Here is a 55,219-nt window from a genome sequence, read left to right as displayed (position 1 = left end):
AGGTGGCGAGGATGGCGCTGGCCAGCTCCATGTCGTCAGCCTGCTGCAACTGCGGGTTGTCTGCGCGCAGCTTCTGCAATGCCGCTTCCAGATGCGGGCCACGGATCTCGCCGGCACTGGCGACGAAGCTGCTGGCGTCTTCTTCGGCAGCGGCCACCAGCTTGCGATCCTTGAAGGTGAGGTAGGTAGACGCCGTGGTGGCGCCCGAGGAGAGGATGTCGCGCAGCATTCCATCGGCCGAGGCCGCCTGGACTATCATGCAGCCGCCCAGCACCAGGGCGGCTCGGTTCAGAAAGCGCATGGTGGCACTCCTAAATACGATGATCGATGATCCTGGGAGTGGCCAGTTGGTACGATGGTTCCCTTTGGCCGATGGGCGGCGCAGGGGCAGGTTGCGGGTGGCTCAGGTCTGTGCGCGGCGCTGCTGATGGCTGCGCCAGAGCAGGGCGGCAACCACTGCCAGCAGGCCGAACAGGCTGATCTGCCAGGCCCATGACAGATCCAGCAGGAAGGTGAGGGCGCTGGTGACCACGGCGGCCAGGCCGATCCACAGCAGATAACCGCCGGCGCCGAATACCTCGATGAGCAGTAGCAGCGTTGCCAGAGCCAGCCAGTCCCAGAACGCCAGGTGGTGCAGATACTCCGTCATGTACGCCTGGCTCGCGTGGTCAATGCGCCTGTTTCGATCCCGTTGTGATGCATTGCGGACTCCATTGCCTGAATTCCGCATCTAAGCATAGCCGTGGATGGCCAACTGCCGACCATTGCGCAGGTTGTGCAGGCCCAGGCGTTGCCGGGCGCAGGTGTGGGAAGTCGGTCACATTGCCGGGCGCGGCCAGGAGCTGTTGTCGCTCTGTCGCGGCCGTGTGCGCAACGGCAACAGAGCCTAGCGCTGTTCGCTCTGCGGCGTGACGCGCAATACCTCTTCGATGGTGGTCAACCCGGCGGCGACCTTCTGCGCACCGGACAGGCGCAGGCTGCGCATGCCGTCCTTGAAGGCGGCGCGGCGCAGGGCGGTGAGGTCGGTATCGGCGCTGATCAGCGGCTTGATGGCATCGTTGATGAGCATGATCTCGTACACCCCGGCGCGGCCCCGGTAGCCGGTTTCGCGGCATTCCAGGCAGCCCACGGCATGGTGTGCCTGGGTCGGCAGGGGCGAGCTCCAGGGGCGGGTCAGGCCGTTCCAGGTGTCTTCGTCCAGTTGCACCGGCGCCTTGCAATGGGGGCACAGGGTACGCACCAGGCGCTGGGCCATGACGCCGAGAATGGTGGCCTTGAGCAGGTAGTGCGGCACGCCCAGTTCGAGCAGGCGGGTGATGGCGCTGGGGGCATCGTTGGTATGCAAGGTGGAGAGCACCAGGTGGCCGGTCAGCGCCGCCTGGATGGCCATTTCCGCGGTTTCCAGGTCGCGGATCTCACCCACCATGATGATGTCCGGGTCCTGGCGCATCAGCGCGCGCACGCCGCTGGCGAAGGTCAGGTCGATGTTGTGCTGCACCTGCATCTGGTTGAAGGCGCCTTCGATCATCTCGATGGGGTCTTCGATGGTGCAGACGTTCACCTCCGGCGTGGCCAACTGCTTGAGCGTGGTGTAGAGCGTGGTGGTCTTGCCCGAGCCGGTGGGGCCGGTGACCAGGATGATGCCGTTGGGCTGGCAGGTCATGCTTTCCCAGCGGCGCAGATCCTCGGGGGAAAAGCCGAGCTGATCCGGGCTTTTCAGCAGCACCTCGGGGTCGAAGATACGCATCACCATCTTCTCGCCGAAGGCGGTGGGCAGGGTCGACAGGCGCAGCTCCACCTCGTTGCCATCGGGCGTCTTGGTCTTGACCCGGCCGTCCTGCGGCTTGCGCTTCTCGGCGATGTTCATGCGCCCGAGGTTCTTCAGGCGGCTGACCACCGCCATGGTGACCTGCGCCGGGAACTGATAGACGGTGTGCAGCACGCCGTCGATGCGAAAGCGCACGGTGCCCTGCTCACGGCGTGGCTCGATATGGATATCGCTGGCGCGCTGCTGGAAGGCGTACTGGAACAACCAGTCGACGATGTTGACGATGTGCGCGTCGTTGGCGTCCGGCTCCTGATCCTGCGCGCCGAGGCTGAGCAGTTGCTCGAAGTTGCCGACCCCGCTGATCTTCTGGTCGGTGGCGTTGGCGCCGCTGACCGAACGGGCCAGGCGGTAGAACTCGGTGGTGAAGCGCTGGATATCCACCGGGTTGGCCACCACACGCTTGATCGGGCGCTTGAGCACGTGGACCAGGTTGGCTTCCCAGCTATGCACCAGCGGCTGGCTGCTGGCGATGGTCACGCACTCGCTGTCCACCGCCACGGCGAGAATCTTGTGGCGCTGGGCGAAAGCATAGGACATCAGCGGGGTGATGGCCGGCACGTCGATCTTCAGCGGGTCGATGCGCAGGTAGGGCTGGCCGGCGAACTTGGCCAGCCAGACGGTAAGGGTTTCCAGGTCGAGTTTCTTGCCCGGCCGCGCCAGGTCGTCCACCTGCTGTGCGGCGAGAAATTCCAGCGGGTGCTGCTGGTTGTTCACCGCACTGCGGCGGATGGCCAGGCATTGCTCGGCGACGTCCTGCTCCACGCGCCCTTCGGCGACCAGTTCGCGCAGCAGATCACCGAGATCCAGCACGCGGTCGGGGGAGGTGGTGTGTAAGGCGGACATGCGAGCTCCTCAAGATCGGCCTGAACAAGGGTAGCCGGATTAGGCTCCGTTGCCGTTTCGACGCGTGGGGCGTGAATTGGCAACAGAACCTAGCATGCCCGAAAAGCAGGGGTAGGGCGAAGGCCTGGCAGGGGTGAAAGCCCGTTTCAGGCCACTTCGCTGCTCAAGCTGTGATCCAGGTGGCGCCAGTCCACCTCCCAGACGCAGACCAGGCCCCGCAGTTTCTGCGCCAGTACCCCGGCGCGGTGTGCAGACAGGCCCTGCACCTGCAGCTCGATATGCAGGTCGTCCTGGCGGCGTGTCACCTGCAACACCTCGGGCAGCAACTGCAACTGGGCGAACAGGCCCAGCAGGCGGAGCAGCACCTCGGCTTCGGCGTCGGTGCGCAGGTGATAGGCCACGCAGGCTGCGGGGCGTTCCTGCCAGGGATCGCGGCGGGTTTCGAGGGCAGGGAAGGGCGTGGTATCGGGCATGGCGGCGACTCGGGCTGGTTTTGCTCAAGTTTCTGCCTTGTACGGGCAAAAGTTCTGCCTGATTTTCTGGGTTCTAGCGGTTTCCGTGGATAGACTTGCCGGATAAGCAAGATATCGAGGAATTTTTATGTCCGTCACCTTGGATGCCTACGATCAACGCATTCTTGCCCTGCTGCAGGAGGATGCCGGCCTTTCCACCGCTGAGATCGCCGAGCGCGTGGGTTTGTCCCAGTCGCCGTGCTGGCGGCGCATCCAGCGGCTCAAGGAGGAGGGGGTAATCCGCAAGCAGGTGACCCTGCTCGACCGCAAGCGCATCGGCCTGCAGACCCAGGTGTTCGCCCAGGTCAAGCTCAACGCCCATGGCCGTTCCAACCTCACCGAATTCGCCGAGGCCATGCGCGAGTTTCCCGAGGTGCTGGAATGTCATGTGCTGATGGGCGCGGTGGATTTCATGCTGCGCATCGTCACTCGTGATATCGAGGCCTACGAGCGCTTCTTCTTCGAGAAGCTGTCGCTGGTGCCGGGCATTCAGGAGGTGAACTCCATCGTCGCTCTGTCGGAGATCAAGTCGACCACCAGTCTGCCGCTGGGTTAGGGGCCGTTGACAGGCGGCTTCGGCGCTGCCGGCTCGCGCCGGGTGGGCGGTGTGAGGCCCATGGAGACGTAGATGCTGGTCAGTTGCTCGACGCCCATGTCCGCCGGGCGTATCCAGTCCACCGGCACGTAGAGCAGGCCACCGCCGATGGGGATGGGCGCGGTGGGCACGAGAATGGCGCAATAGGCGCGGCCCTCCAGCTCGATGCTCTCCGAACTGGGGCGCAGGGCCAGTACGGCGGCGCCGTCGCCACCGAAGAAGCACCAGACCGGCGCCATGGTGGCGATGTCCGGGTTCTTGCTCTTGTCCAGCAGGCCGACGAAGCGGTCGGCCAGGTTGTACAGGTTGCCCAGTACCGGCGTGCGCCGCAGGGTGCGGTCAAGCAGCCAGGTCAGGGGTTTGCGCAGGCCCAGTTGTACCGCCAGGCCGAGGGGATAGAGGCTGGCCACCAGCACCAGCGTGCCCAGCAACCAGGCCATGTAGCTGTTGCTGACGAAGGGTTGGCCGAGGGCGGCGAACACCTGCCCGATGGGCGTGGCCGGGCCGATCAGGCGATTGAGCAAACCCACGATCCAGGCCAGCAGCGCCAGGGTCAGGGCCAGCGGCAGCAAGGCCAGCAGGCCGGTCAGCCAGGTGGTGAGGAGCGATTTCAGGCTGCTTCGGAGCATGTGGGGGCGTTCCCGTCGAGAGGCAGGCAAGGCCGGGCGGCAGCGGGCCGCCGGCCTCATAGGCTGGCTCAACGCTGCAAGGCTTTCCAGGCTCGCAGCTGTTGCACTTTGATGCACTGCTCGGTGATGGCCTCGGCCTCGGCGTGCTGTTGCGCCAGCTCACTCAGTTTGCTCAGTTCGCCATACAGGCGATCGGCCTCGCTCAGGTCGAGCACCTGGCGTGCCAGGCGCAGCCAGACCAGCAGGCGTTCCAGGCGTGGCGACTGTTCCACCAGGCGCTGCGGTTGGCTCTGGTAATGGCGCAGGTTGAGCGCATTGGCTTCTTCGGCCAGTTGCGTGCTCAGCCAGTTGCTCACGGCGGCTTCGCCCTGACGCTGGCCACGGGCATTGCGCCCTTCGCGCCAGGCGCCGGCCAGCAGCCAGCGCGCCAGTTGCAGCGACAGCAGCCCCCAGCGCGGCGAATCCAGTTCGCTGGCGAACAGGGCTGGCGCCGCCTGGCGCATCGATTCGTCGGCCTGGCCGGCTTGCAGGCGTGGGCGCCAGTCGTCGAGCAGGGCGTCCAGGCCCTGGCGCAGTTCACGGCTGCTGGCGCGTGGCACGGCCTGGCCGAGGCTGCCGAGCAGCGCGCGCAGTTCACCCAGGAGCTCGATCCAGTCGGCCAGCAGGCGCCAGTGGCCGTTCCAGCGATATTGCTCGGCCAGGCGCTGGCTGGCACCGAGCAGGTGCCAGGCCAGGGCGGTGAAGGCATCGTCCAGGCTCATTTCAGCGCTCAGTGCCGGCGTCGGCAGGCTCAGGCTGTAGCTGCCGGCATCGAACAGGCGATAGCCGCGCTCGGCCTTGCTGATATCGCAGGGCATCAGCGGCAGGCCTTCGGCCAGCTCACAGGCCAGCTCCAGCAGGGCCGCCGGTTCGCCCTGGCGCAGTTCCAGTTCCAGCTCGCAGATTTCTTCCTCGCCTTCGCCGGCGATCACCTTGCCCAGATCCAGGGCCGCTTCAATCACCACCCTGGCCTTGCCGCGACCCCAGGCGATCTCCGCCTTTTCGCGGACGAAGTCGGTGGTGAACAGCGGCATCAGGCTGGTTTTGTCGAGCTCGGCGAGGCTGGCCGGCCAGCACTGGTCATCGAGCTTGCCGAGATCCAGCTCGGGCTTGTCCAGATACCAGTCCCATTCGTTGCGCTCGGACAGCCCGGCGACGCTCTGGCCTCGGCTTTTCAGGGTCTGGATGAACTGTTCGCCATCGCGGCGCAGGCGCAGGGCGACCTTGGCCCCAGCCAGTTGGCGATCCACCGTGTCGTAGTACTGGTTGAACAGCGGGGTGCGCTGCCAGCCGCTCTTGTTGCGCTTCTTCAGCAGCGGGTGTTCGCGCAGTGCGGCCAGGGTGGCGCGGCTGGCGCGCAGTTTGATTTCGGTTTCTTTGACCATGGTCAGGAGCTATGACGCCTAGATATGAAATTGTGACAGTCCGATGATGCGCGCTGGCGGTCGGCAGGGTCGATCCCTATACTTGCGCCCTTCACAAAACGGGGATTTACCCTATGCCTATCAACCCTTTTGTCAGCCTGTTCGGCCGTTCTCCCATCGGCCCCATGCAACAGCATATCGCCAAGGCGCATGAATGCGCGGCGAACCTGGTGCCTTTCTTCGAGGCCGTGATGGCCGAAGACTGGGCCAAGGTGGAACAGGTACAACAGGAAATGTCCCGGCTCGAGCAAGAGGCGGACAAGCTCAAGAAGAGCGTGCGTCTGCACCTGCCCAAGAGCCTGTTCCTGCCGGTTCCGCGTTCGGATCTGCTGGAACTGCTCAGTGTACAGGACAAAGTCGCCAACCGTGCCAAGGACATCGCTGGCCTGATGCTCGGCCGGCAGATGGCCATTCCGCAGGCGCTGCAGCCCTTGATGCGCACCTACGTGCAGCGCAGCGTGGATGCCAGCGCGCAAGCGTTGAAGGCGATGAACGAGCTGGACGAACTGCTCGAGACCGGTTTCGCCGGTCGCGAGGCGGAGCTTGTGGAGAACCTGATCGAAGAGCTCGGTGCGATCGAGAACGACACCGACCGCCTGCAGATCGAGGTGCGCCGCAACCTGTTCACGCTGGAGAAGGATCTTCCCCCGGTCGATGTGATGTTCCTCTATCAGATCATCGACTGGATCGGCGATGTCGCCGACCGTGCCCAACGAGTGGGCAACCGACTGGAACAACTGCTGGCGCGCTAAGCGCCAGCGTCCTTTCTGGGATCTACGGAAACTGATTTTATGTCTCTGATTGCGGACTACGGGCTGGTTCTGCTCGTACTTGCCTGCCTTTTCGGTTTTTTCATGGCCTGGGGTGTCGGGGCCAACGATGTAGCCAACGCCATGGGTACATCCGTTGGCTCACGTGCATTGACCATCAAACAGGCGATCATCATTGCCATGGTCTTCGAGTTCGCCGGTGCCTATCTGGCCGGCGGCGAGGTGACCGAAACCATCAAGAGCGGCATCGTCGATGCCAACCTGATCAGCCCCAACCTGATGGTGCTGGGCATGATGTCGGCGTTGCTGGCGGCCGGCACCTGGCTACTGGTGGCGTCGATGCGTGGCTGGCCGGTATCCACCACCCACACCATCGTCGGGGCGGTGATCGGCTTCGCTGCCGTCGGCGTGTCGGTGGACGCGGTGCACTGGAGCGGCGTCGGCCCCATCGTTGCCAGTTGGGTGGTCACCCCCATGCTGGCGGGGATCATTTCCTTCTGCCTGTTCGTCAGCGTGCAGAAGCTGATCATCGACACCGATAACCCATTCAAGAACGCCAAGCGCTTCGTGCCGCTGTACATGTTCATCACCGGCTTCATGATCTCGCTGATGACCCTGAGCAAGGGCCTCAAGCACGTCGGTCTGAACCTCTCCAGCACCGAGGGCTTCTTCCTCTCGCTGGGCATCGGCGTGCTGGTCATGCTCATCGGCATCGCCCTGCTCAGCCGCATCCACGTCGATGCCGAAGCGGACAAGGCCTTCCACTTCTCCAGCGTGGAGAAGGTGTTCGCCATTCTGATGATCTTCACTGCCTGTTCCATGGCCTTCGCTCACGGCTCCAACGACGTGGCCAACGCGGTCGGCCCGCTGGCCGCCATCGTCGGCGTGATCCAGAGTGGCGGCGAGCTGGCGGTCGGCAGCAAGGCCATGGTGCCGGGCTGGATCCTGCTGCTGGGCGCGCTGGGCATCGTGGTCGGCCTGGCCACCTATGGCTACAAGGTGATCGCCACCATCGGCAAGGAAATCACCGAGTTGACTCCCAGCCGTGGCTTCGCCGCCGAACTGGCCGCCGCCACCACTGTGGTCAGCGCCTCGGGCCTGGGCCTGCCGGTGTCCACTACCCACACCCTGGTCGGTGCCATTCTCGGGGTCGGCATGGCGCGCGGTATCGGTGCGCTGAACCTGGGCATGATCGGCAAGATCTTCCTCTCCTGGATCATCACCCTGCCGGCCGGCGCGGTGCTGTCGATCGTCTTCTTCTTCATCCTGCGTGGGTTGTTCGGCGGGGTCTGAATCGCCGTTGGCGGTTTCACCTGAGGTTGGATGCTCCTATCATGGGGGCTCCGACCCAGGAGAGCGCCGATGCCTTTGCCGTCCTTTCGAGAGCAGTTCGCCGCGCTGATCGCCGCGCCGTCGGTGAGCTGTACCCAGCCCAACTGGGATCAGAGCAACGCCCCCGTCATCGAACTGCTCGCCGCCTGGCTCGGTGAGCTGGGCTTCGCCTGCGAAACCCAGCAGATCGCCCCCGGCAAGTTCAACCTGCTCGCCAGCCGTGGCTCCGGCCCTGGCGGCCTGGTGCTGGCCGGGCACAGCGATACCGTGCCCTTCGATGCCGCGCTGTGGCAGAGCGACCCGCTCAAGCTGACCGAGGTGGGTGACCGCTGGGTGGGCCTGGGCAGTTGCGACATGAAGGGCTTCTTCGCCCTGATCATCGAGGCGGTGCGGCCGCTGCTCGATCAGCCTTTCCAGCAGCCGCTGCTGATTCTCGCCACCTGCGACGAGGAAAGCTCGATGGCCGGTGCCCGCGCCCTGGCCGAGGCCGGTCGCCCGCTTGGTCGCGCTGCGGTGATCGGCGAGCCCACCGGCCTCAAGCCCATCCGCCTGCACAAGGGGGTGATGATGGAGCGCATCGACATCCTCGGTCGCAGCGGCCATTCCTCCGACCCGGCGCTCGGCCATAGCGCACTGGAGGCCATGCAGGACGTGATGGGCGAGCTGCGCGGCCTGCGCGCGCAGTGGCAGCGCGAGTTCAACAACCCGCAGTTCAGCGTGCCGCAACCGACGCTGAACCTCGGCTGCATCCACGGCGGCGACAACCCCAACCGCATCTGTGGCCAGTGCGCCCTGGAGTTCGACCTGCGCCCGCTGCCGGGCATGGATCCGGAGCAGTTGCGCGCGGCCATCCGCGGCAAGCTGCAGCCGCTGGCGCTCAAGCACGAGGTGCGCATCGACTACGGCCCGCTGTTCCCCGCCGTGCCGCCCTTCGAGCAAAGCGCCGACGCCGAGCTGGTGCGCCTGGCCGAGCGTCTGACCGGGCATAGCGCGCAAGCGGTGGCATTCGGCACCGAAGCGCCTTATCTTCAGCACCTTGGCTGCGAGACCCTGGTGCTCGGCCCCGGTGACATCGAGTGCGCGCACCAGCCTGGGGAACACCTGGAGCTGGCGCGCATCGAACCGACCGTGGCGCTGCTACGGCAACTGATCCAGCACTATTGCCTGACCCGGAGTGACGACGTGCAGCGACGATGAGACCGACTTTCCAACCGAACATGGCGGCTTGCAGCCGCCCCACGTCTCGATGCCCACGGATCTCTACATGCACGACTACGTCACCTGGCTACGCCACGCTTCGCCCTATATCAACGCCCACCGCGACTGCACCTTCGTGGTCATGCTGCCGGGTGAGGGCGTCGCCCATCCCAATTTCGCCAATATCGTCCACGACCTGGTGCTGCTGCACAGCCTCGGTGTGCGCCTGGTGCTGGTGCATGGTTCGCGCCCGCAGATCGAGGCGCGCCTCGCGGCCCGTGGCCTGACCCCGCATTACCACCGCGACCTGCGCATCACCGACGCGCCGACCCTGGAATGCGTGATCGATGCCGTCGGCCAGTTGCGCATTGCCATCGAGGCGCGCCTGTCGATGGACATGGCCGCCTCGCCGATGCAGGGCTCGCGCCTGCGCCTGACCAGCGGCAACTTCGTCACCGCGCGGCCGATCGGCGTGGTCGATGGCATCGACTACCACCACACCGGCGAAGTGCGGCGCATCGACCGCAAGGGCATCAATCGCCAGCTCGACGAGCGCAGCATCGTCTTGCTGTCGCCACTGGGCTATTCGCCCACCGGGGAGATCTTCAACTTGGCCTGCGAGGACGTTGCCACCCGCGCCGCCATCGACCTGGCAGCGGACAAGCTGCTGCTGTTCGGTGCCGAGGACGGCCTGCTCGACGAGAACGGCAAGCTGGTGCGCGAGCTGCGCCCACAGCAGGTGCCGGCGCATCTGGCGCGCCTGGGCAGCAATTACCAGGGCGAATTGCTCGACGCTGCCGCGCAGGCCTGTCGGGGTGGGGTCAAGCGCAGCCATATCGTCAGTTACGCCGAGGACGGTGCCCTGCTCAGTGAGCTGTTCACCCGCGCCGGCAATGGCACCCTGGTGGCTCAGGAGCAATTCGAGTCGCTGCGCGAGGCCACCATCGAGGATGTCGGCGGCCTGATCGAGCTGATTCGCCCGCTGGAGGAGCAGGGCATCCTGGTGCGTCGTTCGCGGGAGGTGCTGGAGCGGGAGATCGAGCAGTTCAGCATCGTCGAGCGCGAGGGGCTGATCATCGCTTGCGCCGCGCTCTATCCCATCGCCGAGTCGGACTGTGGCGAGCTGGCCTGCCTGGCGGTGAACCCCGACTACCGCCACGGTGGTCGGGGTGACGAGTTGCTCGAACGGATCGAGGCCAGGGCACGGGCGCAGGGGATCAAGACCCTGTTCGTGCTTACCACGCGCACCGCGCACTGGTTCCGCGAGCGCGGCTTCGAGCCCAGCAGTGTCGAGCGCATGCCGGTGGCACGCGCGTCGCTGTACAACTATCAGCGTAATTCCAAGGTGTTCGAGAAAGCTCTGTAGGCTGCGCTGCGCGCAGAGAAATCCCCAGATTGCATCCGGGCTACGAGCTGCGCGCACCGAATAGCAAGGACAAGCCCCGGAGCCTATCCAGCGGACTGTAGGGTGCGCTGTGCGCACCGAATGGCAGCGCGTACTCGGCTTTGGCATTCTGCGCCGCTCTAACTCCTGCGGTCGTCGCTAAGCGGTACGCCGTTTGCGGGAGTTTTGGGCGTGAGTTGGGGTGCCGAACTTGGCATGGGCCGGCAGACTGTTCGCTTCGCTACGAGCGGCCGGAGTCTCGGTTCGCCCTGTGCCTGGCGTCAGGCGCTGTGCTGGTGCAGGCGCCACTTCTCCTGGCCATCGTCCCAGCCGGCCTCCCAGGCTGCGGCCGGGATTTCTTCGGCGTAGGGTTGGCGGGCCTTGGCCTGGCCGGTGAGGCCGGCCATGTAGCCCTGCTGGTACGCCTTGGTGAGGCCTTCCAGGCTCCATTGCGGCGAGGCATCGTGTCGCTCGGGCGCCATTTGGCGTGCTCCCATTTCAGTCCGTTGAATGCATGCTAGTTGTTCGCCCGAGCGGCCGTCTGGCCGCCCGTCCGGCCTTTTGCTCCGCTGGCAGGCTTTGTGACGAGGTTCACACGGCCAGGGCGAGAATGCTCGCCTGGTAGGCGGCGACGAAGGCGTCGAAATCCCCTTCGTCCTGGCTCTCCAGCTCGGCCTGTTCGGCCAGCGACCGGCGTGCGGCCTGTTCCAGCGCAGCCTGTTGTCCGCCCTCCAGCGGCTGGGCCTGGAAGTACTCGGCGTGCTGACGGCTCTGCTGCAGGGCGAACGCGGTGAAGCTCATGCCCTGACGCAGAATCGCCAATACCTGCGCCGAGGGGGTCATCTCCACATCCGCCACCTTGGCTTGCTGCTGGGCCAGGGCTTCGACATGGGCAGTGCTGCCCTGGGCGCGGTCGAGCATTTCGGCCAGCGGCAGGATGCGTTCGAGCAACTCGCCGGCCCAGCTCTTGAGTTCCACCGACTGGCCGCCACGCTGCAGGTGCAGCCCGGGGCGCCGGCCTTCCTTGACCACCTTGAGGAAGTTGCTGGTGCAGTTGCTGCACTCGCCGTTTTCCAGCAGCGGGCTGTCTTCCAGCGCGCAGAACAGCAGGAAGGCGTCGATGAAGCGGGCCTGGGCCAGGTCGATGCCCAGTGGCAGGAAGGGGTTGATGTCCAGGCAGCGCACTTCCACGTACTGCACGCCCCGGCTGGTCAGCGCCTGGATCGGGCGCTCGCCGCTGTGGGTGACGCGCTTGGGGCGGATGCTCGAGTAGTACTCGTTCTCGATCTGCAGGATGTTGGTGTTGAGCTGCAACCACTCGTCACCACGCTTGGTGCCGGCCTCGACATAGGCCGGGTAGGGCGTGCCGACGGCCAGGCGCAGGCTGTCGGTATAGCTGGCCAGGTCGTTGTAGCAGGGCGTCAGGCCGGCTTGCGCGTTGCTCTGGTAGCCCAGGTCGCTCATGCGCAGGCTGGTGGCATAGGGCAGGTACAGGGTGCTGGCATCCAGCTCCTGCAATTGGTGCGGGCGACCGCGCATGAAGCCCTTGTCCAGCGCCGGCGAGGCGCCGAACAGGTACATCAGCAGCCAACTATAGCGGCGGAAGTTGCGGATCAGCGCGATATAGCGCGCCGACTGATAGTCGCGTGTGCTGCGGGCGTCGCCTTCGCTGCGTTGCTGCAACTGCCACAGCCCTTCGGGCAGGGAGAAGTTGTAGTGGATGCCGGCGATGCATTGCATGGTCTTGCCGTAGCGCAGCGCCAGGCCCTTGCGGTACACGTACTTGAGGCGGCCGATGTGCGAGCTGCCGTAGCAGGCGATGGGGATGGTCTCCTCGTCCGGCAACTGACAGGGCATCGACGCGCTCCACAGCAGCTCGCCGTCGAGCTTGCCATTGGTGAAGCGGTGGATGCGTTCCAGCTCGTCCAGGGTTTGCGCCGGATCGGTGGCGGTGCCGGTGATGAATTCCAGCAGCGACTCGGAATAGTCAGTGGTGATCTGCGCGTGGGTCAGCGCCGAGCCCAGCGCCTGCGGGTGCGGGCTCAGAGCCAGCTGGCCATCGCGGTCGACGCGCAGGCATTCGCGCTCGATACCGTGCAGGCATTCACCCAGCAGGGACAGGTTGGCCGGCTCGCCGAGCTGGGCCAGGCGGCGGGAGAGAAGGTCGCTCAAGATGCAATTCCTAACTGGGCAGTCGCGACAATATGAGGACTGCAGCGGCAAGCTTCAAGCTGCAAGCCTCAAGTAACAGCGCTTGGACATTTCCTTGCAGCTTATGGCTTGCCGCTTGCTGCTGCTTATACGCAGGCGAAGGTGCCTTGTGCCTTGGCGACCAGTTTGTCGCCCTGCAGCACTTCGGCTTCGACCACCTGGGTGCGGCGCCCTGCGTGCAGCACCTTGGCATGGCACAGCACGCTGCCTTCGGACACCGGGCGGATGTAGTTGATCTTGCACTCCAGGGTCACGCTGCTCGGGCCGCCATCGCCCAGGCTGTGGCTGGCCTGGCCCATGGCGGTGTCGATCAGCGAGAACAGCGCGCCGCCATGCAGCTTGCCGTGCAGGTTGCGCAGCTCATCGGTCAGCACCAGGCGCACGCGCGCCTCGCCGCCGCCGGCCTGGAGAATCTCCAGGCCGAGCAGGCGGGAAAAGGCGCTGCTGGCGCCTATCTCCTGGGCGTCGCTCATTTCTTCAACTGCTTGGCGTTGGCGAACAGTGCGGCCATGCCGCCGGTGGCCGGCGCCGGCTTGTCCTGACTGGAATAGCGCTCGCTACGCGGGGTGTTGCCGCCACGGTTGCCAGCGCTGCGCTGGCCGCCACGGGCGCCCTCTACCTTCTCTCCCGGCGTGTCGCTCATGCGCATGGACAGGGCAATGCGGTTACGCGGGATGTCCACTTCCATCACCTTGACCTTGACCACGTCGCCGGCCTTGACCGCCTCGTGCGGATCCTTGATGAACTTCTCCGACAGCGCGCTGATATGCACCAGGCCGTCCTGGTGCACGCCGATATCGACGAAGGCACCGAAGTTGGTGACGTTGGTCACTACGCCTTCGAGCACCATGCCCAGTTTGAGGTCGTTCAGCGTTTCCACGCCTTCCTGGAACTCGGCGGTCTTGAACTCCGGGCGCGGGTCGCGGCCGGGCTTGTCCAGTTCCTTGAGGATGTCGCCGACGGTGACCAGGCCGAAGCGCTCGTCGGTGAACTTGGCCGGGTCAAGGCGCTTGAGGAAGGCCGAATCGCCGATCAGCGAGCGGATGTCGCGGCCGGTGTCCTGGGCGATACGCTCCACCAGCGGGTAGGTTTCCGGGTGCACCGCGGAGGCGTCCAGCGGGTTGTCGCCGTTCATCACGCGGAGGAAGCCGGCAGCCTGCTCGAAGGTCTTCTCGCCCAGGCGTGGCACCTTCTTCAGCGCGGCACGCGAGGTGAAGGCGCCGTTGGCGTCGCGGTACTGCACGATGTTCTGCGCCAGCGTGGCGTTGAGGCCGGAAATGCGCGCCAGCAGGGCGGCGGAGGCGGTATTAACGTCCACGCCGACGGCGTTCACGCAGTCCTCGACCACGGCGTCCAGGCTGCGCGCCAGCTTGAGCTGCGACACGTCATGCTGGTACTGGCCGACGCCGATGGATTTCGGGTCGATCTTCACCAGCTCGGCCAGCGGATCCTGCAGGCGGCGGGCGATGGACACTGCACCGCGCAGTGACACGTCGAGATCGGGGAATTCGCGGGCGGCCAGTTCCGAGGCCGAGTACACCGAGGCGCCGGCCTCGGAGACCATCACCTTGGTCAGCTTGAGGCCCGGCACCTTCTTGATCAGCTCGGCGGCCAGCTTGTCGGTCTCGCGGCTGGCGGTGCCGTTGCCGATGGAGATGAGGTCGACGCCATGCTTGGCACACAGCTTGGCGAGTATCGCCAGGGTGCCGTCCCAGTCGTTGCGCGGGGCGTGCGGGTAGACGGTGGCGGTTTCCAGCACCTTGCCGGTGGCGTCGACCACGGCCACCTTGCAGCCAGTGCGCAGGCCGGGGTCGAGGGCCAGGGTGGCGCGCGGGCCGGCTGGCGCGGCCAGCAGCAGGTCATGCAGGTTACGGGCGAACACGCTGATCGCCTCGTCCTCGGCCTTCTCGCGCAGTTCGCCGAGCAGGTCGGTTTCCAGGTGGTTGTACAGCTTGACCTTCCAGGTCCAGCGCACCACCTCGGCCAGCCACTTGTCGGCGGCGCGGCCTTTGTTCTCCAGGCCGAAGCGCTCGCCGATCATCAGCTCGCAGGGGTGCAGAGTGCCCGGCAGCTCTTCGCCGACTTTCAGGCTGGCGCTGAGCACGCCCTCGTTGCGCCCACGAAAGATCGCCAGCGCGCGGTGCGACGGCACGCCTTTGAGTGCTTCGTCGTGCTCGAAGTAGTCGCTGAACTTGGCGCCCTCGTTCTCCTTGCCCGGCACCAGGCGGGCGCTGAGGGTGGCGTTGTCCTTGAGGAAGCTGCGCAGCTTGTCCAGCAGCGCGGCGTCTTCGGCAAAGCGCTCCATGAGGATGTACTTGGCGCCTTCGAGCACGGCCTTCACATCGGCGAAGCCCTTGTCGGCGTCGATGAAACGTTCGGCTTCGGCTTCCGGTGTCAGGCTCGGGTCATTGAACAGCGCGTCGGCCAGCTCGCCGAGGCCAGCTTCCAGCGCGATCTGGCCCTTGGTGCGGCGCTTCTGCTTGTACGGCAGGTAGAGGTCTTCAAGGCGCGTCTTGGTGTCGGCCAGGTCGATCTCGCGCTTGAGCTCCGGGGTCAGCTTGCCTTGCTCCTCGATGCTGGCGAGGATCGCGCCACGGCGTTCGTCAAGCTCGCGCAGGTAGCGCAGACGCTCTTCCAGATGGCGCAGTTGGGTGTCGTCGAGGCTGCCGGTTACCTCTTTACGGTAACGGGCGATGAAAGGCACGGTGGAGCCTTCGTCGAGCAGGGCCACGGCGGCAGCGACCTGTTGCGGGCGCACGCCCAGTTCTTCAGCGATGCGGTTGTTGATACTGTCCATAAATAAAGCTACCCACTGAGCGACAGGGTGGCCGCAAGAGTGCAGGCCAGAGACGAAAGGGCACCTCTAAAAACTACCTGCGTTGCCATCGCTGCGTTAAAAACAGGCTCAAAATGCTCATTTACAGCGCGTAAACTGCGCTTTTTCGCCTGTTTTTGCCTTGCGCTGGCTGCCTCGCCTACATTTTTAGAGGTGCCCGAAAGCGGCGCATTATAAACACCGCATTCACCTGTGCTGAGAACCATTCGGGGAAAAATCTGCTAACAATGGCTGAGACGCCCAGCCATGCGCCTGAGCGATAATGCCGCCACTTGCCGTCATCAGCACGGCTGCCCAAGGAGACGCCATGACCCAGTCCGCTGCCCCAGTTGCCGAAGGCGAGAAGATTCTTATCGTCGATGACGACGCCCGTTTGCGCCGCCTGCTCGAGCGTTTCTTCGATGAACAGGGCTACCGGGTGCGTGCGGTGGAGAATGTCGAGCAGATGGATCGCCTGTTGGCTCGCGAACTCTTCCATCTGGTGGTGCTCGACCTGATGCTGCCGGGCGAGGATGGCCTTTCCGCCTGCCGCCGCCTGCGCGAGGCGGGCAATCAAATGCCCATCATCATGCTCACCGCCAAGGGCGACGAGGGCAGCCGCATCCAGGGCCTGGAACTGGGCGCCGACGACTACCTGGCCAAACCCTTCAACCCGCGCGAGCTGCTGGCGCGGATCAAGGCCGTACTGCGCCGGCAGGCTCCCGTGGTGCCGGGTGCGCCGGGCACCGAGGATCAGAAGGTCAGCTTCGGCGAATACGAGCTGTCGCTGGCCACGCGCGAGCTGAAGAAGGGCGATGAGGTGCACATGCTCACCACCGGCGAGTTCGCCGTGCTCAAGGCCCTGGTGCAGCATGCGCGCGAGCCGCTGACCCGCGACAAGCTGATGAACCTGGCCCGTGGCCGCGAGTGGGATGCACTGGAGCGTTCCATCGACGTGCAGATCAGCCGCCTGCGCCGCCTGATCGAACCGGATCCGTCCAAGCCGCGTTATATCCAGACTGTCTGGGGCGTGGGTTACGTGTTCGTGCCGGACGGAAATAAATGAAGCTGCAAGCTGCAAGCCACAAGCTGCAAGAAAAAGCGGGCGGTACAACCACTTGTAGCTTGAAGCTTGAGGCTTGCAGCTCGTGAAGGCCCCCGTCTGGTTCCCGCAAAGCTTCTTCGCCCGCACCCTCTGGCTGGTGCTGGTCGTCGTGCTGTTCTCCAAGGCGCTGACCCTGGTTTATCTGATGATGAACGAGGACGTACTGGTCGACCGCCAGTACAGCCACGGCGCGGCGCTGACCCTGCGCGCCTACTGGGCCGCCAATCCGGACGACCGCGATCACATCGCCGATGCCGCCGGGCTCAAGCGCACCCCCAGCGATCAGGTGCCGGCCAATGAGCAACACTGGCCGTACAGCGAAATCTTCCAGCGGCAGATGCAGACCGAACTCGGCCCCGATACCGAAACCCGGGTGCGCGCCACCACGCCCCCCGCGCTCTGGGTGCGGGCGCCGAGCCTCGGCGACGGCTGGGTGCGGGTGCCGATGTACCCGCACCCCTTGCGCGGCCAGCGGATCTGGAGCGTGCTCGGCTGGTTCCTCGGCATCGGCCTGATTTCCACCGGCGCCGCCTGGATCTTCGTGCGCCAGCTCAACGCCCCGCTCAAGCGTCTGGTGTTCGCCGCCCGCCAGCTTGGCCAGGGGCGCAGCGTGCGCCTGCCGATCAGCGATACGCCAAGCGAGATGACCGAGGTGTACCGCGCCTTCAACCAGATGGCCGAGGATGTCGAGCAGGCTGCCCGCGAGCGCGAGCTGATGCTCGCCGGCGTGTCCCATGACCTGCGCACGCCGCTGACGCGCCTGCGCCTGGCCCTGGAGTTCATGGACAGCGACACCGAGCTGACCGACGACATGGTGCGCGACATCGAGGACATGGACGCCATCCTCGACCAGTTCCTCGCCTTCATCCGCGATGGTCGCGGCGAGCCGGTGGAGGAAGCCGACTTCCCCGAACTGGTACGCGAAACCCTGGCGCCCTACAACCAGGGCGCCGAGCGCGTGCGCCTGTGCCTGGAGAGCATTCCACCCTTCCCGCTGCGCCGCGTGTCGATCAAGCGTCTGCTCACCAACCTGGTGGAGAACGCCCTCAATCATGGCGGTGGCGATGCGGTGGAAGTGGTCGCCAGCCTGGCCGGCGACCAGAGTGCGCCTTATGTCGTGCTGAGCGTGCTGGATCGTGGCAACGGTATCGATCCCGCCGAGCTGGACAGCATCTTCAACCCCTTCATCCGCGGTGATCGCGCCCGTGGCGGGCGTGGCACCGGCCTGGGCCTGGCCATCGTCAAGCGCATCGCCGCGCAGCACGGTGGCAGCGTCGAGCTGCGCAACCGCAGCGGCGGAGGCCTGGAGGCGCGGGTGCGTTTGCCGCTGGGGCTGTTGTTGCCGCGCGATGCGGTCTGAGGGCGGAGCGGTGGATTACCAGGTCAGGCTGTTGCCGAGCAGGCGGGCGCGCTGGCCATAGGGCCAGGGGAAATTGCTGTCGCCGTGGCCGCTGGGCAGGTCGCCGTACAGGGGGATGCCCAGCGGTGCCAGGTACTCGGCGAAGATTTCTTCGAGGCTGTGGTGCACGCCGCGCCGTGGACAGTCGGTGAAGCTACCCAGGCATACTGCGCGGGGGTGCTGGCCGGCAAAGCTGTGCAGCAGTTGCCAGAGGCTGCGCTCCAGGCGGTAGTAGGGCTCGCCGACATCCTCCAGAATCAGGATCGCATCCTCGACCAGGCGCAGCCCGGCCTCGGTGCCGCAGGCGCTGGCCAGGGCCGTGAGGTTGCCGCCCTGCAGGCGGCCTTCGATGGCCAGTTGCGGGCCGCTGATATGGCGCAGCGGCAACTGCCGGAGCTGGCCCTTGAGCAGGCTCCATAGCGCCTGCATCGAGGCCAGGCGCTCGCGCTGGCCGCCCGGCGCTGCCAGTGTCTGATGGCCCAGTGCCGTGGCCACCGGGCCGTGGATGGCCGGCAGATCATGCTGAGCAAAGGCTTCCAGCAGGATCGACAGATCGGAGAAGCCGATCAGCGGGCGCGGGCTGGCTTGCTGCAGCAGTTTCCAGTCGATATCCGCCACCAGTTGCGCGCAGCCATAACCGCCACGCAGGCACCAGACGGCGTCGATGTCCGGCAGGCTGAAGGCCTGATGCAGGTCGTCCAGGCGTTGCTCCGGCGTGCCAGCCAGATAGCGGTGGCGAGCGCGCACGTGCCGGCCCAGGTGGTAACGGATGCCCAGCACCTCGAGCTGTGCCAGGGTCGCTTCCAGCACCTCTTCGGCGATGGCCGAGGCGGGAGCGATCAGTGCCAGGCGACCGCCGAACGGCGTGCTCATCCGCGCCCCTTGGTGCGGGTCTGGCCGTGTTCGGCGTTCTTCTCCAGGTGCTCGATGATCATGCCGGCGACATCCTTGCCGGTGGTGGTCTCGATGCCTTCGAGGCCCGGTGAGGAGTTCACCTCCATCACCAGCGGGCCATGGTTCGAGCGCAGGATGTCCACCCCGGCGACGTTCAGGCCCATCACCTTGGCCGCGCGCACGGCGGTCATGCGCTCCTCCGGGGTGATCTTGATCAGGCTGGCGCTGCCGCCGCGATGCAGGTTGGAGCGGAACTCGCCGGCCTTGGCCTGGCGCTTCATGGCTGCGATTACCTTGTCGCCGACCACGAAGCAACGAATGTCGGCGCCGCCGGCCTCGCTGATGTATTCCTGCACCATGATGTCCTGCTTGAGGCCGAGGAAGGCCTCGATCACCGACTCGGCGGCCTTGTGCGTCTCGGCCAGCACCACGCCCATGCCCTGCGTGCCTTCCAGCACCTTGATCACCAGCGGCGCACCGCCGACCATCTGGATCAGGTCGGGGATGTCGTCGGGGGAGTGGGCGAAGCCGGTCACCGGCAGGCCGATGCCCTTGCGCGACAGCAGTTGCAGGGCGCGCAGCTTGTCGCGCGAACGGCTGATGGCCACCGATTCGTTGAGTGGGTAGACGCCCATCATCTCGAACTGGCGCAGCACCGCGCAGCCATAAAAGGTCACCGAGGCACCGATGCGCGGGATCACCGCATCGAAGCCTTCCAGCGCCTGGCCACGGTAGTGGATCTGCGGCTTGTGGCTGGCGATGTTCATATAGGCGCGCAGGGTGTCGATCACCTGCATCTCATGCCCGCGTTGCTCGCCAGCCTCCACCAGGCGGCGGGTGGAATACAGACGCGGGTTGCGCGACAGCACGGCGATTTTCATTGGGCACCTGAGGAAAGGGATGAGGGCAGGGCGGGTTTGTCTTGTACGTAGCTCAGCGCCGGGTTGACCAGCAGGCCACCGGCGACCAGCGCCTTGGAGCCGAGCAGCACGCGGTAACGCATGGTCTTGCGGCAGGCCAGGGTGAATTCCACCGGCCACAGGCGATCACCCAGGGCCAGTTCGGTACGGATCACGTAGCGGCTCTGTGCCTGGCCATTGGAACTCTTGATGCGTCGCACCGACACCAGTGGCGCTTCGCAGCGATGGCGGCGCTGCACCTGGGTGCCGAGGTAGGCGGTAAAGCGCACCCAGTCCTCGCCATCGCGCTGGAACGGCTGGATATCGCTGGCATGCAGGCTGGAGGTGCTGGCGCCGGTGTCGATCTTGGCGCGCAGGCCGACGATACCCAGCTCGGGCAGGTTGATCCATTCGCGCAGGCCGATCACGCTGAGAAGGTCGATGTTTTTCAAAACGACGGTGTTCCCCCGTGACTGACAGGGCCTATAGTTCCGCGCATTCTAGATGCGCTGTGTGACAACTGCATCAGGGATGCACGCACGAGTGGCATGCTTGAACCAACAGAGTGTGAGATGAGCGAAAAAGACGACGACAAGGTAAGGCTGGACAAATGGCTGTGGGCGGCACGTTTCTACAAGACCCGTGCGCTGGCCAAGGCGGCCATAGAAGGGGGCAAGGTGCATCATCGCGGTGAGCGTTGCAAACCCAGCAAGGAGCCCAAGGTGGGTGACGAGTACGTGCTGCGCACCGGTTTCGACGAGCGCACTGTGCAGGTGCTGGCGCTTTCCGCCGTGCGCCGTGGTGCGCCGGAGGCACAGCTGCTCTATCGCGAGACGGAGGATAGCATCGCCCGCCGCGAACAGGCCGCGGCGTTACGCAAGGCCGGTGCCCTTGGCGTGCAGACCGAGGGTAGGCCGAGCAAGAAGCAGCGCCGGCAGATCCACCAGTTCAACGAGCAGCAGAGCGGCGGCCTGCGCCACCCCTGGGACGATGAGGACTAAGCACAGGTCTGTAGGAGCGAGCTCTGCTCGCGAATGCGACCGCGAAATTCGCGAGCAGAGCTCGCTCCTACCCTAGGCCGTGTTCCTCAGTCCGTAGCCCGGATGCAATCCGGGAAATCACGGCGACCATTCCCGGATTGCATCCGGGCTATACTGCTTTCAGCGCCCGCTGATGACGCTGATGCGCCCCAGCAACGGCAGCCTGGCCAGGCGCGAGGTGAGCGGCAGGGTGACTTTCTCCAGCCACTCGCTGGCGCGGTAACCCAGCGGCGTGTAGCAGCCCCAGGCCATGCCGGTCAGGCTCAGCAGCACGCCGCCGACGAAGGCGTCCGAGCCCCAGTGCGCGCCGGCCACCAGGCGCGGCAGCATGCCGATCACGGCAATCGCCCAGACCAGCGCCAGGCGCCAGCCGCGGGCGAAGAAGCTGAGGAAGAAGGCCCAGATCATCAGTACCGAAGCGTGGTCACCAGGGAAGCTGCGGCTGGCGCTGTCCTTGAGATCCCAGCGTTCTTCCCAGGCCGGGAACATCTCGGTCAGGCGAGCGCTGCCTTCCACCGCCAGCGAGGCGCTCTGGCGTTGCCAGCCCATGTACTCGACCAGGTCGGAAAACAGCACGCGAATCAGCAGCATCACCACCAGCATGACCAGGAAGGCGTAGAGCGCGCGACGTACCTGCGGCCCCTCGAACACCAGGTTGGCCTTGAGCATTACCGCCAGCATCACCACGCCGACGCCGGCGTCCACCGGGCGCATGCTGCCGATGGCCCAGATATGCGCCCACAGCCCGCCAGCATGCACCGGGTCGTTGAGCAGGTGGAACAGCCACAGGTCGAAGGCGTCCCACAGTTGCCGCGTAGGCTGCCACAGCCAACTGGCGAGCAGCAGCAGGCTGACGATATGGCAGATCAACAGTGGTTTTGGCCGCCACTGGGTATTGAGGAAGGAGGTCGACATGAAAAGTCCCTTTGCAGAAATATGACAGCTCTACCCTAAGCGCGCGCATATTAGACCCTTGGTCGATATATGCAATGTGACCTGATGCTCGGTTCAGGCCTTATTCAGATGTGAAGCAGCCCTGTCGACCGGCTCGACGTCCGGGCCTTGGTTGCAGGGGCATTTGTGCATAAAATCGCCAGCCTTTTTCGAGACCCTGGGCAGACCGCCATGAACGACTTCAGCCAACGCTTCCTGTTCGACGACACCGACGTGCGCGGCGAGCTGGTCGCCCTGCGTGAAAGCTATGCCCACGTGCTGGCCAAGCACGCCTACCCGCAGCCGGTGGCGCAATTGCTCGGCGAGATGATGGCCGCCGCCGCGCTGCTGGTCGGCACCCTCAAGTTCGACGGCCTGCTGGTGCTGCAGGCACGTTCCGAAGGGCCGTTGCCGCTGCTCATGGTCGAGTGCTCCAGCGCCCGCGAGCTGCGCGGCATCGCCCGCTACGATGCCGAGCATATCGGTGCCGATGCCGATCTGCAGAGCCTGATGCCCGAGGGTGTGCTGGCCATCACCATCGACCCGGCCAAGGGCCAGCGTTACCAGGGCATCGTCGCCCTCGACGGCGTGGATCTGGCCGAGTGCCTGTCCAACTACTTCGCCAGCTCCGAACAACTGCCGACGCGCTTCTGGCTCAAGGCCGACGGCCAGCGTGCCCGTGGCTTGCTGCTGCAGCAGTTGCCGCCGCACCATCAGAGCGAGCCCGAGGCACGCGCCGAGAGCTGGAACCACGTGCTGACCCTGGCCGATACCCTCAGCAGCGAGGAGTTGCTGGCGCTGGACAACCCAACGCTGTTGCACCGCCTCTACCACCAGGACAACGTGCGCCTGTTCGATGAGCAGTCTTTGCAGTTCCGCTGCAGCTGCTCGCGCGAGCGCTCCGCCAGTGCCCTGGCCAGCCTCGGCCAGGCCGACGCCGAAGCCCTGCTGGCCGAGCAGGGCGGCAGCGTGGAGATCGACTGCCAGTTCTGCAACGAGCGCTATGTGTTCGATGCCGCTGACATCGCCCAACTGTTCGCCGGGGCCGGTAGCGAAGCGCCGTCACAGACGCGTCACTGATGAACCTGTAGCGCCAATAGACTGTCACTATCGGCGCTAGATCGGATCGGAGGATGCCAAGTAGTTCGCTTTTCTGGCATACTCCCGCGACTTTTTTACCGTGTAGTTGCAGTTGCCCCTGTACTACACAACGTTCGGAAGACTCGGCCAGCGGCCGACGGGGAACCTCATGACGCAAGCCAACAACGCCGTGTACACCGACATCAGCGCCGCGCAACTGGTCGAAGAAGCCATCCGCCGTGGTGAAGGGGAACTGGCCGCCAATGGCGCGCTGGTCGTACGCACCGGCCACCGCACCGGCCGCTCGCCGGCTGACCGCTTCATCGTTCAGGAGCCGAGCACCGAGGCGCAGATCGCCTGGGGCAACATCAACCGTCCGTTCCCGGCCGACAAGTTCGACGCCCTGTGGGATCGCGTCGAGGCCTTCAACGCCGCTCAGGATCACTTCGTTTCCCACGTTCACGTAGGGTCTGCCGAAGCGCACTACCTGCCGGTGAAGATGACCACCGGCACCGCCTGGCAGAACCTGTTCGGCCGTCAGCTATTCATCAACCCCGAGACCTACAACCCGGCTGGCAAGGCCGAGTGGCAGATCCTCAACGTCGCCAACTTCGAGTGCGTGCCGGAGCGTGACGGCACCAACTCCGATGGCTGCGTAATCATCAACTTCGCCGCCAGGAAAGTGCTGATCGCTGGCATGCGTTATGCCGGTGAAATGAAGAAGGCCATGTTCTCCGTGCAGAACTTCCTGCTGCCGGAAAAGGACGTGCTGCCCATGCACTGCGCCGCCAACATCGGCGAAGAAGGCGACGTCACACTGTTCTTCGGTCTGTCCGGCACTGGCAAGACCACCCTGTCCGCCGACGAGTCGCGTTACCTGATCGGTGACGACGAGCACGGCTGGGGCGAGGGCGTGGTGTTCAACGTCGAAGGCGGTTGCTACGCCAAGTGCATCGACCTGTCCGAGAAGAACGAGCCGGTGATCTGGAAAGCCATCCAGTTCGGCACCGTGCTGGAAAACGTCGTGCTCGACGAAGAGCGTGTACCGAACTACGCCGATGACAGCCTGACCCAGAACAGCCGCGCTGCCTACCCGCTGGAGTACGTCGAGAAGCGCAGCGAGAAGAACCTGGGCGGCGAGCCGAATGCCGTGATCTTCCTCACCTGCGACCTGACCGGCGTACTGCCGCCGGTGTCGATCCTCAACAACGAGCAGGCGGCCTACCACTTCCTCTCCGGCTACACCGCGCTGGTCGGTTCCACCGAAATGGGTTCCGGCGGCGGCATCAAGTCGACCTTCTCCACCTGCTTCGGCGCGCCGTTCTTCCCGCGCCCGGCCGGCGTATACGCCGAGCTGCTGATCAAGCGCATCAACGCTTTCGGCTCCAAGGTCTACCTGGTCAACACCGGCTGGACCGGCGGTGGCTACGGTGTCGGCAAGCGCTTCAACATCCCCACCACCCGTGGTGTGATCGCCGCCATCCAGAGCGGCGCGCTGATCGGTGCCGAGACCGAGCACCTGCCGATCATCAACCTGGACGTGCCCAAGTCGGTGCCGGGCGTCGACACCAACCTGCTCAACCCGCGCAACACCTGGGCAGACAAGAACGCCTACGACGAAGCCGCCAAGGGTCTGGCCAAGCTGTTCATCGACAACTTCGCCAAGTTCGACGTCAGCGACGCGATCAAGAACGCCGGCCCGCAGCTCTGAGCTGAACCGCACAAAAGAACCGCCTTCGGGCGGTTTCTTTCTTTTAGCGGCAAGCTGCAAGCCACAAGCTGCAAGTAGAAGCAAAAGCGTACTTTCGTCTTTGGCGATATGCTCGAAGCCAACTCGGCAGGCTTGTCACTTGAGGCTTGCCGCTTGTAGCTTGTAGCTGCTTCAAAGGAGTGAAAGCACATGTCTACCCTCAAGCGCGTCTTCGGTTTCGATAAGCTGCGCCCCGGCCAGGAGGCGGTGATCAGCGCCGTGCTCGCCGGCCGTTCGGCGGCGGCGATCTTTCCCACCGGCTCGGGCAAGTCGCTGTGCTATCAGCTACCGGCCCTGCACCTGCCGCACCTGACCCTGGTGATCTCGCCGCTGCTGGCGCTGATGCAGGATCAGTTGGCCTTCCTCCATGCTCACGGCATCGCGGCGGCCAGCATCGATTCGGCGCAGAGCCGCGAGCAGAGTGCCGAGGTCATGGCCCGTGCGCGCAGCGGCGAGCTGAAGATCCTGATGATTTCGGTGGAGCGCCTGAAGAACGAGCGCTTCCGTAACTTCATCGCTCAGGTGCCGATCTCCCTGCTGGTGGTGGACGAGGCGCACTGCATCTCCGAATGGGGCCACAACTTCCGCCCGGATTATCTCAAGCTGCCCGACTACCAGCGCCAGTTCGGCATCGCCCAGGTGCTGCTGCTGACCGCCACGGCGACGCCCAAGGTGATCGCCGACATGCGCGAGAAATTCGCCATCGCCGAGGCGGACGTGGTCACCACCGGCTTCTATCGCGCCAACCTCAACCTGCTGGTGGAGCCCGTGCCCGGTGGCGCCAAGTTGCAACGTTTGCAGCAGTGGCTGGCACCGCGTCGTGGTCAGGCCAGTATCGTCTACGTCACCCAGCAGAAGACTGCCGAGCAGGTGGCCGAGCGCCTGCAAGGGCAGGGCCTGGCCGTCAGCGCCTATCATGCCGGCATGGCCCATGAGGCGCGCGAGTCGATCCAGCGGCGTTTCATGGCCGGTGAACTGGAGTGCATCGTCGCCACCATCGCCTTCGGCATGGGCATCGACAAACGTGATATCCGCAACGTGGTGCACTTCGACCTGCCCAAGTCGGTGGAGAACTACAGCCAGGAGATCGGCCGCGCCGGGCGCGATGGCCAGGCTTCGGACTGCCTGGTGCTGGCCAGCCGCGATGGCCTCAGCGTGCTGGAGAACTTCGTCTACGGCGATACCCCGGAGCTCTCCGGCATTCGCGCGGTGCTCGACGACCTGCGCGCAGTGGGCACGGGCGGGCAATGGGAGCTGATGCTCAATCAGCTGTCGGAGCTGAGCAATATCCGTGCGTTGCCGCTCAAGACCCTGCTGGTGCAACTGGAACTGCGCGGCATCATCGCGCCGCGCTATGCCTATTTCGCCGAGTATCGCTACAAGTTGCTCCTGGAAGACGATGTACTGCTGACCAAGTTCGAGGGCGAGCGGAGCCAGTTCGTCGAGGCCATCCTGGCTTGCTCGAAACGGGCACGCACCTGGGCGACGCTGGACTTCGACGCGCTGTATCAACAGTACGGTGCCGAGCGGGCGCGGGTGGTCAAGGCGTTGGATTACTTCCAGGAAAAGGGCTGGGTCGAGCTGGAAAGCAAGCAGATGACCGAGGTCTACGCCGTGCTCGATGCCGAGTTCGCGGTGGACACCCTGGCCAATGATCTGCACGCGCACTTTCGCGCCCACGAGGCCAGCGAGATTGCCCGTATCCAGGCCATGCTCGCCTTGTTCGAGAGCCGTGAATGCCTGAGCCGACGCCTGGCCCTGTACTTCGGTGATGAGCAGGCGCCTGAGCACTGCGGGCATTGCTCGGTCTGCCAGGGCCAGGTCGCCATACTGCCACCGGCGCCGGAGCTGCCGCCGTTGAACGCTCGCGATCCCCAGGCGCTGTGCGCCGCCTTCGTCGAGAAGCACCAGCAGCACACCGGGCAGATGCCCAGCCACGAGTGCCTGACGCGTTTTCTCTGTGGGGTGACCACGCCGCTGCTGACCAAGCTCAAGGCGCGGCAACTGGCCGGCTTTGCCGCGCTGGAGGATTACCCCTACGCGGAAGTACGTGCCTGGTTGCAGGGCGCCTAGCCAAGGCGCATGCAAGCCTTCGCCTGCCGCCTGCCGCCTGCCGCCTGCCGTGTAGGGTGCGCTACGCGCACCGATGACCTGGCGTGAAGTGCTCGCTGCGCACGGCGCACCCTACGGGGTAGCGCGTTGCCCTTCGCGCACTGTCCAGTCCACCAGTTCCTGCGTCAGGTGGTCGCCGGCCTGGCCGAAGGCGGCCACTACCGCGGCCACCGAGGTATCGCTCGCCGCTTGGCTGGCGCTGAAGCGGCGGCTGGCGAGGATGCGCTGATCGCGTACGTCCACCAGGCGCACATCGAGCTGGATCAGCGCCTCGGGGTGGCCGTCGCGGTACTGGCTATGGAAGCGGCGCAGGTCGCTGACCAGTTCCAGATCCGCTTGCAGATGCTGATCCTCGGTGCTCAGGGCGGCGATCCGGCCATCGTCGTTGAAGGCGTCGAGCAGGCGCTGACGCAGCAGTTGCGGGGTGCGGTCGCTCCAGCGCGCGCCCTGGTAGGTGTTGATCCGGCCAGGCTCGGGCAGTACCACGATGCGCGTGCCGTCGAGTAGCTGGCCGCTGCTCGGCGTATTGATACGCAGCGACCAGTCGACGGCGGGAGCATGGCTTGGCAGCGGCGTGGCGGGCAGCAGGTAGGTGTCCAGCGGTTCGCTCTGCGGCAGCAGCGAGCAGGCACCGAGCAGGCTGGCCAGCAGCAGGAGGGAAAGACGCTTCATGGTTGGAACTCCTTGATGCTGTCGTTGCGCAGCAGGTAGCCGGCTGGGTCCTGTTCCAGGCGCTGCGAGAAGCTGCGCAGGGCGCCGAGGGTGTCACGCAGCTCGCCGATGGCCGGGCCGAGTTGGCTGAGGCCCTGCATGCCGCTGTCCAGGGCCTGGCGATTGTTGTCGAGCAGTTGCTCCAGGGTGCGGCTGCTGCGCTCCAGCGAGGCGCTCAGGCGTTCCGTGTTCTCCAGGGTCTGCCTGCCCTGTCCGTCGAGCAGGCGGTTGGCCGTGCGCAGCAGTTCGCCCGCCTCACGCGTGGCGCTGGCTACCTGCTGCAGCGCGCTGCTCAGCTCCTGGCGCTGCCCGGCCAGGCCAGCGGTGGCCTGTTCCAGATTGGCCAGGGTGCGGCTGACATGCGCGGTGTTGTCGTCCGAGAGCAGGCGGTTGGCCTGATCCAGCAGGCGGGTGATGCCCAGCACCAGATCCTCGCCATTGGACATCAGCCGTGACAGCGGCGAAGGGTCGGCGATGATCACGCCGAGGTGGCCGTCCTCGCCCTTGAGCAAGGTGCTGCCGGTGGTGCCGCCGTAGAGCTGGATCACCGCCAGGCCGGTGATACTGGTGATCGCCAGGCGGGCGTGGGTGTCGCTCTTGATCGGGGTATCGCCGCCGACGCGGATGCGCGCGCGGACGATGCTCGGATCCCTGGGGTCGAGGCCGAGGGCGATGACGTCACCGATGCGGATGCCGTTGTACTGCACCGCGCTGCCCTTGGACAGGCCTGTCACGTCTTCGTGGAAGACCACTTCGTAATCGTTGAAGGCCTTGTCGGCGCCCACCTTGCCCAGCCACAGGGCGAACAGCAGGGCGGCGCCCACCGTGACTACGGTGAACAGGCCGATCAGGACGTGATGGGCTCTGGGTTCCATTCAATCGCTCCTGGCCGCGCTGGCGGCCTGTGCGGCTGCGCGTCCACGCGGGCCGTGAAAGTAATTCTGAATCCAGGCATCGTCGCTGGCTGCCACCACTTCCAGGCGGTCGGCGATCAGCACCTTCTTCTGCGCCAGCACCGCCACCCGGTCGCAGATGCTATGCAGGGTGTCCAGGTCATGGGTGACCAGAAACACGCTCAGACCCAGGCTGTCGCACAGGGTGCGGATCAACTGATCGAAGGCCGCCGCGCCGATGGGGTCGAGGCCAGCGGTGGGCTCGTCGAGAAACAGGATGTCCGGATCCAGCGCCAGGGCGCGGGCCAGGGCGGCACGCTTGACCATGCCCCCGGACAGCGCGCTGGGGTATTTGTCGCCAGCACCCAGCGGCAGACCGGCCAGGGCGATCTTGACCTGGGCCAGGTGCTCGGCGTTGGCCCGTGACAGCCCGGCATGCTCGATCAGCGGCAAGGCGATGTTCTCGGTCACGGTCAGCGAGGAGAACAGCGCGCCGCGCTGGAACAACACGCCGAAGCGCCGTTCCAGTTGCGAGCGCTGCGTGGCGGGCAGCGTCGACAATTGCTGGCCGAATACCCGCACGCTGCCCGAACTGGGTTGGCGCAGGCCGACGATGCTGCGCAGCAGCACCGACTTGCCGGTGCCCGAGCCGCCGACCACGCCGAGAATCTCGCCACGGTACAGGTCGAGATCCAGATGCTGGTGCACCACCTGGCTGCCGAAGCGGTTGCTCAGGTCGCGCACCTTGATGATGCTTTCCCGGCTCACCAGCCCATCTCCATGAGAAACAGCGCCGCCAGGGCGTCGAGCAGAATCACCACGAAGATCGACTGCACCACCGCCGAGGTGGTGTGCTCGCCCACCGATTGTGCGCTGCCGCTGACCTTGAAGCCTTCCAGGCAGCCGATCAGGGCGATCAGGAAGGCGAAGATCGGCGCCTTGAGGATGCCCACCAGAAAATGCGTCAGCTCGACGTTCTCCCGCAGGATCGACAGGTACATCACCGGCGGAATGTCCAACGCCACCGCGCAGACCATGCCGCCGCCGAGCAGGCCGCTGAGCATGGCGACGAAGGTGAGCATGGGCAGGGCGAGGAGCATGGCCAGCAGGCGCGGCAGCACCAGCAACTCTATGGGGTCGAGGCCGAGGGTGCGGATGGCGTCGATCTCCTCGTTGGCCTTCATCGAGCCGATCTGCGCGGTGAAGGCGCTGGCGGTGCGGCCGGCGAGCAGGATGGCGGTGAGCAGCACGCCGAACTCACGCAGGAAGGAGAAGGCCACCAGGTTCACCGTATAGATGCTGGCGCCGAAGTCGGCGAGGATGGTGGCGCCGAGAAAGGCCACCACCGCGCCGACCATGAAGGTCAGCAGGGCGACGATGGGCACGGCGTTGAGCCCGCATTGCTCGAGGTTGGCCAGCAGCGCGGTGATGCGCCAGCGCCGTGGCCGTAGCAGCGAGGCCAGCAGCGTGCTCAGGGTCAGCCCGATGAAGCCGAGCAGGGCCGTGGCCTGTTCCCACATCTCCTGCATTTCCACGCCGATATGCCCGAGCACTTCGCGCACTGCCGAGGGTTGGGCGTGTTCCACCGGCGCCTGTTCACCGGCCATGGCGTCGGCCACGGCCAGCAGCAGCGCCTGGCGCCGCGCTGGCAGCGTCGCCGCCTGCTCGCGCAAGCGCTGATCGCCCAGCAGTTGCAGGAGCAAGGCCGCGCCTGCGGTATCCAGTGCGCCGAGCGCCTGCAGATCCACCTGTGCAGTGCCGCCCTGGTGCTGCTGGATGCGCGCTTGCAGCTCGGTGTAATGAGCCAGCGTCCAGTCGCCACCGATGTGCAGCGTGCTGTCCGGCATTGGGCGAATGAAGGGGGCGGAGGAAGTCATGGCGACAGCTTAGCCGTGCGTCCGTCATCCATACCAGCCCTGGTTCGAGGGTTTCCATGACCGAAGTCATGGCGAATCTCCTACAAGATTTTGTATGAACCGGGCGCTGGTAGCGCTGGCAGGACGCCAGTACACTTATGTGACCCATATCACGCATGCGGCTGCCCTGTGGGCGACACATGACCTGACAGTGAAGGAACTACTGCCATGAAAGAGCAACGCCATCTGCCCGCACTGCGTGCCCACATCGAACTGCTGCTGAGCAGAGGTTGGATCATTGCCAACCGCAGCCCGCTGACGCTGCAGAACGGTCATCGCAGTTATACCGTTGCCCACGGCATGCTGATCAGCGAACAATCCGCACGGGTTGCCTGAGCCGCTTGGCCTGCTGCTGCGTCAGCCTTTGCGCCACGGCGCAACAAGGTTTTTCGTAACCGCATATTGCTCAACTACGACCGCGGCATTCCTCTATGTCCGCGCATAACGGGCTTCGAGCGTCATTCTGACGTTTCATCTGCATGACATCGTGCATCTCCTGCGTCTTGGTCTGAACCTGGTCTGTGCCTATAACGAACGGATACCCGTTCGAGAGGAGTCACGCCATGCCCAGTCGCCGTCAGTTCCTCCATGCGGGCGCCAGCCTGGCAGCCTTGACCGCCCTGGCGCCCTGGTTGTCATCCGCCGCCTTCGCCTCCGGTTCCCTGCTCACGCGGCCCATTCCCAGCAGCGGCGAGGTGTTGCCGGTAATCGGTCTGGGCACCTCGCGCACCCATGACGTGGCGCTGGACGACAAGGCCCTGAAACCGCTGCGCGAGGTGCTGCGTACCCTGGTCAACGGCGGCGCCAGTCTGGTGGATACCGCGCCCAGTTATGGCCGTGCCGAGGCCGTGTGCGGGGCGTTGGCCGCCGAGAACGGCCTGCGGCGCAAGTTGTTCCTGGCCAGCAAGGTGTCATCCACCGGGCGTGAGGCAGGGCGGCGGCAGATCGAGGCCAGCTTCGCCGCCCTGCGCAGCGACACCATCGACCTGATGCAGGTGCACAACCTGCAGGACACTCGCACCCAGCTCGAGCTGCTGCGTGAGCTCAAGGAGCAGGGCCGGGTGCGTTACATCGGTGTGACCCACTATCTGGATTCTGCCCACGAACGCCTGCTCGAAGTGCTGCGTGAGGAGCCGGTGGATTTCGTCCAGTTCAACTATTCCGTCGCCGAGCGCAACGCCGAGCGCGAGCTGCTGCCCTACTGCGCCGACAAGGGCATCGCCGTGCTGATCAACCGGCCCTTCCAGCGCGCCGCGCTGTTCGACCATGTGCGCGGCAAGGCACTGCCGGATTGGGCCACGGTGGAGCTGGGCGCCACCTCCTGGGCGCAACTGATGCTCAAATTCATCCTTGCCAACCCGGCGGTGACGGCGGTGATTCCGGCCACTTCCAATCCGCGCTACATGGCCGACAACCTGCAGGCCGGGCACGGGCGCATGCCCGACGCCACGCAGCGCCAGCGCATCATCGAGCTGTTCGCCTGAAATGCAGGCGCTCACGCGGCGCCTGGCGCAGGCCATCGATGCCCAAGCCGAGGAGCTGGCTGCGGTGCTGGCCGGCTTCGCCCTGTTCTTCTGCCTGTTCGCCGGCTATTTCATGCTGCGGCCGATCCGCGAGGCCATGGGCATCACCGGCGGGGTGGAGAATCTGCAATGGCTGTTCAGCGCCACCTTCGTCGTCATGCTGCTGGCAGTGCCGCTGTTCGCCTGGCTCAACTCGAAGGTGCCACGCCTGCATTTCATCGACTGGGTGTACGGCTTCTTCTGCCTCAACCTGCTGACCTTCGTCCTGCTGTTTCGCCTCGACCACGACAGCGTCTGGCTGGCGCGGGTGTTCTACGTATGGATCTCGGTCTACAACCTGTTCGTCGTCTCGGTGGCCTGGAGCCTGATGGCCGATGTGTTCGACGCGGCCCAGGCGCGCCGCCTGTTCGCCTTCATCGCTGCCGGTGCCAGCGTCGGTGGTTTGTGCGGGCCGCTGCTCAGCACCCTACTGGTCGGCACCATTGGTGAAGCGGGGCTGATGCTGTTGGCGGCGGTGCTGCTGGGCGTGGCCATGGTGCTCAAGCGCTACCTGATGGGCTGGCGTGAGCGTCAGGGCGCCGGACGACCGGGGGCGGTGTCCAGCGAAAGTCCGCGGCGGCCGGTACCGGGCAATCCCTTCAGTGGGCTCACGCGCATGCTGGGCTCGCGTTACCTGCTGGGCATCGGTGCTTTCATCCTGCTGCTGACTTCGGTCAGCACCTTTCTCTATTTCGAGCAGGCGCGCCTGGTGGCCGAACTGTTCCCCGATCGCGCCGCGCAGGTACGGGTGTTCGGCGTCATCGACTTCGTCGTACAGGCCGGGGCCTTGCTCGCCCAGTTGTTCATCACCGGGCGGGTGGCGCAGAAGCTGGGCGTGCGTGTGTTGCTCTCCGCCGTACCGGCGCTGGTCTGCCTGGGCTTCCTCGGCCTGGCCCTGGCGCCCACCTTCGCCATGCTCGCGGGGCTGATGATCGTGCGGCGTATCGGTGAGTACGCCTTCGTGCGGCCGGGGCGGGAGATGCTCTTCGCCCCGCTGGATGCCGAGAGCAAGTACAAGGTGAAGAACCTTATCGACACCCTGATCTACCGTGGCGGCGATGCCCTCAGTGGCTGGGCCAAGGCTGGCCTTGACCTGCTCGGCCATGGCGCCTGGCTGGTGGCTCTGGTCGGTGCGCTCTGTGCTGCGCTGTGGGGCGTGCTCGGCTGGTATCTGGGTGGGCGTGCCGATCGCCAAGTCGAGAGGTAGGGTGCGCTGTGCGCACCAACATTGCACCACCGATAGTCCCGTAGCCTGGATGCAAGCTGGGGAAGGTTGCCAGCGTCTCCCGGATTGCATCCGGGCTACAGTGAGCCGTGGCCAATATGCAAAGCGTTGCCCTGGACGCGTTCAGGTGTCGCCGGCCACCGCGATGATTTCCTCGATCAGCCATTGCAGGGCAGCGTCACGTTGGCGTTGCGCCAGGCTGACCACTTCCAGATGGAAGGGGCCGATGGCGAAGGGCAGCTCGAACAGTTGCAGCGGCAGCAGCGTGGCGAAATGCCGGGCCAGGGCGGTGGGCAGCACGGCGGTCAGCTCGCTGCCGGCGACGATGTGCGCGGCCTGCAGGTAGTTCGGCGTGGTGTAGAGAATCTGCCGCGCCAGGCCCTGTTCCCCCAGCCACTGATCGACCATGCCGCGAGTCTGCCCGCCGTGCACCCAGAGGTGGCGTAGACGCAGGAAGGTGGTCAGATCCGGTTGGCCCTGCAACAGCGGGTGGCCGTTGCGCGCCGCCAATCTGAGTGTCTCGCTCATCCAGTGACGGCGGGCGAAGCGCGCGGGAATTTCGTCGAAACGGCCCAGCACCAGATCCAGCTCGCCCTTGTCCAGCGCCTCCATTGGCAGGCTGGGGCTGAGGTGGCGGATATCGATGCCGATGCCCGGCGCCTTGTGGCTGAGGCGGTCGAGCAGGCGCGGCATGCATACCAGCTCGACATAATCGGTGACGGCGATGCGGAAGCGTTGGCGGCTTTCGCCCGGCTCGAAGGACTCGCCGGCATTCAGGCTCTGCTCCAGTTGGCGCAGCGCGCTGCGGATTGGTGCCTCCAGGGCCAGCGCCCGTGGCGTGGGCTGCATGCGCCGGCCCACGCGCACCAGCAGCGGGTCACCGAGCAGCTCGCGCAGGCGATTCAGCGCATTGCTCACCGCCGGCTGGCTAAGGGCCAGGCGTTCGGCGGCGCGGGAAACGTTCTGTTCGCGCAGCAGGGCATCGAGCACGCGCAGCAGGTTGAGGTCGAAATTAGCGAAATTCATCTACTGAATACGTCGTATCACAAGACTAAATTTCAAAAATAGTAGCGGCTTGCTTATCGTGACCCAAGCTTCTGGGTGCCTTTAAAAACGTAGGCGAGGCAGTCAGCGCAAGGCGAAAACAGGCGAAAAAGCGGAGTTTACGGGTTGTAAATGAGCATTTTGAGCCTGTTTTTAACGCAGCGATGACAACGCAGGTAGTTTTTAAGGGTGCCCAGCCTGTTCGTGCACGAGAGGAATAACAATGAACAAAGTCGTCTCGCCGCTTCGCTGTGCCGCCGTGATCGGCGCCGGCACCATGGGCCGCGGTATCGTTATCAGCCTGGCCAATGCCGGCCTGCGCGTGCTGTGGCTGGACAACAACCCGCAGATGGTTGAGGCCGGCCTGGAGATGGCCGAGCAAACCTGGGCGCACAACGTCGCCAAGGGCCGTATCGACTCCGCCGAGGCCGCAGCGCGGCGGGCGCGCGTCGAGGCCGTGGACGGCTACGCGGCGCTGGCCGAGGCCGACCTGGTGATCGAGGCGGTGTACGAGAACCTCGAACTCAAGCAAAGCATCTTCCGTGAACTGGATGGGGTGATGAAGCCTGGTGCCATCCTCGCCAGCAACACCTCGGCGCTGGATATCGACGCCATCGCCGCCGTCACCTCGCGGCCGGAATGCGTGCTGGGTCTGCACTTCTTCAGCCCCGCGCACATCATGAAACTGCTGGAAATCGTGCGCGGCGGCAGGACTGCGCCGGCCGTGCTCGAGGCCGCTCAGGAACTGGGCGCGCGCATGGGCAAGGTGGCGGTGGTGGCGGGCAACTGCCACGGTTTCATCGGCAATCGCATGCTCCACACCTACGTGCGCGAGGCGCGCATGCTGCTGCTCGAAGGCGCCTGGCCGCATCAGGTGGACGCCGCCTTGCAGGGCTTCGGCTTCGCCATGGGGCCGTTCCGCATGTACGACGTGGTCGGTATCGACCTGGAATGGCGTGCCCGCGAGCTGGCCGGCCAGGGCCAGGACGACCCGGCGGTGCAAGTGGACAACCGCCTCTGTGAGCTGGGCCGCTTCGGCCAGAAGAGCGGCAAGGGCTACTACCTCTACGCACCAGGCAGCCGCCAGGCCGAGCATGACCCCGAGGTGGACGCCCTGGTGCAGGCCGAGGCCGAGCGCCTGGGCTTCGCCCGCCGTGACATCGGTAACGAGGAGATTCTCGAGCGCTGCCTGCTGGCGCTGGTCAACGAGGGGGCGAAGATTCTCGAAGAGAAGATCGCTGCCAATAGCCACGACATCGATCTGGTCTACCTCAATGGCTACGGCTTCCCTGCCGAGCGCGGCGGGCCGATGGCCTGGGCCGATGGCGAGGGCGTCGCGGCCATCCGTCAGCGCCTGTTGCACCTGGCCGAACGTTTCGGCGCACACTGGCAGCCGGCGGCGCTGATCGAGCGCCTGGCCAGCGACAACAAGCGTTTCAGTGACGTACAGGAGGGCCAGGTATGAGCTATCAGGCACCATTGCGCGATATGCGCTTCGTGTTGCACGAACTCTTCGATGCAGCGGATCACTGCCAGCGCCTGGGCAACGGCCTGGATCGCGAGCTGATCGACGGCGTGCTGGAAGAAGCGGCGGCCTTTGCCGCTGGCGAGATCGCCCCGCTCAATCGCAACAGTGACGAGGAAGGCTGCCACCTGGAAAACGGTCAGGTCAGTACACCCAAGGGTTTCGCCGAGGCCTACCGGCAGTACGTGGATAACGGCTGGGCGAGTATGACCGGGCCTGTGGAGTACGGCGGCCAGGGCTTCCCGCAACTGGTGGCTTTTGCCTTTCATGAGATGCTGATGGGCGCGTCGCTGTCTTTCCGCATCTACTCCGGGCTGACCGAGAGCGCCGTGCTGGCGTTGCACAAGCACGGCAGCGAAACGCTGAAGCAGCAGTATCTGGACAAGCTGGTCAGCGGTCAGTGGACCGGCACCATGTGCCTGACCGAGCCGCAGGCCGGCACCGACCTGGCCCTGCTGCGCACCCGCGCCGAGCCACAGGCCGACGGCAGCTACCGGGTCACCGGCAACAAGATTTTCATCAGCGGCGGCGAGCAGGATCTGTCGGAGAACATCATCCACCTGGTGCTGGCACGCCTGCCGGATGCGCCGGCCGGGGTGAAGGGCATCAGCCTGCTGCTGGTGCCCAAGTTCCTGCCCACTGCCGAGGGCGCGCCGGGTGAGCGCAACGCCCTGAGTTGCGGCGCCATCGAGCACAAGATGGGCATCAAGGGCGCTTCCACCTGCGTGATGAACTTCGATGGCGCCACGGCTTATCTGGTGGGCGAAGCCAACCAGGGCCTGGCCTGCATGTTCACCATGATGAACGACGCGCGCTTTCAGGTCGGCCTGCAGGGCTTGGGCATAGGCGAGGCGGCCTTCCAGGGTGCGCTGCATTACGCCCGCGAGCGTTTGCAATCGCGTGGGCTGGCAGGGACGCAGGCGCCGGACAAGGCAGCCGACCCGATCATCGTTCACCCCGACGTGCGACGCATGCTGCTGACCCAAAAGACCCTGGTCGAGGGTTGCCGCATGCTGGCGGCCTACACCGCGCGCCAGCTCGATCTGGAGCACGGCGCCGACTCGCCAGAGGCACGCAAGGCGGCCGGCAAGCGCGCGGCGCTGCTGATCCCCATCGTCAAGGCATTCTTCACCGACATGGGTCAGGAGGTGGCCAGCCATGCTGTGCAGGTCTATGGCGGCCACGGCTTCATTCGCGAATGGGGCATGGAACAACTGATGCGCGACAGCCGCATCACCCAGCTCTACGAAGGCACCAATGGCATCCAGGCACTGGACTATATCCGCCGCAAATTGCTGGCGGATGGTGGCGCCGAATTGACTGCCCTGCGGGGCGAGTTCAGTGCGCTGTGTGATGTCCAGGCCTCGCGCCCGGCGCTGAAGGAAATGGCGAGCGTCGTGCAGGCCCGCCTGGACGAGTGGCGTGAACTGAGCAGTGGCGTGATTGCTGCCTGCCAGCGCGACCCGCAGGAGATCGGTGCCACTTCGGTGGATTTCCTCCAATACTCGGCCTATGTGCTGCTGGCCGGCTTCTGGCTACAGGCCGCGGCGCGGGCGCAGGATGTGCTGGACGCGGGCAGCGGCGAGGCATCCTTCTACCATGCCAAGCTGCACAGTGCCGAGTTCTACCTGCGCCGCGTGCTGCCGCGCGCCAGCGCGCACCGCGAAGCGCTGTTGGGTGGTGCCGATTGCATGATGGTCATGGCCGAGGACTGCTTCGCCTTCTAGCTTGGGTTATTGGTGCGCGCAGCGCACCCTACAGATGAGGCATGCTGCCCCGTAGCAAGTAGGGTGCGCTGTGCGCACCATCCGCAAGAGCAACCCCGGATTGCATCCGGGCTACAACAAGAGGAGCAATCCCATGCATCCCTTCAGCTTCGCCACCACCGCGCAGATGCTCTGCGAATCCGGCGCCAGCCTGCGCCTGGCCGAACTCTGCCGCGAGCGCGGCGCCCAGCGCGTGCTGATCGTCACCGACCCGGGCATCACCCGTCTGGGCCTGCTCGAACCCTTGCTGCCGGGCTTCACCCGCGCCGGCATGGCCGTGCAGGTCTTCGACCAGGTGCTGGCCGACCCGCCCGAGGCCGTGGTGCTGGCAGCCGTGGCCCAGGCCCGCGAGCTGCAGGCGGAGCTGGTGGTGGGCTTCGGTGGCGGCAGCTCGATGGACGTGGCCAAGCTGGTGGCCTTGCTGGCCCATCCCGATTGCGCCCAGGCGCTGAGCGATATCTACGGCGTGGGCAATGCCCGTGGTCGGCGCCTGCCGCTGATCCAGGTGCCGACCACTGCCGGCACCGGCTCCGAGGTGACGCCCATCGCCATCGTTACCACCGGCGAAACCACCAAGATGGGCGTGGTTTCACCGCTGTTGCTGCCCGATCTGGCCCTGCTCGACGCTGACCTGACCCTCGGCCTGCCGTCGGCGGTGACCGCTGCCACCGGCATCGACGCCATGGTGCATGCCATCGAGGCCTATACCAGCGCCTTGAAGAAGAACCCGCTTTCCGACCTGCTGGCGCGTGAGGCGCTGCGCCTGCTGGCAGCCAACCTCGACGAGGTGGTGCACAACGGCGGTAACCGCGAGGCGCGCCAGGCCATGCTGCTCGGCGCCTGCCTGGCTGGCCAGGCCTTCGCCAACGCGCCTGTGGCGGCAGTGCATGCCCTGGCCTATCCGCTGGGCGGGCATTTCCATATTCCCCATGGGCTGTCCAACGCTCTGGTGCTGCCGCAGGTGCTGGCCTTCAATGCACCAGCCGCTGCACCGCTGTATGCCGAGCTGGCGCCGCTGGTCTTGGGCGAGCGCCTGCGTGCGGGCAGTGCGGCGGCGCACACCGAGCAACTGATCGAAGCCCTGGCCGCGTTCAGCCAGCGCAGCGGCCTGCCGACGCGCCTGCGCGATGCTGGGGTCAGCGAGGCCATGTTGCCGACACTGGCGGCGGACGCCATGCTGCAGCAGCGCCTGCTGGTGAACAACCCGCGTGAAATGAACGAGCAGCAGGCCCTGGCCATTTATCAGGCGGCCTATTGAAGCGACATTGCCGCTGGTGCGCGCGGCGCACCCTACGTGTCGGCGCTATTTCGTCGTAGGGTGCGCCGCGCGCACCACACCATCCAAAGGACTCTCGATGAGCCAACCCCAACACCTGCGTGGCGACTACTGCCACTTCCAGCCGATCACCACGCGCTGGCACGACAACGACCTCTACGGCCACGTCAACAACGTTACCTACTACAGCTACTTCGACAGCGCTGTGAATGCCTATCTGATCGCCGAGGGTGGGCTGGATATCCATGACGGCGAGGTGGTGGGCTTCGTGGTCAGCTCGGCCTGCGACTACTTCGCTTCCATTGCCTTCCCCGATGCCATCGAGGTCGGTTTGCGAGTCGGCAAGCTGGGCAACAGCTCGGTGCAGTACGAGCTGGCGATCTTCAAGGCCGGTGAGGAACAAGCCTGCGCTGCTGGGCGCTTCGTGCATGTGTTCGTCGAGCGCGCGAGCAACCGCCCGGTGACCATTCCCGAGCCGCTGCGCTCGGCGTTGGCGGCATTGCTGAGGGAATGACAGCGGTGCGCACGGCGCACCCTACCCAGAGCCACATACCCCGCGCCTTGCGCACCTTTGGGCCTGGCCTGCTAGGCTGTGGGCTGTCAACCGCCAGGGAGTGCCCATGTCCGAACTCCAGCGTGAGCAGGCGCAGCAGCGCGCCGCCCGTATCGCCGCCTTTCGCGAGGAACTGGCCGAGCTGCGCCGGGAGCATGTGCTGCAACTGAGCGAGGCGCAGGCGCAGGCCGTCGCCAGCCATCATCAAGGCTTGCTGGCGCACTATCGCCAGACGCTGGATATCGATGCCGATGCCCGCGCGCGGCAGTTGTCGCTGGGCATGCGCCTGGCCTCGCTGTTCGGCGCGCTGGCCCTGGCGGCTGGACTGTTCTTTCTCTTCTACCAGTTCTGGGGCCTGTTCGACGCTTTCGCGCAAGTCGCCATCCTGCTCGGCAGTGCCCTGGGTAGCCTGCTGCTGTGCTTCTGGCTGCAGGCGCGGGACGCCTCTGGCTACTACGCCAAGTTGGCGGCGGTGCTGGCATTCGTCTGCTTCGTGCTGAATCTGTCGATGCTCGGGCAGATCTTCAATATCACGCCTTCGGACAAGGCCCTGCTGCCCTGGGCAGCGCTGGCTCTGTTGCTGGCCTATCAGTGTCGCCAGCGTCTGCTGCTGGTGGTGGCGCTGCTGTGCTTCGGTCTGTTCGTCGCCGCGCGCATCGGCGACTGGGCAGGCTGGCACTGGTGGACGCTGAGCGAGCGGCCGGAACTGTTCATGCCGTTGGTGGTGCTGCTGCTCGTGCCGCAGTGGCTCGAGCAGCGCCGTTATCCGGGGTTCGCCGCCTGCTATCGGGTGATGGGGCTGCTCTACCTGCTCGGCCCGGTGCTGGTGCTGTCCTATTGGGGGCGCGGCAGCTACCTCGACTGGCCATCGAACTGGATCGAGGCCTTCTACCAGGTGCTCGGCTTCGTTCTCGCGGGATCGACGATGTGGCTCGGCATCCGTCGCGGCTGGGGCGAGGTGGTCAATACCGGTCTGGTCTTCGCCTTGGTCATGCTCTTCGCCAAGCTGTTCGACTGGTGGTGGCTGTTGCTGCCGCACTACCTGTTCTTCCTCCTGCTCGGGCTGATCGCCTTGCTGCTTCTGGTGGTGCTGCAACGTTGGCGGCGTAGCGCGCCAGGCGGTGCGCCATGAAGCGTGCGCTGTGGCTGGGCCTGGGGGTGGTGCTGCTGAGCAATGCACTCGCCCTGGGGGGCGTCTGGTACAACCGGAGCGGTGAGCCCGAGGCGCGGCTGCTGCTCAGTGAGCGCGAGTTGCAGCGCGTCCAGAGTGGCTGGCTGCCTGACCAGGGCGAGGAGGTATTGCGCCTGCAGCTCAGTTGGCAACGTCCCGGCCATGGAGGGCAATTGCCCTGGCTGGACGAAGCCAAGTTGCGCGAGCTGGGGTTCGCGCCCGGCTCGGACGGAGATGCCCTGATGCGGCAAGCGCAGCGCGAAGTCTGGCTGGTGCTCGAACTGGATGGGCCGGCCTACCAGCGCCAGATCGAGCAGGCGCGCCAGGCCTTGCAGGCCGCCGAAATGGAGTTGCGCAGCAGACCCGAGAGCCAGGTGCTGCAGCGCGAGCGTGACGAGCGCCGCCGACGTCTGTTGCACGAGCAGCAGCAGGCCAGCCGCCTGGTATTGGTGGATGCGGGGCCCGATGCCGAAATACTGCGAAAGCGCTGGCCCGATCGGCAGCGCCAGGTCGTGCTGGTCGGGCATATTGAACCTTATCGCCAGGCCGGGGAGGCCGGTTACGGCGCGATCATCGATCTTGCGAACGACCGCCTGAGCCTTCCCTACGCCTATCGCGAACTGGCCCGGGGCTGGCCGCGCAGTTACGAGCGATCAGGGTTCAAGGCGCAGGTCGAAGTCGCCTTCGGACGCCGCCATGAACCCTGGGTGCTCGGCATCCGTCAGTGACGGCGCCAGTGCTTCTTGTGTTTCTTGCCGTGGTGGTGGTGGCGGTGCTTGCCGCGCCGATCATCGTCGTAGCTGGCGTTGCCCATGTGGTTGCCTAGCGCCCCGCCGACACCGCCACCGACGGCGGCGCCGACCAGGCCGCCGGTATTGCCGCCGACCTGCTGACCGAGCACGTTGCCGCCCGCTGCGCCCAAGCCGCCGCCAATGGCGGCCTCGGTGCGGCTGCGGCGATCCGCGCCGACCATGCTACCGGCTGCACCGCCGAGGCCTGCACCCACCGCCGCGCCGGTGTTGCCGCCGACCTGCTGGCCAACCAGCGCGCCGACCGCGCCACCCAATGCCCCGCCGAGACCGGCCTCGGTATTGTCGGCGAAAGCGTAACCGCCACTGCCGATGCCCAGGGTCAGGAAAAAGAGTTGCAGTGACTTCATGAAAACCTCGTCAGGGAGCCGTGCTTCGGCGTCATGCCATTGACCGGCCGGCCCTGAGCGAGGTTCCGCGCCTCCCGTCAGCCGGCGGCCAGCAGCTTGCCCGCCTGCGAAGGCAGCAGGCGGATGGCGACGAACTTGCTGGTCGGGGTGTGGCTGCCGACGCCGTAGCTGTCCAGCGGTACCAGGGGGTTGGTTTCCGGGTAGTAGGCCGCAGCCTGGCCGCTGGGAATGTCGAAGGCCAGCAGGGTGAAGCCCTCCACCTTGCGCTCGATACCGTCGTCCCATAGCGACAGCATGTCCACCTTCTGCCCCGGGGTCAGGCCCAGGCGGCGGATATCGGCCGCGTTGGCAAAGACCACGTTGCGCTGGCCACGCACGCCCCGGTAGCGGTCGTCGAGGCCATAGATGGTGGTGTTGTACTGGTCGTGCGAGCGCAGTGTCTGCAGGATCAGATCCGGCTGCTGGCCGCTGCCACGGATGCGTTCGTGGATCAGGCTCTGCGGCAGCGCATGAGCCATGAACAGGGCACGCCCGGTGCTGGTCTGCCAGGTTCGCGCACTGGCTGCATTGCCAAGGTAGAAGCCGCCGGGGTTGGCGACGCGGCGGTTGAAGTCCCGAAACCCGGGGATGGTGTCGGCGATCAGCTCGCGGATGCGCTCGTAGTTGGCGATCAGCGCGTCCCAATCCACCGGATGATCGCCCAGGGTAGCCTTGGCGATACCAGCGATGATGGCCGGTTCCGAGCGCATGTCGCTGCCGCTCAGCGGCTCCAGTTGGCCGTAGGAGGCGTGGATCATGCTGAACGAGTCTTCCACCGTCACCGCCTGCGGGCCGTCGGCCTGGCGGTCGATGTCGGTACGTCCCAGGCAGGGCAGGATCAGCGCGTCGCGGCCGACGGTGAGGTGGCTGCGGTTGAGCTTGGTGCTGATCTGCACGGTCAGCGCGCAGTTCATCAGGGCCTGATGGGTGCGCGGGCTGTCCGGGGTGGCCTGGGCGAAGTTACCACCAAGGCCGATGAACACCTTGGCCTGGCCCGCCAGCATGGCGTTGATCGCCTCCACCGTGTTGTGCCCGTCGTGACGCGGCACGCTGAAGCCGAAGCGTTGTTCCAGGGCGTCGAGCAGGGCCGCCGGCGGGCGTTCATTGATGCCCATGGTGCGGTCACCCTGCACGTTGCTGTGGCCGCGCACCGGGCACAGGCCAGCACCCGGGCGGCCGATCTGGCCGCGCAGCAGTTGCAGGTTGACGATTTCCTGAATGGTCGGCACCGAATGGTGATGCTGGGTCAGGCCCATGGCCCAGCAGATGATTACCCGCTCGGCGCGGCGGTACATGCGCGCGGCCTGTTCGATTTCGGCCAGAGGCAGCCCGGATTGCTGCTCGATATGCTGCCAGTCGGTGGCGTCCACCGCCTCCAGATAAGCCTGCAGGCCATCGCTGTGTTCGGCGATGAAGGCGTGGTCGAACACGGCCGGCTCACCCTTGGCTTGCGCCTCGCGTTCCCACTGCAGGAGGAACTTGGCGATGCCGCGCACGGCGGCCATGTCGCCACCCAAGGCCGGTCGGAAGAACGCGGTGTTGAGCGGTTCGGAGCCGTTGGTGAGCATCTCCAGAGCATGTTGCGGGTGCTGGAAGCGCTCCAGGCCGCGCTCCTTGAGCGGGTTGAAACAGACCACCTGGGCGCCGCGCTTGACCGCCTCGCGCAGCGGTTCGAGCATGCGCGGGTGGTTGGTGCCGGGGTTCTGGCCGAACACGAAGATGGCGTCGGCATGCTCGAAGTCGGCGAAGGTCACGGTGCCCTTGCCGACTCCGATGCTTTCGATCAGCGCCACGCCACTGGCTTCGTGGCACATGTTCGAGCAGTCAGGGAAGTTGTTGCTGCCGTATGCGCGGACGAACAACTGGTACAGGTACGCTGCCTCGTTGCTGGCACGGCCAGAGGTGTAGAACTCGGCCTGATCCGGGCTCGGCAGCGCCTTGAGGTGCTCGGCGATCAGGGCGAAGGCCTCGTCCCAGGTGGTCTGCAGGTAACGGTCGGTGCTGGCGTCGTAGCGCATCGGGTGCGTCAGGCGGCCCTGGTATTCGAGCCAGTAGTCGCTCTGCTCGCGCAGTTGGCTGACCGTGTAGCGGGCGAAGAAAGCGGCGTCCACGCGGCGCTTGGTGGCTTCCCAGTTGACTGCCTTGGCGCCGTTCTCGCAGAACTTGATGCGCCCGTCCTCGGGCGAATCGCCCCAGGCACAGCCGGGGCAGTCGAAGCCGCCGTTCTGGTTGGTCTTGAGCAGGGCGCGCAGGTTCTTGAACGGCTGCTTGCTGTCCAGCCAGAAGCGGGTGACGCTCTTCAGCGCACCCCAACCGGCGGCGGGGCCGTTGTAGGGTTTGTAACGAGGGTCGACGGGTTGCAGGCTCATGCGGATTCTTCAGGAGCGGGCGCCGGGCTGTAGACGCGCGGCGTACTGTGATGGGGAAGATGGATCAGGTTGAGGCGGTGGCGGCGTGCCCACTCGACGGTCAGGGCGGTGGGCGCCGACAGGCTGACGAGGGTGCCGAGGCCAGCGCGCACGGCCTTGTGCAGCAGTTCCAGGCTGCAGCGGCTGGTGACCAGGGCGAAGCCCGTGGTGGTGTCGATACGCTGGCGGGCCAGGGCGCCGATCAGCTTGTCCAGGGCGTTGTGGCGGCCGATGTCCTCGCGGCACAGGCGGATCTCGCCCTGTCCATCGATGAACAGGGCGGCGTGCAGAGCGCCGCTGTTGCGGGCCAGTTGCTGCTGTTCGCCAATGCGCTCACGCAGGCCTTGCAGGTGCGCCAGAGGGGGCAGCGGCGCTCCGGGCAGTGCCTGCAGCTTTGGCAGTGCCTGTTCCAGGGCATCCACGCCGCACAGGCCGCAACCGCTGCTGCCGGCCAGTTGCCGGCGCTGTTGCTTGATCGCCCAGAAGCAGCGGCTGCTGACTTCGAGGCGCGCCTCGCGGCTTTCGGCAAGGCCGCGGATGTTGATGTCATAGATGTCATCGATAGAACTGATCAGGCCATTGCCGAGGCTGAAACCTATTGCAAAATCTTCCAGATGATGAGGCGAAACCATCATCACTGCCTGGTTCAGATCGTTGTAGCTGATGGCCAGGGCGCATTCTTCGGCCAGGGCGGCCTGATGGGCCTGGCGAGAGCCCAGTTCGGCGTAGCTGTAGGCGCTGGAAGCGGCTGGGGAGGCTTTGCGCTGGGGCATCGGTGACTCCCTGAGACAATTTGACTCAGCTAGCCTAAGCCGTTGCCCGGCGGTCGTCTAATCGTCTGATTCGATATCCTGATCGACAGGATCTATCAGTTTGCCGAGTGGCGCGCCAGCCACTGTTCCGCAGCCTCGAAGCAGGCCTGCGCCAGCGGCGAATCGGGAGCGCTACGACGCCGGATCAGGCCCATGGGGGCAAGGGTGTGCGCGTCTTCGATGGGCAGCAGGCGCAGGTGCGGGGCGGCCGGCCAGTCGCCGGTCTGCAGCGGCATGATGCTGCAGCACAGCCCGGCGCCGACGGCGCGGGTCAACTGATGCACGGCGTCGGTTTGCAGGCGCACTCGCGGGCTCAACCCACGTGCGCGGAAGCTGTGATCGATGGACTGGCGAAAGTGCATGCCGCTGGACAGCAGGCCCAGCGGCACCGCGGCCAGCTCGTCCCAGCGCAGGCTGTTGCTGGTGAAGGGAAAGTGCCGGGGAGAGAACAGCAGGCCCATGCGCGCTTCCGCCAGTTCCAGGCAGGCGAAGTGCTGACGATCCAGGCGGTCGAGGTAGGACAGGCCGAGATCGAGCTGGTTGCGCCCCAGACCCTCGATAATCCGTTCGCTGCTCAAGGCATGTAGCTGGAAGTTCAGGCTGGGATGCTGCTCGGCGAACAGGCTGACCAGGTGCATCGGGTCGAAGCTGGCCAGCGGCACCACACCCAGGCGCAGGGTGCCCACCAGTTGCCCGCGACAGGCGGCAGCTTCGGCATATAGGCCGTCCTCGGCGGCGAGCAGGCTGCGTGCCCAGGCGAGAATGCGCTCGCCCTCGGCACTGAAACCCTCGAAGCGCTGGCCACGCCGTACCAGCTCCAGGCCCAGCTCTTCTTCCAACTGGCGCAGGCGCATGGACAGGGTCGGCTGGGTCACGTGGCAACGCGCTGCGGCCTGGCCGAAGTGGCGGGTTTCGTCGAGGGCGACGAGAAACTTCAACTGCTTGATGTCCATGGACGTCCTCAGAGGCCTGCGATCAGGCTGTGGTAATCCTCCACCGCCGCGAACTCCTCGGTGTCCTTGGGCGCCGCCTGGCTGTCCGGCTGGCGCACGGCCAGCAGGTGGGCGACGCCGAAGCGCCCGGCGCTACGCAGGATCGGCAGGCTATCATCGATGAACAGGCTGCGCGCCGGGTCGAAGTCGACGTCCTGATGCAGGGCGAACCAGAACTGCTGGTTCTCCTTGGGAAAGCCATAGTCGTGGGAGCTGATCAGGCGCTCGAACCAGGGCGCCAGTTCGACGCGCTCCAGCTTCAGCGACAGCGAGTCGCGGTGCGCGTTGGTGATCAATACCACGCGCTTGCCGGCCTCGCGCAGGGCGCGCAGAAACGCCTCGGCATCCGGGCGCAGGGCGATCAGGTGGGCCACTTCGCGCTTGAGTTCGCGGATCGGCAGTTTCAGCTCGCGGCTCCAGAAGTCCAGGCAATACCAGTTCAAGGTGCCCGCATGTTGGTGAAACAGCGGCAGCAGCTCGGCTTCGGCCAGCGCCAGGCTAATGCCGTGGTGCTCGGCGTAGCGCCGTGGCAGATGGCTGAGCCAGAAGTGATTGTCGAAGTGCAGGTCGAGCAGGGTGCCGTCCATGTCCAGCAGGACGGTGTCGATCTGGTGCCAGGGCAGATGAGGCATGGGCGCGCCTGATGAGTAGAGGTCGTGAATCTGCCGGCCAGCGTCGCGAACGCGCAATCTGCGCCGGGGATAATCGTCAAAGCCGCTGTATGATAACCGACCAGGTCTCGCCAAGGAGTCGCCCCATGCGTCAAAAACCCACGGTTCTCGCTCGCGAGATCGTCGCCAGCAGCCGCCTGTTCCGTGTCGAGGAGGTGCAGTTGCGCTTTTCCAATGGCGCCGAGCGCACCTACGAGCGGCTGGTCGGCAAGGGGCCGGGCTACGGCGCGGTGATGGTGGTGGCCATGCTCGATGCCGAGCATGCGGTGCTGGTCGAGGAATACTGCGGCGGCACCGACGACTACCAATTGTCGCTGCCCAAGGGGTTGATCGAGCCGGGCGAGGACGTGCTGGTGGCGGCCAACCGTGAGCTCAAGGAGGAGGCGGGTTTTGGCGCGCACGAACTGGAGTACATCACCGAGCTCAGCCTGTCGCCCGGCTACATGAGCCAGAAGATCAAGGTGGTGCTGGCGCGTGATCTGTACGAGGAGCGCCTGCCGGGTGACGAGCCCGAGCCGATGCGGGTCGACCGCATCAGCCTGCGTGAGCTGTCGAGCCTGGCCCAGCACGAACAGTTCAGCGAAGGCCGAGCGCTGGCGGCGCTGTACCTGGTGCGTGACCTGCTGACCCAGCGCGGGGAGTTCCGCCCGTGAGTCATCCCTCTATTCCCCAGGTGATCGAGCTGGTGCGTGAAGCTGGCGCGGCGACCTTGCCTTATTGGCGCAGCGACGTGGCGGTGACAGAGAAGGCCGATGCCTCGCCGGTGACCGCCGCCGATCTGGCCGCGCATCATATTCTTTTCGATGGCCTGCAGGCGCTGGCGCCGGAGATTCCGGTGCTGTCGGAAGAGGCTGCCGATATCCCCCTGGACGAACGCGCAGCCTGGACGCGCTGGTGGCTGGTCGATCCGCTCGATGGCACCAAGGAATTCATCGCTGGCTCGGAAGAGTTCACGGTCAATGTCGCCTTGATCGAGCAAGGCCGTGTGGTCTTCGGTGTGGTGGGTATTCCCGCCAATGGCTGCTGCTATTACGGCGGCGCCGGCCTGGGCGCTTGGTGCAGCGAGGCGCCAGGTGACGAGCAGCCGATTCGCGTGCGCCTGGCGCCGGCGCAGGGCCTGACCCTGGTGGCCAGCAAGCGCCATTCCAGTCCGGCGCAGGAAAGCCTGCTCGCAGGCTGGGCCGCGCGTTTCGGTGAGCCGGCGCTGGCCAATATCGGCAGTTCGCTGAAGTTCTGCCTGCTGGCCGAAGGCAATGCTGACTGCTACCCGCGCCTGGCGCCCACTTCACAGTGGGATACGGCGGCGGCGCAGGGTGTGCTGGAAGGGGCCGGTGGTGAGGTGTTGAACCTGGCCGGCGAAGTGCTCACCTACGAGGCGCGCGAGTCCTTTCTCAATCCGTCTTTCCTGGCGCTGCCGGCCGCTGCCGAGTGGCGCGGCGAGTTGATCGAGCTGGCGCGCGATCTGCAACCATGAAGCCTGACCTGTAGGAGCGAGCTCTGCTCGCGAACCTGGGTGATCCAGAAGCTTCGCGAGCAGAGCTCACTCCTACGGATTGGTGCGCCGTTGGCGCTTCGCTCAATCGAGCATATCGCTGTAGCGCGCGTCCTTCTTGAACACCAGCGGTTGCTCGAAGCCGGGCACCTTCACCTCTTCGGTAGTGATGGAGATGGCCTGGTCGTCGATCATGTCGTTGCCGAAGTTGTAGATGATGTCCAGCTTGCCCTGTAGGGCTAGCTGATCATAGGCGGCAGCGGCGGCACGGGTGCTCTCGCGGCGTGCCAGGTAGGCGTCGAAGGCGGCCTGGCCATGGCGCTTGCGCAGCATGCGCTCGACCACATGGGGGGCCAGTACCAAGGCGCTGGCATTGTTGCCGCCGAAGCCCTTGGAGTTGATGAAGGCCACGTCCAGCGCCTGTTCGCCCATCTTGCGATCCTCGGTGGACAGGCTCAGGTGATCCTGATGCACGTCACCTGCCACCGCATCGATGGTTTTCAGGCCTGGCACGATGCCGTACTTGAAGGCGCCGAGAGCGGCGATCACCTGGTCGCCGCTGGCGGTGGCCAGGGAGTGACCGACGAAGGCCTTGACCGCCGTCACCGGCCACTGCTCAATGCCGAAGGCGCTGGCCACGCGGTCGAGGATTTCCGACTCGGTGACGCGGTTGGCCGGGGTGCTGGAGCCATGGGCATGGACGAAGCTGCGGCTGCGCACGGCGTCCAGGCCGAGCAGTTGCACGGCACTGGCCACGGCCTTGGCCACGGTCAGGTAGTTGCCCGGGCCGGGGGCGGAAATGGATTTCTTGAAGCCGTCGGCGTTGATGAAGACGTCCGGCACTGCGCCGTGGATATCGGCGCCCAGCTCCAGGGCCAGCTCGTCGTCCATCAGCACCACGAACTGGCAGGCCTCGGCCAGGGTGAAGCCGCAGTTGTCGCCGAACGGACGGCTGGCGCGGCGGAAGTCCACCTCGCTCTTGCCTTCGATCTGGCGCAGGCCTTCCTCGGTGGCCAGTGCGCCCATGGCGCCGTAGCCCTCGATGCACTCCTGGTTGATCGGCGCCTCGCTGCTGCCGACGATGACCACGCGGGCCTTGCCAGCGACGATCTGCTCGATGCCCTTCTGCAGGTTGTAGAGGAAGGTGGCGCAGGCACCGGTGATGCTGCCGGTGGTGCCGACACTGCCGAGCACGTAGGCGTTGATGAAGTCCGCCGGCATGGTGTTCAGGCCCAGGGCCAGTTGCTTGGCGGTGACGCGGCCGCCTTTCAGGCGCGACTGCATCATGCCGCCGAAGCCGTTCTCGTCGAGCTGGCTCATGATGCAACTGGCGAATACGGCGATCTCATCCGGTGCCACGTGCTGGACGATGCGCTGCCAGTCGATGCCCACCGAGCGCAACGCGTCGGTGACGCCGACCACGGTCATGGCCAGACCGCGCGGGTGGAAGCGCGAGTTGTACAGCTCGCTCGGCTCGAAGCCGCTGGGCAGTTGGCCGGCGGATTTCACCGCCAGCGGGCGATAGCTGTCCACCTTGAACTCGCAACTGTCGTGCAGGGTGACGCGCACTTCGTTGCCCTCCAGCTCTTCCACCGACCAGTTGGCCGGCAGTGGCTCGGGCAGTTGTTTGCGCAGGGTGACGAAGCTCAGGCTGTTGCCATTGGCCGGGGCCACGCCGATGCTTTTCTGCCAGTGCGCGGCGTCCGGATCCAGGTGCTGCTGCTCGATGCGGCGCACCAGAGTACCGGCGAGAATTTCCTTGGCATAGCGGCTTTCGATCTCGGCCAGGCTCAGCGCTTGGCCGTGCTGGTCCTGATACTGGCCATCGACCACGCGCACCAGCTTCATCATCTGCGCCAGCCCGGCCAGGGTCTCCTGGCGCGCCTGGGGTTCCAGCGACTCCTGCACGGTACGACGGAAGCCATGGTGGAAGGAGCTGCGCCCGGCTGCGTTGTAACCCCCAAAACCCACGATCACAGGTAAGCGCGACATAACTCAAAAGCTCCTGAACAAGGCCAGCGCGACGCCAGACCGGCGCCAGTGGGCGCGGGTGGGGTCATAGGGCGGTGGCGTTTGGAAAATTTCGGCTGCCTAACCTGACGTGGATCATGACTGTCGAGTCACGCATTCGTCCAATGTCGTGGCGAGTGCGATGCTTGTCGCGAACGATGAAGTCGATCGTTGGGCGCAGAGCGAAGCGGGACGCCGGCTGCTCGGAACACCACCCGTAGGGCGGCCTCGCGAGCGAAGCGAGCAGCCCGCCGGGCCATGCCGAATTCGGCACCGCAACCGCCGCCCAGAACTCCTGGCTAGCGAGTAGGGTGCGCTGCGCGCACCACTAACTCTCTAAAGGCTGGTGCGCGCAGCGCACCCTACGTGAGCCCGCCGGGTGGCGGGCTCGTGTCGGCTCAGCCCTGGTAGCTGATCTGCCCGTCCACCAGGGTGTAGCGCACCGCGCCGGGCAGGCAGTGGCCGATGAAGGGGCAGTTGCTGCCCTTGGAGTACCACTGCTCGCCCGCAACGGTGGAGGCCTGTGCATCGAACAGCACGATATCGGCAGCATTGCCCACGCTCAGGCTGCCTGCCGGCAGACGCAGTGCGGCGGCCGGGCCGCTGGACAGGCGCGCCAGCAGGGTTGGCAGATTCAGCAGGCCGTCTTGCACCAGGCTCATGGCCAGTGGCAGCAGCAATTGCACGCTGCTGATGCCCGGCTCGGTGGCGGCGAAGGGCGCCAGCTTGGCGTCACGCTCGTGCGGCTGGTGGTGGCTGGCGATGGCCGAGATCACCCCGGCCTTCAGCGCCTCGCGCAGGCCGTCGCGGTCGGCTCGCGAACGCAGTGGCGGCTGCACGTGATAGAGGCTGGAGAAATCGATCAGCGCCTCATCGGTGAGGATCAACTGGTACAGCGCCACATCGGCGGTTACCGGCAGGCCACGGGCCTGGGCATCGGCGATCAGCTCGGCGCCACGGGCGCTGGTGATCTGGCTGAAGTGCGCGCGTACGCCGCTCTGTTCCACCAGCAGCAGGTCGCGGGCCAGGGCCACGGTTTCGGCGGTTTCCGGGATGCCGGCCAGGCCGAGGAAGCTGGCGGTCGGGCCTTCGTGGGCCAGGCCGCCTTCGGCCAGGTCGAAGTCCTGCGAATGGAAGATCACCTGCAGGTCGAAGGTGGCTGCATATTCCAGTGCGCGGCGCAGGGTGCGGCTGCTGCGGAAGTTGTCCAGGCCATTGCCGAAAGCCACGCAGCCGGCATCGCGCAGGGCGACCAGTTCTGCAAGCTGCTCGCCGGCCAGGCCTTTGCTCAGGGCGCCGATGGGGAAGACCTTGGTGTGCCCGGCTTCGCGAGCGCGGTCGAGGATCAGCTCGGCCACCGCCGAGGTATCCAGCACCGGCTTGGTGATCGGCGGGCAGCACAGGCTGGTGACGCCGCCAGCCGCTGCGGCCAGGGTTTCACTGGCGATGCTGCCCTTGCGGCTGTAGCCCGGCTCGCGCAGGGCCACGGACAGGTCGACCAGCCCTGGCGCGGCGATCAGGCCCTGGGCGTCGAGGGTCTTGTCGGCAGTGAAACCGGCCGGCGCCTGGCCAATGGCGGCCAGCTTGCCGCCATCGATATAAAGGTTGCTGACCTGATCCAGGCCGCTGGCCGGGTCGATCACGCGGGCGCCGAGGATTGCGGTACGCATCAGTTGGCCTCCTCGGCATTGAGTTGACGTTGGGCGTTCTGCCCGCTCATGGCCATGGACAGCACGGCCATGCGGATGGCGATGCCGTAGGTGACCTGATTGAGGATCACCGACTGCGGGCCGTCGGCCACTGCCGACTCGATCTCCACGCCCCGGTTGATCGGGCCCGGGTGCATCACCAGGGCATCCGGCTTGGCCAGCTTGAGGCGTTGCTCGGTGAGGCCGAACAGGCGGTAGAACTCGCCCTCGCTGGGTAGCAGGCCGCCCTGCATGCGCTCGCGTTGCAGACGCAGCATGATCACCACGTCCACATCCTTGAGGCCCTCGTTGGCGTCGCTGAACACGCGCACGCCGTAGCTTTGCTCCAGGCCGATGGGCAGCAGGGTCTTCGGCGCGATGACGCGGATGTCCGGGCAGCCCAGGGCCTTCAGCGCCAGCATGTTCGAGCGCGCCACCCGCGAGTGCAGGATGTCGCCGACGATAGCCACCGAGAGGTTCTCGAAGTCGCCCTTGTGGCGGCGGATGGTGAGCATGTCGAGCATGCCCTGGGTCGGGTGCGCGTGGCGGCCGTCGCCACCGTTGATGATCGCCAGGTTCGGGCATACGTGTTCGGCGATGAAGTGCGCGGCGCCGGAGTCGGCATGGCGCACGACGAAGATGTCGGCGGCCATGGCCTCGAGGTTGCGCAGGGTGTCGAACAGCGTCTCGCCCTTGCTGGTGGAGCTGGTCGACACGTTGAGGCTGATGACGTCCGCCGACAGGCGCTGGGCGGCCAGCTCGAAGGTGGTGCGGGTGCGCGTGGAGTTCTCGAAGAACACGTTGCACACCGTCTTGCCGCGCAGCAGCGGGACTTTCTTCACCGCCCGCGCGCCGACTTCGAGGAAGGAGTCGGCGGTGTCGAGGATTTCGGTCAACAGCTCGCGGGGCAGGCCGTCGAGTGAGAGGAAATGGCGCAGTTGGCCTTGATCATTGAGCTGCAGCGGGCGCTTGGCGGCGAGTGGCGTCATCGCGGGGAGTCTCAGTTGGCGAGCGTCTGAAGTTCGAGGGTCAGCGGCGTGGGGCCGGACAATTTTACCCGCTGGTTGGTGGCCAGCGACAGGGTGGCGCCGACCACATCAGGGCGGATCGGCAGTTCGCGGGCATTGAGGTCGAGCAGGCTGACCAGGGTGACGCTGGCCGGGCGGCCGTAATCGAACAGTTCGTTCAGCGCGGCGCGGATGGTGCGCCCGCTCATCAGCACGTCATCGATCAGTACCAGGTGCTGGCCTTCGATCTCGAAGGGCAGCTCGGACGGTTGTACCTGCGGGTGCAGGCCGTTCTGGGTGAAGTCGTCGCGGTAGAAGGACACGTCGAGGATGCCCAGGGCGTCATCGCGATCCAGGGCAGCCAGCAGGGCCTGGGCGACCCAGACGCCACCGGTGCGGATGCCGATGAAGCGGGGTTCGCCGATCTGGCGCTGGTTCAGGTGCTGGGTCAGCGCGCTGGCCATGGCTGGCAGCAGGTCGTTGGGGTTGGGTAGCATCACAGACTCCTCGTTGCGGGCCGACAGGTTCAGCCCGGGCAATGTTCCTCGAGCCAGCCTTGCAGCAGCAGCGCTGCGGCCAGGGCATCCACCGGGCGCTCGCGATAGCCGCCACTCTGACCCTCACGCAGGCGCTGGCCCTTGGCCTCGAAGGTGGTCAGGCGTTCGTCGTGGGTGTAGGCGGGCAGGTTGAAGCGACCATTGAGGCGGCGGGCGAACTTCTCGGCGCGGGCGCTCATCTCGCTGGGGGTGCCATCCATGTTCAGCGGCAGGCCGACCACCACGGCGTCCGGCTGCCACTCCTTGATCAGCGCTTCGACGCGGTTCCAGTCCGGCACCCCGTTCTGCGCCTTGAGCGTGCCCAGCTCGCGGGCCTGGCCGGTGATCACCTGGCCGACCGCGACGCCGATCTGCTTGGTGCCGTAGTCGAAGCCCAGCAGCAGGCGCAGTGGCTTGTCGCTCATCAGGCGTGCCCGGCCTGCGAGGTGAGCAGGCTGAGATTGACCCCCAGGCATGCGGCAGCGGCGTTCAGGCGTTGGTCGAAGGGCAGGTCGAAGAGGATGGCGTTGTCGGCCGGGCAGGTCAGCCAGGCGTTTTCGGCCAGCTCGGCTTCCAGTTGCCCGGCTTCCCAGCCGGCGTAGCCAAGGGTGATCAGGTAACGCTCCGGGCCATTGCCGTCGGCGATGGCGAACAGCACGTCCTGCGAGGTGGACAGGCCCAGCTCGCCCAGATCCAGGGTGGCCTGGAACTGCTGGCCAGCCGGGTGGAGGACGAAACCGCGATCGGTCTGCACCGGGCCGCCGGCGAAGATCGGCAGGCTGTGGCACAGCACGGCCGGCTCCTCGTCCGGGCGCAGTTGCTCCAGCACGTCGGCCAGGTTGAGGCCGTTGGGCTTGTTGATCACCAGACCCATGGCCCCCTGATCGTTGTGCTCGACCAGGTAGGTGACGGTCTGCGCGAAGTTCGGATCGACCATATGCGGCATGGCGATCAGAAAGTGATGCTTGAGCGAAGTGGGGGCTGAAGTCTTCATGATGGGTAGTTTGAAGCCGCAAGCTGCAAGCCACAAGCTGCAAGTAAAAGCGAAAAGCCTGGTGGGCGAGGGTGGCATTTCTTGCGGCTTGAAGCTTGAAGCTTGAAGCTTGCAGCTGCTCCTATCAGTTACTCGACAGCCGGTCGCCGCGCTCGAAGCGCCAGGTGCGGATGATCTCCAGGCGGTCGATGTCGGCCAGGTCGCCGGTGAAGGGGGCATAGGGCGCGGCCAGGCGCACGATGCGCTGGGCGGCCTGGTCGAGCACCGGGTGGCCGGAGGATTCCAGCACCTGCACTTCATAGAGGCTGCCGTCGCGGTTGATCGACACCAGCAGGCGCAGGCTGCCGTAGATGCGCTGGCGGCGGGCGTCGTCGGGGTAGTTGAGATTGCCGATGCGCTCGACCTTCTTGCGCCACTCGTCCTTGTACCAGGCGCCCTTGTCGCGCATGGTCGAGGCGGCGCTGAGGCGGTAGATCTTCGGGCGCTTGGCGTAGGCCTGGACTTCCTGGGCCAGCTCGGCCTCCAGGCTGGCGATTTCCGCCGAGAGTTGCGCGGAGTCGAACACCGGCGCCGGCTTGGTTTCGCGCACGGGCTTGCTTTCTTCGCGCTTGACCGGGGTTTTCTGCTGCTGGGGCGCGCGGGTGGCCACGGCCGCCTTGGGCGCTTGCTGCTTGCTGGCCGGTTGCTGCGGCGCGCTGGGCGGGGTGACCTTGCGCACCTCACTGTCCTGAAAACGCGCCTGTTCGGTGGTCTTCGGTGCGGCCGCCTGTTCCAGGGTGCCGCTACCCTGCTGGTTGTCCTGAGCGAGGAAATCCGCTTCCTTGGGCTTTTCCTCGCTCTTGAAGGTGGACAGGGTGATTTCCAGCGTCTTGCTGATCTGCGGCGGTGGCTCCAGGGTGAAGCCGACTCCGAGAATCAGGGCGATGTGCAGCGCAGCCGCGACGAACAGGGTGAAGCCCAGGCGGTCGGCCGGGCGCA

53 protein-coding genes (2 of these 53 cut by a window edge) are annotated in these 55,219 nt (G+C 65.8%); 22 read left to right on the top strand and 31 right to left on the bottom strand.

All coding sequences use genetic code 11. The features are described from left to right. The 4 genes from ACSVIK_RS04850 to ACSVIK_RS04835 all read right to left on the bottom strand — a co-directional run. Positions 1–301 carry the 5' portion of a DUF2388 domain-containing protein gene (locus tag ACSVIK_RS04850; RefSeq protein ID WP_442443239.1) on the bottom strand. It extends 35 nt beyond the left edge of the window, so the window shows 301 of its 336 coding nt (coding positions 1–301); its start codon is at positions 299–301; the stop codon falls past the left edge of the window. Positions 302–403: 102 nt separating this feature from the next. Beyond that, positions 404–649 carry an NfeD family protein gene (locus ACSVIK_RS04845; RefSeq protein WP_442443238.1) on the bottom strand — a complete coding sequence of 82 codons (246 nt, stop codon included), beginning with the start codon at positions 647–649 and terminating at the stop codon, positions 404–406. Between the two features lie 237 nt (positions 650–886). Beyond that, positions 887–2,671: a GspE/PulE family protein gene (locus ACSVIK_RS04840; RefSeq protein ID WP_442443237.1), complete on the bottom strand. Its 1,785-nt coding sequence runs from the start codon at positions 2,669–2,671 to the stop codon at positions 887–889. Between the two features lie 146 nt (positions 2,672–2,817). Continuing rightward, entirely contained in the window at positions 2,818–3,144 is a 327-nt protein-coding gene (locus ACSVIK_RS04835; RefSeq protein WP_442443236.1) for a hypothetical protein, read from the bottom strand. A 127-nt stretch (positions 3,145–3,271) separates the two neighbouring features. Here ACSVIK_RS04835 and ACSVIK_RS04830 point away from each other — a divergent pair, with 127 nt between their 5' ends. Then, entirely contained in the window at positions 3,272–3,739 is a 468-nt protein-coding gene (locus ACSVIK_RS04830; RefSeq protein ID WP_442443235.1) for an Lrp/AsnC family transcriptional regulator, read from the top strand. Here ACSVIK_RS04830 and ACSVIK_RS04825 read toward each other — a convergent pair. Both ACSVIK_RS04825 and ACSVIK_RS04820 read right to left on the bottom strand, forming a co-directional pair. Then, on the bottom strand, positions 3,736–4,407 hold the full coding sequence (locus ACSVIK_RS04825) for a DUF502 domain-containing protein (protein ID WP_442443234.1): 672 nt from the start codon (positions 4,405–4,407) through the stop codon (positions 3,736–3,738). The two genes, ACSVIK_RS04830 and ACSVIK_RS04825, sit on opposite strands and share 4 nt — an antisense overlap. Before the next feature lie 68 nt (positions 4,408–4,475). Beyond that, complete coding sequence (locus ACSVIK_RS04820; protein WP_442443233.1) at positions 4,476–5,831, bottom strand: CYTH domain-containing protein; 1,356 nt, start codon at positions 5,829–5,831, stop codon at positions 4,476–4,478. Positions 5,832–5,944: 113 nt separating this feature from the next. Between ACSVIK_RS04820 and ACSVIK_RS04815 the strand changes: the two genes are divergently transcribed. The 4 genes from ACSVIK_RS04815 to argA all read left to right on the top strand — a co-directional run bounded on the left by ACSVIK_RS04815 (position 5,945) and on the right by argA (position 10,535). Further along, on the top strand, positions 5,945–6,622 hold the full coding sequence (locus ACSVIK_RS04815) for a TIGR00153 family protein (RefSeq protein WP_442443232.1): 678 nt from the start codon (positions 5,945–5,947) through the stop codon (positions 6,620–6,622). A 39-nt stretch (positions 6,623–6,661) separates the two neighbouring features. Continuing rightward, entirely contained in the window at positions 6,662–7,933 is a 1,272-nt protein-coding gene (locus ACSVIK_RS04810; RefSeq protein ID WP_442443231.1) for an inorganic phosphate transporter, read from the top strand. Positions 7,934–8,002: 69 nt separating this feature from the next. Next, positions 8,003–9,169 carry an acetylornithine deacetylase gene (gene argE, locus ACSVIK_RS04805; protein WP_442443230.1) on the top strand — a complete coding sequence of 389 codons (1,167 nt, stop codon included), beginning with the start codon at positions 8,003–8,005 and terminating at the stop codon, positions 9,167–9,169. Positions 9,170–9,236: 67 nt separating this feature from the next. After that, positions 9,237–10,535 carry an amino-acid N-acetyltransferase gene (argA, locus tag ACSVIK_RS04800; RefSeq protein WP_442443229.1) on the top strand — a complete coding sequence of 433 codons (1,299 nt, stop codon included), beginning with the start codon at positions 9,237–9,239 and terminating at the stop codon, positions 10,533–10,535. Positions 10,536–10,834: 299 nt separating this feature from the next. On the opposite strand, the gene rmf is transcribed toward argA, so the two are convergent. From rmf to ACSVIK_RS04780, 4 genes are all read right to left on the bottom strand, one after another. Further along, a complete protein-coding gene (gene rmf, locus ACSVIK_RS04795) occupies positions 10,835–11,035 on the bottom strand; it encodes a ribosome modulation factor (RefSeq protein WP_442443228.1) in 201 nt (66 codons plus the stop codon). Positions 11,036–11,144: 109 nt separating this feature from the next. After that, positions 11,145–12,725 carry a glutamate--cysteine ligase gene (gshA, locus tag ACSVIK_RS04790; protein ID WP_442443227.1) on the bottom strand — a complete coding sequence of 527 codons (1,581 nt, stop codon included), beginning with the start codon at positions 12,723–12,725 and terminating at the stop codon, positions 11,145–11,147. Between the two features lie 125 nt (positions 12,726–12,850). After that, the gene (locus tag ACSVIK_RS04785) at positions 12,851–13,237 is read right to left on the bottom strand and encodes a PaaI family thioesterase (RefSeq protein WP_442443226.1); all 387 of its coding nucleotides are present in this window, start codon (positions 13,235–13,237) and stop codon (positions 12,851–12,853) included. Further along, positions 13,234–15,561: a Tex family protein gene (locus ACSVIK_RS04780; RefSeq protein ID WP_442443225.1), complete on the bottom strand. Its 2,328-nt coding sequence runs from the start codon at positions 15,559–15,561 to the stop codon at positions 13,234–13,236. Before ACSVIK_RS04780 ends, ACSVIK_RS04785 begins: the two co-directional genes overlap by 4 nt. A gap of 346 nt (positions 15,562–15,907) precedes the next feature. On the opposite strand from ACSVIK_RS04780, the gene ompR reads away from it, so the two are divergent. After that, positions 15,908–16,645, top strand: coding sequence for an osmolarity response regulator transcription factor OmpR (gene ompR / locus ACSVIK_RS04775; RefSeq protein WP_268179685.1), 738 nt, complete (start codon positions 15,908–15,910; stop codon positions 16,643–16,645). Between the two features lie 82 nt (positions 16,646–16,727). Continuing rightward, positions 16,728–18,044: an ATP-binding protein gene (locus ACSVIK_RS04770; protein WP_442443224.1), complete on the top strand. Its 1,317-nt coding sequence runs from the start codon at positions 16,728–16,730 to the stop codon at positions 18,042–18,044. 15 nt (positions 18,045–18,059) lie between these two features. Here ACSVIK_RS04770 and ACSVIK_RS04765 read toward each other — a convergent pair whose 3' ends face one another. The 3 genes from ACSVIK_RS04765 to rimB are packed head-to-tail and all read right to left on the bottom strand — an operon-like array spanning position 18,060 to position 20,328. Then, positions 18,060–18,956 carry a S66 peptidase family protein gene (locus tag ACSVIK_RS04765; RefSeq protein ID WP_442443223.1) on the bottom strand — a complete coding sequence of 299 codons (897 nt, stop codon included), beginning with the start codon at positions 18,954–18,956 and terminating at the stop codon, positions 18,060–18,062. Further along, entirely contained in the window at positions 18,953–19,858 is a 906-nt protein-coding gene (rimK, locus tag ACSVIK_RS04760; protein WP_442443222.1) for a 30S ribosomal protein S6--L-glutamate ligase, read from the bottom strand. The genes ACSVIK_RS04765 and rimK overlap by 4 nt, the downstream gene beginning before the upstream one ends. Next, a complete protein-coding gene (gene rimB, locus ACSVIK_RS04755; protein WP_442443221.1) occupies positions 19,855–20,328 on the bottom strand; it encodes a retropepsin-like aspartic endopeptidase RimB in 474 nt (157 codons plus the stop codon). The genes rimK and rimB overlap by 4 nt, the downstream gene beginning before the upstream one ends. Positions 20,329–20,448: 120 nt before the next feature. Between rimB and ACSVIK_RS04750 the strand changes: the two genes are divergently transcribed. Next, entirely contained in the window at positions 20,449–20,877 is a 429-nt protein-coding gene (locus ACSVIK_RS04750) for an RNA-binding S4 domain-containing protein (protein WP_442443220.1), read from the top strand. Positions 20,878–21,036: 159 nt separating this feature from the next. Here ACSVIK_RS04750 and ACSVIK_RS04745 read toward each other — a convergent pair whose 3' ends face one another. Further along, on the bottom strand, positions 21,037–21,831 hold the full coding sequence (locus ACSVIK_RS04745) for a phosphatase PAP2 family protein (RefSeq protein ID WP_442443219.1): 795 nt from the start codon (positions 21,829–21,831) through the stop codon (positions 21,037–21,039). A gap of 210 nt (positions 21,832–22,041) precedes the next feature. Here ACSVIK_RS04745 and hslO point away from each other — a divergent pair, with 210 nt between their 5' ends. The 3 genes from hslO (at position 22,042) to ACSVIK_RS04730 (ending at position 26,752) form a co-directional block, all read left to right on the top strand. Then, a complete protein-coding gene (gene hslO / locus ACSVIK_RS04740; protein WP_442443218.1) occupies positions 22,042–22,929 on the top strand; it encodes an Hsp33 family molecular chaperone HslO in 888 nt (295 codons plus the stop codon). Positions 22,930–23,098: 169 nt separating this feature from the next. Next, positions 23,099–24,640, top strand: a complete 1,542-nt coding sequence (locus ACSVIK_RS04735) for a phosphoenolpyruvate carboxykinase (RefSeq protein WP_442443217.1) — start codon at positions 23,099–23,101, stop codon at positions 24,638–24,640. A 189-nt stretch (positions 24,641–24,829) separates the two neighbouring features. After that, positions 24,830–26,752, top strand: coding sequence for a RecQ family ATP-dependent DNA helicase (locus ACSVIK_RS04730; protein WP_442443216.1), 1,923 nt, complete (start codon positions 24,830–24,832; stop codon positions 26,750–26,752). Positions 26,753–26,863: 111 nt separating this feature from the next. Here ACSVIK_RS04730 and ACSVIK_RS04725 read toward each other — a convergent pair whose 3' ends face one another. From ACSVIK_RS04725 to ACSVIK_RS04710, 4 genes are read right to left on the bottom strand one after another with little or no spacing between them, the layout of a single operon-like run. After that, entirely contained in the window at positions 26,864–27,463 is a 600-nt protein-coding gene (locus ACSVIK_RS04725; protein ID WP_442443215.1) for an ABC-type transport auxiliary lipoprotein family protein, read from the bottom strand. Next, positions 27,460–28,377: an MlaD family protein gene (locus tag ACSVIK_RS04720; RefSeq protein ID WP_442443214.1), complete on the bottom strand. Its 918-nt coding sequence runs from the start codon at positions 28,375–28,377 to the stop codon at positions 27,460–27,462. Before ACSVIK_RS04720 ends, ACSVIK_RS04725 begins: the two co-directional genes overlap by 4 nt. Further along, entirely contained in the window at positions 28,378–29,163 is a 786-nt protein-coding gene (locus ACSVIK_RS04715; RefSeq protein WP_442443213.1) for an ABC transporter ATP-binding protein, read from the bottom strand. It lies immediately after the preceding gene. After that, positions 29,160–30,272, bottom strand: a complete 1,113-nt coding sequence (locus ACSVIK_RS04710; RefSeq protein ID WP_442443212.1) for an MlaE family ABC transporter permease — start codon at positions 30,270–30,272, stop codon at positions 29,160–29,162. Before ACSVIK_RS04710 ends, ACSVIK_RS04715 begins: the two co-directional genes overlap by 4 nt. Before the next feature lie 207 nt (positions 30,273–30,479). On the opposite strand from ACSVIK_RS04710, the gene ACSVIK_RS04705 reads away from it, so the two are divergent. The 3 genes from ACSVIK_RS04705 (at position 30,480) to ACSVIK_RS04695 (ending at position 33,080) form a co-directional block, all read left to right on the top strand. Beyond that, on the top strand, positions 30,480–30,647 hold the full coding sequence (locus tag ACSVIK_RS04705; protein WP_442443211.1) for a hypothetical protein: 168 nt from the start codon (positions 30,480–30,482) through the stop codon (positions 30,645–30,647). A 227-nt stretch (positions 30,648–30,874) separates the two neighbouring features. Then, the gene (locus tag ACSVIK_RS04700; RefSeq protein ID WP_442443210.1) at positions 30,875–31,795 is read left to right on the top strand and encodes an aldo/keto reductase; all 921 of its coding nucleotides are present in this window, start codon (positions 30,875–30,877) and stop codon (positions 31,793–31,795) included. 1 nt (position 31,796) lies between these two features. Continuing rightward, a complete protein-coding gene (locus ACSVIK_RS04695; RefSeq protein WP_442443209.1) occupies positions 31,797–33,080 on the top strand; it encodes an NTP/NDP exchange transporter in 1,284 nt (427 codons plus the stop codon). 141 nt (positions 33,081–33,221) lie between these two features. Here the strand turns inward: ACSVIK_RS04695 and ACSVIK_RS04690 are convergent, their stop codons facing one another. Then, positions 33,222–34,124 carry a LysR family transcriptional regulator gene (locus tag ACSVIK_RS04690; RefSeq protein WP_442443208.1) on the bottom strand — a complete coding sequence of 301 codons (903 nt, stop codon included), beginning with the start codon at positions 34,122–34,124 and terminating at the stop codon, positions 33,222–33,224. A 241-nt stretch (positions 34,125–34,365) separates the two neighbouring features. On the opposite strand from ACSVIK_RS04690, the gene ACSVIK_RS04685 reads away from it, so the two are divergent. From ACSVIK_RS04685 to ACSVIK_RS04660, 6 genes are all read left to right on the top strand, one after another. Then, positions 34,366–35,607 carry a 3-hydroxyacyl-CoA dehydrogenase NAD-binding domain-containing protein gene (locus ACSVIK_RS04685; RefSeq protein ID WP_442443207.1) on the top strand — a complete coding sequence of 414 codons (1,242 nt, stop codon included), beginning with the start codon at positions 34,366–34,368 and terminating at the stop codon, positions 35,605–35,607. Continuing rightward, complete coding sequence (locus ACSVIK_RS04680) at positions 35,604–37,394, top strand: acyl-CoA dehydrogenase C-terminal domain-containing protein (RefSeq protein ID WP_442443206.1); 1,791 nt, start codon at positions 35,604–35,606, stop codon at positions 37,392–37,394. Before ACSVIK_RS04685 ends, ACSVIK_RS04680 begins: the two co-directional genes overlap by 4 nt. Before the next feature lie 133 nt (positions 37,395–37,527). Next, positions 37,528–38,691 carry an iron-containing alcohol dehydrogenase gene (locus ACSVIK_RS04675; RefSeq protein ID WP_442443205.1) on the top strand — a complete coding sequence of 388 codons (1,164 nt, stop codon included), beginning with the start codon at positions 37,528–37,530 and terminating at the stop codon, positions 38,689–38,691. 97 nt (positions 38,692–38,788) lie between these two features. After that, entirely contained in the window at positions 38,789–39,223 is a 435-nt protein-coding gene (locus ACSVIK_RS04670; protein WP_442443204.1) for an acyl-CoA thioesterase, read from the top strand. Between the two features lie 106 nt (positions 39,224–39,329). Continuing rightward, a complete protein-coding gene (locus ACSVIK_RS04665; protein ID WP_442443203.1) occupies positions 39,330–40,394 on the top strand; it encodes a DUF2157 domain-containing protein in 1,065 nt (354 codons plus the stop codon). Further along, positions 40,391–41,161: a DUF4824 family protein gene (locus ACSVIK_RS04660; protein ID WP_442443202.1), complete on the top strand. Its 771-nt coding sequence runs from the start codon at positions 40,391–40,393 to the stop codon at positions 41,159–41,161. Before ACSVIK_RS04665 ends, ACSVIK_RS04660 begins: the two co-directional genes overlap by 4 nt. Here the strand turns inward: ACSVIK_RS04660 and ACSVIK_RS04655 are convergent. From ACSVIK_RS04655 to yrfG, 5 genes are all read right to left on the bottom strand, one after another. Continuing rightward, a complete protein-coding gene (locus ACSVIK_RS04655) occupies positions 41,155–41,592 on the bottom strand; it encodes a glycine zipper domain-containing protein (protein ID WP_442443201.1) in 438 nt (145 codons plus the stop codon). The genes ACSVIK_RS04660 and ACSVIK_RS04655 overlap by 7 nt on opposite strands. A gap of 77 nt (positions 41,593–41,669) precedes the next feature. Beyond that, the gene (locus ACSVIK_RS04650; protein WP_442443200.1) at positions 41,670–44,000 is read right to left on the bottom strand and encodes an FdhF/YdeP family oxidoreductase; all 2,331 of its coding nucleotides are present in this window, start codon (positions 43,998–44,000) and stop codon (positions 41,670–41,672) included. Next, on the bottom strand, positions 43,997–44,812 hold the full coding sequence (fdhD, locus tag ACSVIK_RS04645) for a formate dehydrogenase accessory sulfurtransferase FdhD (protein WP_442443199.1): 816 nt from the start codon (positions 44,810–44,812) through the stop codon (positions 43,997–43,999). Before fdhD ends, ACSVIK_RS04650 begins: the two co-directional genes overlap by 4 nt. A 95-nt stretch (positions 44,813–44,907) precedes the next feature. After that, entirely contained in the window at positions 44,908–45,804 is an 897-nt protein-coding gene (locus ACSVIK_RS04640; protein ID WP_442443198.1) for a LysR family transcriptional regulator, read from the bottom strand. Positions 45,805–45,812: 8 nt separating this feature from the next. Further along, the gene (yrfG, locus tag ACSVIK_RS04635; RefSeq protein WP_442443197.1) at positions 45,813–46,475 is read right to left on the bottom strand and encodes a GMP/IMP nucleotidase; all 663 of its coding nucleotides are present in this window, start codon (positions 46,473–46,475) and stop codon (positions 45,813–45,815) included. 125 nt (positions 46,476–46,600) lie between these two features. Here yrfG and nudE point away from each other — a divergent pair, with 125 nt between their 5' ends. Both nudE and cysQ read left to right on the top strand, forming a co-directional pair. Then, positions 46,601–47,167, top strand: coding sequence for an ADP compounds hydrolase NudE (gene nudE, locus ACSVIK_RS04630; RefSeq protein WP_268179634.1), 567 nt, complete (start codon positions 46,601–46,603; stop codon positions 47,165–47,167). Continuing rightward, complete coding sequence (gene cysQ / locus ACSVIK_RS04625) at positions 47,164–47,988, top strand: 3'(2'),5'-bisphosphate nucleotidase CysQ (protein WP_442443196.1); 825 nt, start codon at positions 47,164–47,166, stop codon at positions 47,986–47,988. The genes nudE and cysQ overlap by 4 nt, the downstream gene beginning before the upstream one ends. A gap of 102 nt (positions 47,989–48,090) precedes the next feature. Here the strand turns inward: cysQ and ACSVIK_RS04620 are convergent, their stop codons facing one another. From ACSVIK_RS04620 to ACSVIK_RS04590, 7 genes are all read right to left on the bottom strand, one after another. Beyond that, the gene (locus tag ACSVIK_RS04620; RefSeq protein ID WP_442443195.1) at positions 48,091–49,998 is read right to left on the bottom strand and encodes a beta-ketoacyl synthase; all 1,908 of its coding nucleotides are present in this window, start codon (positions 49,996–49,998) and stop codon (positions 48,091–48,093) included. A 416-nt stretch (positions 49,999–50,414) separates the two neighbouring features. Beyond that, entirely contained in the window at positions 50,415–51,686 is a 1,272-nt protein-coding gene (locus tag ACSVIK_RS04615) for a dihydroorotase (protein ID WP_442443194.1), read from the bottom strand. Then, positions 51,686–52,693, bottom strand: a complete 1,008-nt coding sequence (locus tag ACSVIK_RS04610) for an aspartate carbamoyltransferase catalytic subunit (protein ID WP_442443193.1) — start codon at positions 52,691–52,693, stop codon at positions 51,686–51,688. The genes ACSVIK_RS04615 and ACSVIK_RS04610 overlap by 1 nt, the downstream gene beginning before the upstream one ends. Before the next feature lie 11 nt (positions 52,694–52,704). Then, positions 52,705–53,211 carry a bifunctional pyr operon transcriptional regulator/uracil phosphoribosyltransferase PyrR gene (gene pyrR, locus ACSVIK_RS04605; protein WP_442443192.1) on the bottom strand — a complete coding sequence of 169 codons (507 nt, stop codon included), beginning with the start codon at positions 53,209–53,211 and terminating at the stop codon, positions 52,705–52,707. A 26-nt stretch (positions 53,212–53,237) separates the two neighbouring features. Continuing rightward, entirely contained in the window at positions 53,238–53,675 is a 438-nt protein-coding gene (gene ruvX, locus ACSVIK_RS04600) for a Holliday junction resolvase RuvX (protein WP_442443339.1), read from the bottom strand. Beyond that, entirely contained in the window at positions 53,672–54,241 is a 570-nt protein-coding gene (locus ACSVIK_RS04595) for a YqgE/AlgH family protein (protein ID WP_442443191.1), read from the bottom strand. Before ACSVIK_RS04595 ends, ruvX begins: the two co-directional genes overlap by 4 nt. A 124-nt stretch (positions 54,242–54,365) precedes the next feature. Further along, a protein-coding gene (locus tag ACSVIK_RS04590) for a TonB family protein (RefSeq protein ID WP_442443190.1) crosses the window boundary here: on the bottom strand, positions 54,366–55,219 show its 3' portion. 43 nt of this gene lie beyond the right edge of the window; 854 of the gene's 897 nt are visible here — the last part of the coding sequence; the start codon falls outside the window, past its right edge; the stop codon is at positions 54,366–54,368.

Origin of the sequence: Pseudomonas sp. NCHU5216 (assembly GCF_052156495.1) — a bacterium.
Classification (GTDB): Bacteria; Pseudomonadota; Gammaproteobacteria; order Pseudomonadales; family Pseudomonadaceae; genus Aquipseudomonas.
This window is presented reverse-complemented; position numbering and strand designations above follow the sequence as displayed.

Bases quoted from the DNA above. Each gene is read 5' to 3' on its own strand.
- ACSVIK_RS04745 (WP_442443219.1), bottom strand. From the start codon at position 21,831: ATGTCGACCTCCTTCCTCAATACCCAGTGGCGGCCAAAACCACTGTTG.
- ACSVIK_RS04665 (WP_442443203.1), top strand. From the start codon at position 39,330: ATGTCCGAACTCCAGCGTGAGCAGGCGCAGCAGCGCGCCGCCCGTATC.
- yrfG (WP_442443197.1), bottom strand. From the start codon at position 46,475: ATGCCTCATCTGCCCTGGCACCAGATCGACACCGTCCTGCTGGACATG.
- ACSVIK_RS04655 (WP_442443201.1), bottom strand. From the start codon at position 41,592: ATGAAGTCACTGCAACTCTTTTTCCTGACCCTGGGCATCGGCAGTGGC.
- ACSVIK_RS04680 (WP_442443206.1), top strand. From the start codon at position 35,604: ATGAGCTATCAGGCACCATTGCGCGATATGCGCTTCGTGTTGCACGAA.
- ACSVIK_RS04705 (WP_442443211.1), top strand. From the start codon at position 30,480: ATGAAAGAGCAACGCCATCTGCCCGCACTGCGTGCCCACATCGAACTG.
- ACSVIK_RS04595 (WP_442443191.1), bottom strand. From the start codon at position 54,241: ATGAAGACTTCAGCCCCCACTTCGCTCAAGCATCACTTTCTGATCGCC.
- ACSVIK_RS04710 (WP_442443212.1), bottom strand. From the start codon at position 30,272: ATGACTTCCTCCGCCCCCTTCATTCGCCCAATGCCGGACAGCACGCTG.
- ompR (WP_268179685.1), top strand. From the start codon at position 15,908: ATGACCCAGTCCGCTGCCCCAGTTGCCGAAGGCGAGAAGATTCTTATC.
- ACSVIK_RS04820 (WP_442443233.1), bottom strand. From the start codon at position 5,831: ATGGTCAAAGAAACCGAAATCAAACTGCGCGCCAGCCGCGCCACCCTG.
- ACSVIK_RS04670 (WP_442443204.1), top strand. From the start codon at position 38,789: ATGAGCCAACCCCAACACCTGCGTGGCGACTACTGCCACTTCCAGCCG.
- ACSVIK_RS04700 (WP_442443210.1), top strand. From the start codon at position 30,875: ATGCCCAGTCGCCGTCAGTTCCTCCATGCGGGCGCCAGCCTGGCAGCC.
- ACSVIK_RS04685 (WP_442443207.1), top strand. From the start codon at position 34,366: ATGAACAAAGTCGTCTCGCCGCTTCGCTGTGCCGCCGTGATCGGCGCC.
- ACSVIK_RS04810 (WP_442443231.1), top strand. From the start codon at position 6,662: ATGTCTCTGATTGCGGACTACGGGCTGGTTCTGCTCGTACTTGCCTGC.
- rimK (WP_442443222.1), bottom strand. From the start codon at position 19,858: ATGAAAATCGCCGTGCTGTCGCGCAACCCGCGTCTGTATTCCACCCGC.
- ACSVIK_RS04815 (WP_442443232.1), top strand. From the start codon at position 5,945: ATGCCTATCAACCCTTTTGTCAGCCTGTTCGGCCGTTCTCCCATCGGC.
- ACSVIK_RS04695 (WP_442443209.1), top strand. From the start codon at position 31,797: ATGCAGGCGCTCACGCGGCGCCTGGCGCAGGCCATCGATGCCCAAGCC.
- ACSVIK_RS04640 (WP_442443198.1), bottom strand. From the start codon at position 45,804: ATGGACATCAAGCAGTTGAAGTTTCTCGTCGCCCTCGACGAAACCCGC.
- ACSVIK_RS04785 (WP_442443226.1), bottom strand. From the start codon at position 13,237: ATGAGCGACGCCCAGGAGATAGGCGCCAGCAGCGCCTTTTCCCGCCTG.
- ACSVIK_RS04620 (WP_442443195.1), bottom strand. From the start codon at position 49,998: ATGTCGCGCTTACCTGTGATCGTGGGTTTTGGGGGTTACAACGCAGCC.
- ACSVIK_RS04845 (WP_442443238.1), bottom strand. From the start codon at position 649: ATGACGGAGTATCTGCACCACCTGGCGTTCTGGGACTGGCTGGCTCTG.
- ACSVIK_RS04840 (WP_442443237.1), bottom strand. From the start codon at position 2,671: ATGTCCGCCTTACACACCACCTCCCCCGACCGCGTGCTGGATCTCGGT.
- argA (WP_442443229.1), top strand. From the start codon at position 9,237: ATGCACGACTACGTCACCTGGCTACGCCACGCTTCGCCCTATATCAAC.
- hslO (WP_442443218.1), top strand. From the start codon at position 22,042: ATGAACGACTTCAGCCAACGCTTCCTGTTCGACGACACCGACGTGCGC.
- ACSVIK_RS04720 (WP_442443214.1), bottom strand. From the start codon at position 28,377: ATGGAACCCAGAGCCCATCACGTCCTGATCGGCCTGTTCACCGTAGTC.
- ACSVIK_RS04765 (WP_442443223.1), bottom strand. From the start codon at position 18,956: ATGAGCACGCCGTTCGGCGGTCGCCTGGCACTGATCGCTCCCGCCTCG.
- ACSVIK_RS04650 (WP_442443200.1), bottom strand. From the start codon at position 44,000: ATGAGCCTGCAACCCGTCGACCCTCGTTACAAACCCTACAACGGCCCC.
- ACSVIK_RS04660 (WP_442443202.1), top strand. From the start codon at position 40,391: ATGAAGCGTGCGCTGTGGCTGGGCCTGGGGGTGGTGCTGCTGAGCAAT.
- ACSVIK_RS04835 (WP_442443236.1), bottom strand. From the start codon at position 3,144: ATGCCCGATACCACGCCCTTCCCTGCCCTCGAAACCCGCCGCGATCCC.
- ACSVIK_RS04750 (WP_442443220.1), top strand. From the start codon at position 20,449: ATGAGCGAAAAAGACGACGACAAGGTAAGGCTGGACAAATGGCTGTGG.
- ACSVIK_RS04730 (WP_442443216.1), top strand. From the start codon at position 24,830: ATGTCTACCCTCAAGCGCGTCTTCGGTTTCGATAAGCTGCGCCCCGGC.
- nudE (WP_268179634.1), top strand. From the start codon at position 46,601: ATGCGTCAAAAACCCACGGTTCTCGCTCGCGAGATCGTCGCCAGCAGC.
- argE (WP_442443230.1), top strand. From the start codon at position 8,003: ATGCCTTTGCCGTCCTTTCGAGAGCAGTTCGCCGCGCTGATCGCCGCG.
- ACSVIK_RS04825 (WP_442443234.1), bottom strand. From the start codon at position 4,407: ATGCTCCGAAGCAGCCTGAAATCGCTCCTCACCACCTGGCTGACCGGC.
- ACSVIK_RS04615 (WP_442443194.1), bottom strand. From the start codon at position 51,686: ATGCGTACCGCAATCCTCGGCGCCCGCGTGATCGACCCGGCCAGCGGC.
- ACSVIK_RS04690 (WP_442443208.1), bottom strand. From the start codon at position 34,124: ATGAATTTCGCTAATTTCGACCTCAACCTGCTGCGCGTGCTCGATGCC.
- ACSVIK_RS04780 (WP_442443225.1), bottom strand. From the start codon at position 15,561: ATGGACAGTATCAACAACCGCATCGCTGAAGAACTGGGCGTGCGCCCG.
- ACSVIK_RS04610 (WP_442443193.1), bottom strand. From the start codon at position 52,693: ATGACGCCACTCGCCGCCAAGCGCCCGCTGCAGCTCAATGATCAAGGC.
- ACSVIK_RS04735 (WP_442443217.1), top strand. From the start codon at position 23,099: ATGACGCAAGCCAACAACGCCGTGTACACCGACATCAGCGCCGCGCAA.
- ACSVIK_RS04725 (WP_442443215.1), bottom strand. From the start codon at position 27,463: ATGAAGCGTCTTTCCCTCCTGCTGCTGGCCAGCCTGCTCGGTGCCTGC.
- ACSVIK_RS04675 (WP_442443205.1), top strand. From the start codon at position 37,528: ATGCATCCCTTCAGCTTCGCCACCACCGCGCAGATGCTCTGCGAATCC.
- rmf (WP_442443228.1), bottom strand. From the start codon at position 11,035: ATGGCGCCCGAGCGACACGATGCCTCGCCGCAATGGAGCCTGGAAGGC.
- ACSVIK_RS04830 (WP_442443235.1), top strand. From the start codon at position 3,272: ATGTCCGTCACCTTGGATGCCTACGATCAACGCATTCTTGCCCTGCTG.
- fdhD (WP_442443199.1), bottom strand. From the start codon at position 44,812: ATGCCCCAGCGCAAAGCCTCCCCAGCCGCTTCCAGCGCCTACAGCTAC.